This window comes from Bacillus sp. JCM 19034 (genome assembly GCF_001310635.1).
Classification (GTDB): Bacteria; Bacillota; Bacilli; order Bacillales; family Bacillaceae_D; genus Halalkalibacter.
In genome coordinates this window covers 1-57,671 of sequence record NZ_BAXR01000015.1, presented here as the reverse complement: position 1 = coordinate 57,671, position 57,671 = coordinate 1, and the positions used below count along the sequence as shown (strand labels likewise).

At 37.9% G+C, this 57,671-nt stretch carries 54 protein-coding genes and 8 pseudogenes (1 of these 62 running past the window's edge); 49 read left to right on the top strand and 13 right to left on the bottom strand.

Annotation, left to right across the window (positions count from 1 at the left end; all coding sequences use genetic code 11):
* A protein-coding gene (locus JCM19034_RS23460; RefSeq protein ID WP_231686996.1) for a hypothetical protein crosses the window boundary here: on the top strand, window positions 1–153 show its 3' portion. It extends 12 nt beyond the left edge of the window; only the last 153 of its 165 coding nucleotides appear in the window; its start codon lies off the left edge, out of view; its stop codon occupies window positions 151–153.
* A 14-nt stretch (window positions 154–167) separates the two neighbouring features.
* Window positions 168–797: an alpha/beta fold hydrolase gene (locus JCM19034_RS16175; protein WP_370622120.1), complete on the top strand. Its 630-nt coding sequence runs from the start codon at window positions 168–170 to the stop codon at window positions 795–797.
* A gap of 61 nt (window positions 798–858) precedes the next feature.
* Here JCM19034_RS16175 and JCM19034_RS16170 read toward each other — a convergent pair whose 3' ends face one another.
* Complete coding sequence (locus JCM19034_RS16170) at window positions 859–2,055, bottom strand: YecA family protein (protein ID WP_062051347.1); 1,197 nt, start codon at window positions 2,053–2,055, stop codon at window positions 859–861.
* Between the two features lie 398 nt (window positions 2,056–2,453).
* Here JCM19034_RS16170 and JCM19034_RS25255 point away from each other — a divergent pair.
* The 8 genes and pseudogenes from JCM19034_RS25255 to JCM19034_RS16135 all read left to right on the top strand — a co-directional run.
* Window positions 2,454–2,651 (top strand): annotated as a pseudogene (locus tag JCM19034_RS25255) (PHP domain-containing protein); the annotation flags it as partial.
* Window positions 2,652–2,813: 162 nt separating this feature from the next.
* A complete protein-coding gene (locus JCM19034_RS23450; protein ID WP_231686995.1) occupies window positions 2,814–3,227 on the top strand; it encodes a hypothetical protein in 414 nt (137 codons plus the stop codon).
* Window positions 3,224–4,021, top strand: coding sequence for a sugar phosphate isomerase/epimerase (locus JCM19034_RS16160; RefSeq protein ID WP_062051346.1), 798 nt, complete (start codon window positions 3,224–3,226; stop codon window positions 4,019–4,021). Before JCM19034_RS23450 ends, JCM19034_RS16160 begins: the two co-directional genes overlap by 4 nt.
* 41 nt (window positions 4,022–4,062) lie before the next feature.
* Window positions 4,063–4,820 (top strand): annotated as a pseudogene (gene surE, locus JCM19034_RS16155) (5'/3'-nucleotidase SurE).
* Window positions 4,817–5,872, top strand: coding sequence for an ABC transporter substrate-binding protein (locus JCM19034_RS16150; protein ID WP_062051345.1), 1,056 nt, complete (start codon window positions 4,817–4,819; stop codon window positions 5,870–5,872). The pseudogene surE and the gene JCM19034_RS16150 overlap by 4 nt, the downstream one beginning before the upstream one ends.
* Before the next feature lie 15 nt (window positions 5,873–5,887).
* Window positions 5,888–7,615, top strand: a complete 1,728-nt coding sequence (locus JCM19034_RS16145) for an iron ABC transporter permease (RefSeq protein WP_062051344.1) — start codon at window positions 5,888–5,890, stop codon at window positions 7,613–7,615.
* Window positions 7,612–8,691: an ABC transporter ATP-binding protein gene (locus JCM19034_RS16140; RefSeq protein WP_062051342.1), complete on the top strand. Its 1,080-nt coding sequence runs from the start codon at window positions 7,612–7,614 to the stop codon at window positions 8,689–8,691. The genes JCM19034_RS16145 and JCM19034_RS16140 overlap by 4 nt, the downstream gene beginning before the upstream one ends.
* Window positions 8,692–8,941: 250 nt before the next feature.
* Complete coding sequence (locus JCM19034_RS16135; protein ID WP_062051340.1) at window positions 8,942–10,471, top strand: AbgT family transporter; 1,530 nt, start codon at window positions 8,942–8,944, stop codon at window positions 10,469–10,471.
* A gap of 130 nt (window positions 10,472–10,601) precedes the next feature.
* Here JCM19034_RS16135 and JCM19034_RS16130 read toward each other — a convergent pair whose 3' ends face one another.
* Complete coding sequence (locus JCM19034_RS16130; RefSeq protein ID WP_062051337.1) at window positions 10,602–10,781, bottom strand: H-type small acid-soluble spore protein; 180 nt, start codon at window positions 10,779–10,781, stop codon at window positions 10,602–10,604.
* Window positions 10,782–10,840: 59 nt separating this feature from the next.
* Window positions 10,841–12,394, bottom strand: a complete 1,554-nt coding sequence (locus tag JCM19034_RS16125) for a diguanylate cyclase (protein ID WP_062051335.1) — start codon at window positions 12,392–12,394, stop codon at window positions 10,841–10,843.
* Between the two features lie 167 nt (window positions 12,395–12,561).
* On the opposite strand from JCM19034_RS16125, the gene JCM19034_RS16120 reads away from it, so the two are divergent.
* The 14 genes and pseudogenes from JCM19034_RS16120 (at window position 12,562) to JCM19034_RS16060 (ending at window position 26,647) form a co-directional block, all read left to right on the top strand.
* Entirely contained in the window at window positions 12,562–13,344 is a 783-nt protein-coding gene (locus JCM19034_RS16120; RefSeq protein WP_062051333.1) for a TIM barrel protein, read from the top strand.
* 596 nt (window positions 13,345–13,940) lie between these two features.
* The gene (locus JCM19034_RS16115; RefSeq protein WP_062051331.1) at window positions 13,941–14,954 is read left to right on the top strand and encodes a LacI family DNA-binding transcriptional regulator; all 1,014 of its coding nucleotides are present in this window, start codon (window positions 13,941–13,943) and stop codon (window positions 14,952–14,954) included.
* 52 nt (window positions 14,955–15,006) lie between these two features.
* Window positions 15,007–16,974 (top strand): ABC transporter substrate-binding protein, encoded by a 1,968-nt coding sequence (locus tag JCM19034_RS16110; protein WP_062051329.1) that lies wholly within the window; start codon window positions 15,007–15,009, stop codon window positions 16,972–16,974.
* Window positions 16,975–17,080: 106 nt separating this feature from the next.
* Entirely contained in the window at window positions 17,081–18,079 is a 999-nt protein-coding gene (locus tag JCM19034_RS16105; protein WP_062051327.1) for an ABC transporter permease, read from the top strand.
* A 3-nt stretch (window positions 18,080–18,082) separates the two neighbouring features.
* On the top strand, window positions 18,083–19,204 hold the full coding sequence (locus JCM19034_RS16100) for an ABC transporter permease (protein ID WP_231686993.1): 1,122 nt from the start codon (window positions 18,083–18,085) through the stop codon (window positions 19,202–19,204).
* Between the two features lie 44 nt (window positions 19,205–19,248).
* The gene (locus tag JCM19034_RS16095; RefSeq protein WP_062051325.1) at window positions 19,249–20,283 is read left to right on the top strand and encodes an ABC transporter ATP-binding protein; all 1,035 of its coding nucleotides are present in this window, start codon (window positions 19,249–19,251) and stop codon (window positions 20,281–20,283) included.
* Window positions 20,276–21,266 (top strand): annotated as a pseudogene (locus JCM19034_RS16090) (ABC transporter ATP-binding protein). Before JCM19034_RS16095 ends, JCM19034_RS16090 begins: the two are co-directional and overlap by 8 nt.
* Window positions 21,267–21,286: 20 nt before the next feature.
* On the top strand, window positions 21,287–21,841 hold the full coding sequence (locus tag JCM19034_RS16085) for an HAD family hydrolase (RefSeq protein ID WP_231686992.1): 555 nt from the start codon (window positions 21,287–21,289) through the stop codon (window positions 21,839–21,841).
* A gap of 8 nt (window positions 21,842–21,849) precedes the next feature.
* Window positions 21,850–22,929 (top strand): MATE family efflux transporter, encoded by a 1,080-nt coding sequence (locus JCM19034_RS16080; protein WP_062051323.1) that lies wholly within the window; start codon window positions 21,850–21,852, stop codon window positions 22,927–22,929.
* On the top strand, window positions 22,881–23,189 hold the full coding sequence (locus JCM19034_RS16075) for a hypothetical protein (protein ID WP_156324016.1): 309 nt from the start codon (window positions 22,881–22,883) through the stop codon (window positions 23,187–23,189). The genes JCM19034_RS16080 and JCM19034_RS16075 overlap by 49 nt, the downstream gene beginning before the upstream one ends.
* A 16-nt stretch (window positions 23,190–23,205) precedes the next feature.
* Window positions 23,206–23,865: a hypothetical protein gene (locus tag JCM19034_RS16070; RefSeq protein ID WP_062051319.1), complete on the top strand. Its 660-nt coding sequence runs from the start codon at window positions 23,206–23,208 to the stop codon at window positions 23,863–23,865.
* 425 nt (window positions 23,866–24,290) lie between these two features.
* Window positions 24,291–24,884 (top strand): annotated as a pseudogene (locus JCM19034_RS25250) (HAMP domain-containing protein); the annotation flags it as partial.
* Window positions 24,879–25,826: a methyl-accepting chemotaxis protein gene (locus JCM19034_RS25245; protein WP_370622119.1), complete on the top strand. Its 948-nt coding sequence runs from the start codon at window positions 24,879–24,881 to the stop codon at window positions 25,824–25,826. The pseudogene JCM19034_RS25250 and the gene JCM19034_RS25245, both read left to right, overlap by 6 nt.
* A gap of 188 nt (window positions 25,827–26,014) precedes the next feature.
* Window positions 26,015–26,647, top strand: a complete 633-nt coding sequence (locus JCM19034_RS16060) for a peptidylprolyl isomerase (protein WP_082394134.1) — start codon at window positions 26,015–26,017, stop codon at window positions 26,645–26,647.
* Window positions 26,648–27,038: 391 nt separating this feature from the next.
* On the opposite strand, the gene JCM19034_RS16055 is transcribed toward JCM19034_RS16060, so the two are convergent.
* From JCM19034_RS16055 to JCM19034_RS16045, 3 genes are all read right to left on the bottom strand, one after another.
* Entirely contained in the window at window positions 27,039–27,890 is an 852-nt protein-coding gene (locus JCM19034_RS16055; RefSeq protein ID WP_062051315.1) for an SDR family oxidoreductase, read from the bottom strand.
* 146 nt (window positions 27,891–28,036) lie between these two features.
* Complete coding sequence (locus JCM19034_RS16050) at window positions 28,037–28,714, bottom strand: hypothetical protein (RefSeq protein ID WP_062051313.1); 678 nt, start codon at window positions 28,712–28,714, stop codon at window positions 28,037–28,039.
* Window positions 28,715–28,886: 172 nt separating this feature from the next.
* A complete protein-coding gene (locus tag JCM19034_RS16045) occupies window positions 28,887–29,525 on the bottom strand; it encodes a GntR family transcriptional regulator (protein ID WP_062051311.1) in 639 nt (212 codons plus the stop codon).
* Window positions 29,526–29,877: 352 nt separating this feature from the next.
* Here JCM19034_RS16045 and JCM19034_RS16040 point away from each other — a divergent pair, with 352 nt between their 5' ends.
* From JCM19034_RS16040 to JCM19034_RS16020, 5 genes and pseudogenes are all read left to right on the top strand, one after another.
* A complete protein-coding gene (locus JCM19034_RS16040; protein ID WP_062051309.1) occupies window positions 29,878–30,789 on the top strand; it encodes a phosphate/phosphite/phosphonate ABC transporter substrate-binding protein in 912 nt (303 codons plus the stop codon).
* A gap of 14 nt (window positions 30,790–30,803) precedes the next feature.
* Window positions 30,804–31,573: pseudogene (gene phnC / locus JCM19034_RS16035) on the top strand (phosphonate ABC transporter ATP-binding protein).
* Between the two features lie 267 nt (window positions 31,574–31,840).
* A complete protein-coding gene (locus tag JCM19034_RS21185; RefSeq protein ID WP_231686991.1) occupies window positions 31,841–32,359 on the top strand; it encodes an ABC transporter permease subunit in 519 nt (172 codons plus the stop codon).
* On the top strand, window positions 32,356–33,171 hold the full coding sequence (gene phnE / locus JCM19034_RS16025) for a phosphonate ABC transporter, permease protein PhnE (RefSeq protein WP_062051305.1): 816 nt from the start codon (window positions 32,356–32,358) through the stop codon (window positions 33,169–33,171). Before JCM19034_RS21185 ends, phnE begins: the two co-directional genes overlap by 4 nt.
* A 13-nt stretch (window positions 33,172–33,184) precedes the next feature.
* Window positions 33,185–33,976 (top strand): tyrosine-protein phosphatase, encoded by a 792-nt coding sequence (locus tag JCM19034_RS16020; RefSeq protein ID WP_062051303.1) that lies wholly within the window; start codon window positions 33,185–33,187, stop codon window positions 33,974–33,976.
* Between the two features lie 153 nt (window positions 33,977–34,129).
* Here the strand turns inward: JCM19034_RS16020 and JCM19034_RS16015 are convergent, their stop codons facing one another.
* Window positions 34,130–34,861: a hypothetical protein gene (locus JCM19034_RS16015; protein ID WP_062051301.1), complete on the bottom strand. Its 732-nt coding sequence runs from the start codon at window positions 34,859–34,861 to the stop codon at window positions 34,130–34,132.
* A 438-nt stretch (window positions 34,862–35,299) separates the two neighbouring features.
* Here JCM19034_RS16015 and JCM19034_RS16010 point away from each other — a divergent pair, with 438 nt between their 5' ends.
* The 6 genes and pseudogenes from JCM19034_RS16010 to JCM19034_RS15990 all read left to right on the top strand — a co-directional run bounded on the left by JCM19034_RS16010 (window position 35,300) and on the right by JCM19034_RS15990 (window position 40,244).
* Window positions 35,300–35,683, top strand: a complete 384-nt coding sequence (locus JCM19034_RS16010; RefSeq protein ID WP_062051299.1) for a response regulator transcription factor — start codon at window positions 35,300–35,302, stop codon at window positions 35,681–35,683.
* Window positions 35,684–35,699: 16 nt separating this feature from the next.
* Complete coding sequence (locus JCM19034_RS16005; RefSeq protein ID WP_062051297.1) at window positions 35,700–35,990, top strand: winged helix-turn-helix domain-containing protein; 291 nt, start codon at window positions 35,700–35,702, stop codon at window positions 35,988–35,990.
* Window positions 35,991–36,652: 662 nt separating this feature from the next.
* Window positions 36,653–37,479, top strand: a pseudogene (locus tag JCM19034_RS16000) (TAXI family TRAP transporter solute-binding subunit); the annotation flags it as partial.
* Entirely contained in the window at window positions 37,465–37,956 is a 492-nt protein-coding gene (locus JCM19034_RS25240; RefSeq protein ID WP_370622118.1) for a DUF1850 domain-containing protein, read from the top strand. The pseudogene JCM19034_RS16000 and the gene JCM19034_RS25240, both read left to right, overlap by 15 nt.
* Window positions 37,944–38,066: a hypothetical protein gene (locus JCM19034_RS24255; protein WP_269431718.1), complete on the top strand. Its 123-nt coding sequence runs from the start codon at window positions 37,944–37,946 to the stop codon at window positions 38,064–38,066. The genes JCM19034_RS25240 and JCM19034_RS24255 overlap by 13 nt, the downstream gene beginning before the upstream one ends.
* Window positions 38,067–38,081: 15 nt before the next feature.
* Window positions 38,082–40,244: a TRAP transporter permease gene (locus JCM19034_RS15990; RefSeq protein WP_231686990.1), complete on the top strand. Its 2,163-nt coding sequence runs from the start codon at window positions 38,082–38,084 to the stop codon at window positions 40,242–40,244.
* Window positions 40,245–40,307: 63 nt separating this feature from the next.
* Here JCM19034_RS15990 and JCM19034_RS15985 read toward each other — a convergent pair whose 3' ends face one another.
* The gene (locus JCM19034_RS15985) at window positions 40,308–40,694 is read right to left on the bottom strand and encodes a VOC family protein (RefSeq protein ID WP_062051294.1); all 387 of its coding nucleotides are present in this window, start codon (window positions 40,692–40,694) and stop codon (window positions 40,308–40,310) included.
* 154 nt (window positions 40,695–40,848) lie between these two features.
* On the opposite strand from JCM19034_RS15985, the gene JCM19034_RS15980 reads away from it, so the two are divergent.
* Window positions 40,849–41,475, top strand: a complete 627-nt coding sequence (locus tag JCM19034_RS15980) for a zinc ribbon domain-containing protein (RefSeq protein ID WP_062051291.1) — start codon at window positions 40,849–40,851, stop codon at window positions 41,473–41,475.
* 38 nt (window positions 41,476–41,513) lie between these two features.
* Here JCM19034_RS15980 and JCM19034_RS24250 read toward each other — a convergent pair whose 3' ends face one another.
* Window positions 41,514–41,642: a hypothetical protein gene (locus JCM19034_RS24250; RefSeq protein ID WP_269431717.1), complete on the bottom strand. Its 129-nt coding sequence runs from the start codon at window positions 41,640–41,642 to the stop codon at window positions 41,514–41,516.
* Between the two features lie 453 nt (window positions 41,643–42,095).
* On the opposite strand from JCM19034_RS24250, the gene JCM19034_RS15975 reads away from it, so the two are divergent.
* Both JCM19034_RS15975 and JCM19034_RS15970 read left to right on the top strand, forming a co-directional pair.
* Entirely contained in the window at window positions 42,096–42,812 is a 717-nt protein-coding gene (locus tag JCM19034_RS15975; protein ID WP_062051289.1) for a YebC/PmpR family DNA-binding transcriptional regulator, read from the top strand.
* Between the two features lie 222 nt (window positions 42,813–43,034).
* Window positions 43,035–43,547, top strand: a complete 513-nt coding sequence (locus JCM19034_RS15970; protein ID WP_062051287.1) for a hypothetical protein — start codon at window positions 43,035–43,037, stop codon at window positions 43,545–43,547.
* Window positions 43,548–43,653: 106 nt separating this feature from the next.
* On the opposite strand, the pseudogene JCM19034_RS15965 reads toward JCM19034_RS15970, so the two are convergent.
* A pseudogene (locus JCM19034_RS15965) lies at window positions 43,654–44,972 on the bottom strand (Na+/H+ antiporter family protein).
* 226 nt (window positions 44,973–45,198) lie between these two features.
* On the opposite strand from JCM19034_RS15965, the gene JCM19034_RS15960 reads away from it, so the two are divergent.
* Window positions 45,199–45,441, top strand: a complete 243-nt coding sequence (locus JCM19034_RS15960) for a hypothetical protein (protein WP_062051286.1) — start codon at window positions 45,199–45,201, stop codon at window positions 45,439–45,441.
* Window positions 45,442–45,760: 319 nt separating this feature from the next.
* Here JCM19034_RS15960 and JCM19034_RS15955 read toward each other — a convergent pair whose 3' ends face one another.
* Together JCM19034_RS15955 and JCM19034_RS15950 are read right to left on the bottom strand one after the other, a co-directional pair.
* Window positions 45,761–46,621, bottom strand: a complete 861-nt coding sequence (locus tag JCM19034_RS15955; RefSeq protein ID WP_062051284.1) for a hypothetical protein — start codon at window positions 46,619–46,621, stop codon at window positions 45,761–45,763.
* Window positions 46,569–48,443, bottom strand: a complete 1,875-nt coding sequence (locus JCM19034_RS15950) for a tetratricopeptide repeat protein (protein ID WP_062051282.1) — start codon at window positions 48,441–48,443, stop codon at window positions 46,569–46,571. Before JCM19034_RS15950 ends, JCM19034_RS15955 begins: the two co-directional genes overlap by 53 nt.
* A 182-nt stretch (window positions 48,444–48,625) precedes the next feature.
* Between JCM19034_RS15950 and galE the strand changes: the two genes are divergently transcribed.
* Window positions 48,626–49,633, top strand: a complete 1,008-nt coding sequence (gene galE, locus JCM19034_RS15945) for a UDP-glucose 4-epimerase GalE (RefSeq protein ID WP_062051280.1) — start codon at window positions 48,626–48,628, stop codon at window positions 49,631–49,633.
* Window positions 49,634–49,699: 66 nt separating this feature from the next.
* Here galE and galU read toward each other — a convergent pair whose 3' ends face one another.
* Window positions 49,700–50,584: a UTP--glucose-1-phosphate uridylyltransferase GalU gene (gene galU, locus JCM19034_RS15940; protein ID WP_062051278.1), complete on the bottom strand. Its 885-nt coding sequence runs from the start codon at window positions 50,582–50,584 to the stop codon at window positions 49,700–49,702.
* A 316-nt stretch (window positions 50,585–50,900) separates the two neighbouring features.
* On the opposite strand from galU, the gene JCM19034_RS15935 reads away from it, so the two are divergent.
* The 9 genes and pseudogenes from JCM19034_RS15935 to JCM19034_RS15900 form a co-directional block, all read left to right on the top strand.
* Window positions 50,901–52,031 (top strand): glycosyltransferase, encoded by a 1,131-nt coding sequence (locus JCM19034_RS15935; protein WP_370622104.1) that lies wholly within the window; start codon window positions 50,901–50,903, stop codon window positions 52,029–52,031.
* A 7-nt stretch (window positions 52,032–52,038) separates the two neighbouring features.
* Complete coding sequence (locus tag JCM19034_RS15930) at window positions 52,039–53,094, top strand: glycosyltransferase (protein ID WP_370622102.1); 1,056 nt, start codon at window positions 52,039–52,041, stop codon at window positions 53,092–53,094.
* A gap of 88 nt (window positions 53,095–53,182) precedes the next feature.
* Complete coding sequence (locus JCM19034_RS15925) at window positions 53,183–53,932, top strand: glycosyltransferase family 2 protein (protein WP_062051273.1); 750 nt, start codon at window positions 53,183–53,185, stop codon at window positions 53,930–53,932.
* A gap of 55 nt (window positions 53,933–53,987) precedes the next feature.
* Window positions 53,988–54,773 (top strand): ABC transporter permease, encoded by a 786-nt coding sequence (locus tag JCM19034_RS15920; RefSeq protein WP_062051271.1) that lies wholly within the window; start codon window positions 53,988–53,990, stop codon window positions 54,771–54,773.
* A 10-nt stretch (window positions 54,774–54,783) separates the two neighbouring features.
* The gene (locus JCM19034_RS15915; RefSeq protein ID WP_156324015.1) at window positions 54,784–55,812 is read left to right on the top strand and encodes an ATP-binding cassette domain-containing protein; all 1,029 of its coding nucleotides are present in this window, start codon (window positions 54,784–54,786) and stop codon (window positions 55,810–55,812) included.
* Window positions 55,813–55,886: 74 nt separating this feature from the next.
* Window positions 55,887–56,315 carry a hypothetical protein gene (locus JCM19034_RS25235; RefSeq protein WP_156324014.1) on the top strand — a complete coding sequence of 143 codons (429 nt, stop codon included), beginning with the start codon at window positions 55,887–55,889 and terminating at the stop codon, window positions 56,313–56,315.
* A 36-nt stretch (window positions 56,316–56,351) separates the two neighbouring features.
* Entirely contained in the window at window positions 56,352–57,056 is a 705-nt protein-coding gene (locus JCM19034_RS15910) for a hypothetical protein (protein WP_156324013.1), read from the top strand.
* The gene (locus tag JCM19034_RS15905) at window positions 57,011–57,373 is read left to right on the top strand and encodes a glycosyltransferase family A protein (RefSeq protein WP_082394132.1); all 363 of its coding nucleotides are present in this window, start codon (window positions 57,011–57,013) and stop codon (window positions 57,371–57,373) included. Before JCM19034_RS15910 ends, JCM19034_RS15905 begins: the two co-directional genes overlap by 46 nt.
* Window positions 57,374–57,429: 56 nt before the next feature.
* Window positions 57,430–57,671: pseudogene (locus JCM19034_RS15900) on the top strand (glycosyltransferase family 2 protein); the annotation flags it as partial.

Here is a 57,671-nt window from a genome sequence, read left to right as displayed (position 1 = left end):
TTGTTAGGAGAAGAAATCCTGATAGTAGAGCATTTGTGTAAGCTTCATTTAATTGAGGATCGTCCGTTTTCTTTTTACGCTTTGCCTCCTAAATTGAAAGGTGTCGGAACGTTTCCAGTAAGAGCAATGGCTGAAATTGTAGAAACAACTTAAAGGAGTAGGTAGCGATTAACGTCATATTAATACATGGCTTCAATAAACGCTCAGATGATATGAAGCCACTACAACGTTATTTAGAAGAATTTGGCTATGATTGTATATTGCCAGATTTGCCTCTTACGTTTCAAGATGTAGAGGATGCAACGTGGTTGTTAGATGAATTGTTGAATGAAATGGATATTTCTGATGGTCAAAAGGTACACCTTGTCGGTCATAGTACAGGTGGCCTTGTGATTCGCAAGCTAATAACTGATAGTGAACAAGTGCATAAAATAGGACGTTGTGTTTTAATTGCAACTCCGAATCAAGGTAATAGGCTGGCTATGCTTGCTGATAAGGTGAAGCTATACACGAATATCTATAAAACGGTTAGATCAATAACGAAGAAACGAATCAAGAGCTATCAATTAAAAAACGATGATAATATCGAAATGGCGGCGATTGCCGGAGATAAAAGCAATTTACTATTAGGTCGCTTTCTTAGACAACATAATGATGGTCGTGTTGAAGTTGAATCTGTCTATTTCCCTGAATTAACCGATTTTGCTACACTTCCATATGGACATAAGGACATTCATCATCAGAAGGAAACGGCTATGATGGTGGATCGCTTTTTACGTTTAGGGAAGTTGAAATAACATAGGTGTTTCAAAAAGACCTTATAAGTCCTAATGAAACACCAAAATATCCTAGGATAACCTAGTATCCGCAACACTTCTTATATTTCTTCCCACTACCGCAAGGGCACAGTTCGTTTCGGCCAATTTTTTTCCCTGTTTGAAAGCTTATTACGTTGTTTGGCTTCGGTTTCTTTGGACCTGGATTTGGTCGTAATTCAACGGATGTGTAGCCTTTTAGGAACCATACGCGTGTATGATTCATTAACTCTATGAGTGTATGTGCAAGTTTATGAATATCAGCTTCACTTTGTATCTCTAGTTCATTTGATAGTTTCGATATCATTTCATTTGGTGTAATTCCGTTCTTTGCCGCGATCGTAATTTCCTCGACCATCATATCGGCTTCCTCTTCATTTAACTCGAAGTGACGGATCAGCAGAGAGACCATCTGTTGATAGTGCAGATTCTTTTCTACATAATTAGGTTCTCCTGCCTGTAAGAGCTCTTCCTTAGTAAACGGGTAATAATCTAACCCGACTCTACTTTTTTGCTGTTGTAATACTTCCTCTATATTATCGACTAAATAATGAGAAAAGCCTTGATGGACTGATTGAATTTTCTCGTAATAGTCGATTGCCTCATGTATCACTCGAAAATAGTGCCCGTAATCGGTAATCGGGGCATAGCGGCTTAACAGTTGGTTGATTTTATCCATTGGTAATACACCATAGTAATAGCACAATCCATGTGTTAGCTTTATTATTTCTGTATTTAGTTTGCTCATAGTTTGAATATCTTCTTGCTCAGCTAGTTTCTTTAACGGTTCAATAAGATCCGTAGGAATAGCGATAACATGCTGTCCATCTAAGTGGCACATGAAGAAAAATCCAGTAGAGGCGAAATAGACTTCCTTTTCGATATCCAACTCAAGCTGCTCGAGTGTAAGGACGCCGTTATTGTTGCATGCTTGTATGAGGTAATCCAATCGTTCCTTGTCCCAATTTTTCAAACGTTCTTCTATTTTCACAGGGATATAATCAACTAAAGTGTCGACTAGCTCTGCTTTTTTTAACTGGCTTGCTCGCGGGACATTGAACAAACGTCGTATATCGCTAAGCTCATCTTTTGTCAAGCTGGATAACGCTTCTTGTAATGTGAAAGGAGCTTGAATTCGAGCATATTTTTTCTGGATCTTTTGTTCACTTTTTGCGAGATCAATTTCTAATTGATGTAAGGCTGCTTCTAATTTCTTTTGATCATTTTTGTTGATTTTCATTTCTTACTCCTCTTTTTTTGGTTCTGCTACTGTCATTATAACGGGAAAGAAGAGGAGATGGTAGGGGGACATTAACGTGAATTGACATATAGAATAGCAAAATGTAAAGAGCAACCTTTTTAGTAATGTAAATGAATGATTAATTCTTAATATTACGTTCATATTTAATCGCTTGAAACATCATTTATAAGCGTTGATTTAACTTAATTAAACTGTTAATTTACCTTATCTTTACAAATGTATGAATTTACAATTCTTTTACACAACAGTTAATTCTTCTTCATTCTTACTTGATGTTTCTTATGTACGATAGTAATAGAAGAGACGGAGGGATGTGATTGGTTGCGAATTGATTTACATATGCATAGTACACACTCAGATGGAAAGATGAGCCAAGTGAAGTAGTTTGTGAGGCCGAGCGTCTTGGCGTTTCTGTTTTAGCAATCACTGATCATGATGAAATCTCTGGTTTTCGTGAAGCAGAAAAGGCTGCAGCTAATAAACAAATCAAGCTGCTATCAGGTATTGAATTTAATACAGATGGAAAGCAAGGAGAGCTTCATATTCTCGGCTATGGTTTAGATGTAGAACATCCGAAGCTACTTAAATATGTCAAGTGGAGAAAAGAAGAGAGGCTTGAATGGTCACAACGAATTGTCTCTCAACTAAAAGAACTGGGATATGAAATTGAGTGGGAGAATTGCTGGAAACGTGCTAGTGGACAAGTCATAGTTCGTACGCATATTGCAGATGAATTAGTGGCAAATGGCTACTTTTCTTCTTCAAAGCACGCGTATGAAACGTTGCTGAAAAAAGGGAGAAAAGCTTTTATTAATCGAGAAGGTCTTTCAGCAGAGGAAGCGATTGAACTTATTCATGAATGTGGTGGCAAGTCATTTCTCGCTCATCCTGGTATATATGATTGGGAGTTTTCATTGAGTGATTTACTAGAAGCTGGACTTAACGGCATTGAAGTCTACTATTCTCAACATAACGATCATGATACAAATAAGTGGTTGGAGCTAGCGAAGCGCAATCAGTTGTTAGTTAGTGTCGGTAGTGACTTTCATGGCTACCAGTCACGTAGTCCTTACCCGATTGGTTCTGTTGATTATAACGAGAAGCAATTGGAATGGGTCTTTGCACAGCTAGAGGAAGAGGTGAGGAAGTGAAGTTATATGCATCTTCGACGTTACTTTGGGGGAAGTGCATTCATGATATCGGAGCAATGGTTTCGCATGAAAGCCTTGACGGAATTGAACTATGGGCAGAGCAAATTTGGCATAGCAAAATGAATGTTCGTGATATTAAACGAGTATTAAAAAAGTACAACCTTGAAGTGAGCTTTCACGCTGCAAGCTGGGATTTAAATATTTGTTCATTAAATGAGGGAATTCGAAAACAGTCGATTGATGAGGTCATTCGCTCCTTTGCGTTAGCTGCTTCAATTGGTGCAACGAATGTAACGGTTCATCCAGGAAAACGAACGTTATCGAAGGATTGGACGCTATGGCACATTCGAATGTTAGAGGAAAGCTTAGATGTCTTAGAGGAAGCTGCTGCTACTTATGGGATTACGTTGTCTCTTGAGCTGATGGAAAATGAAAAAAAGGAATTCGTCACATCAGCTCAGCAAATGACCCCTTTTATTTTCAATCGCTCAGAGCATGTACAAACGACATTTGATGCAGCCCATATTGCATTAAATAAAAATATTGTGGAAGAGTTTCAACAAATGATAAGGGTAAATAAAATTCATTTAAGTGATTCAACAGCCTCTATCTACCATGTGGCGTTAGGAGAAGGAGATCTAGACCTTGAGCCATTTCTTACTCTTATAAAAGGTGTCGAGCTACCTGTTGTCCTTGAAGGCTATGATACTAGTGAAGATTGTACACTATTAAAAAAGCACGTTCAGTATATGGAGGCATTTATAGAAAAGAATGTGGAGGAAGTGATAAGTTGAGGTTTCTAGTAACAAATGACGATGGAATTTTTGCTCCTGGGGTGGCTGCGTTAGTTGAAGTTCTCCAACACTTTGGAGACATTTACGTCGTATGCCAGATCAGGAAAGGAGTGCAATTAGTCACTCTATCACATTACGACAGCCTTTAAAAGCTTCTCCAGTTACATTGTTCGGAGAAAACGTACAAGCTTGGGCTGTAAATGGAACGCCAGCCGATTGTGTGAAGCTTGGAATGGATGTCTTAATGAAAGAGCCACCAGATGTAGTTGTATCAGGTATTAACATCGGGCCTAATTTAGGGAGAGACGTCTATTATTCTGGAACAATGGCAGCAGCTGCAGAGGCAGCTTTATATGAAATCCCGGCCATTGCTGTCTCACTAGATCGTTTGGAGGTGAAAGATCTCAATTTCCAAATTCCAAAGCGTTTATTGTACCAAGTGATAGAGCCACTTCTTGCAAATGAAATACCGAGTGGAGTTTTTGTAAATGTGAATTTACCTTATGTGAAAAAGGAATATTGTCAAGGGATTGCTGTTGCTCCGCTTGATTTATCGGTTGCACGTTATCGCTATGTTGGTCTCAATGATCCATATGGGAATGTGTATTACTGGCTAAAGGATCGGTTGCAACAGTTGAGTGAATTTAATGATGAAGGAGACTACGCTAAACTTAAAGCGGGTTATATAACAGTAACACCTCTTGAAGGGAAGGTTAGTCAACTGAAGCATTTACGAAAATTCGAACGTTGGTTAAAAACGGCGATGAACAAAGATATAAAGGAGGAAACAGTAAAATGAAGAAATGGTTAACGACAATTGTAGTGATGGTGGTATTTGTTTTAGCAGCTTGTGGGGCAGAGGATAGTCAGTCTGACAATGATTCTGTGGGTGATGGTGAACAAAATGATATAGAAAACGAGGCTAACACAGAGGTTTCCGGAGAGATTCAATTTTATACGTCACAGCCAGATGCTGATGCAGAACAGCTTGTAAAAGAATTTAATGAACTATATCCGGATGTTGAAGTGTCAATTTTCCGTTCTGGTACAGAGGAAGTAATTAGCAAAATTTTAGCGGAACAACAGGCAGGAGATATTCAAGCAGATGTGCTTTTAGTGGCCGATGCAGTGACATTTGAATCATTAAAAGATCAAGAGTTGTTATTACAATATGAATCACCAGAATTTGCCCATATTCCTGATGAATTTATTGACGCTGACCATATGTACGCAGGAACAAAAGTCATGGCAACGGTATTGGCTGTTAATACAAATGATGTAACAGACCTTCCGTCTTCATGGAAAGTTGTAACTGAAGAGGAGGCTAATGGTGAGGTCATTATGCCAAGTCCTCTATACTCAGGTGCAGCAGCATATAACGTTGGTGTATTCTCTAGGCAAACTGATTTTGGTTGGGATTTCTTTGAAGAACTTAATGAACGAGACGTAACGGTTGTGCAAGGGAATGGAGCGGTACTTCAAGCTGTCGCTGGTGGTGAGCAATCGTATGGAATCGTCGTTGACTTTATCGTCGCTCGTGCAAAAGAGGAAGGTTCCCCAGTTGATTTGATCTATCCTGAAGAAGGTGTGCCAGTTATTACAGAGCCAATCGGAATAATGAGTGGAACTGATAATGAAGAAGCTTCAAAAGCATTTGTCGATTTTGTCTTATCTGAGCAAGGGCAACAGCTAGCAGCCGATATTGGTTATACACCTATCCGCGAGGGAATTGCTGCACCTGAAGGCTTGAAGACAATTGATGAGATGAACGTTTTAAGTTCTGATGTAGCTGACTTACTTTCTACAAGAGAGGAAGATAAGCAAAAGTTTGTTGATATCTTTGGAGAATAATTGAGGTGTTCGAGCATGAATCAAACGGTACAAGGAAGGCTCCCTTTAGGGTCTTCCTTCTCCTTTATAGGTAAAAGGAATTGGTTATGGTCACTTCTTTCTTTAGTTGTAGTCTTGTTCCTATTTGTTTGGCCAATTATCAAGCTCATTGGCCTCAGTTTTTCTGTAGAGGAAGGGCATATTTTATCGAACTATACAACAGTATTGCAGGAAGCTAGAACGTGGAGAATATTACAAAATACAGGGATTATTGTGACTGGTTCAACGATCCTATCAGTAGGACTTGGCGTGTCGTTAGCATGGCTAGTTGCCTATAGTGACGTTCGTGCTAAAAAGTTGTTGCATGTCTTTGTTTTGCTTCCTTTTATAATACCTTCTTATATTATTACGTTATCATGGACGCAATTTCTAAGTAATAATGGAATGGTTGCGAATATGTTAGACGTCTTACCTGGACAGCTACAGCCGTTTAATTTATATAGTCACTTCGGTATTATTCTAGTCCTAGGTTTATCACATTACCCACTTGTGTTTTTATTAACAATGAGTGTATTAAGGCGTATTCCTCGTGATTTAGAGTGGGCTGTTCGTTCCTCAGGTGGAAGTGGCTGGATTGTATTTCGCAAGGTGACGTTACCACTTGCATTACCTGGTATAGCTAGTGGCGGGTTATTGGCCTTTTTAGCAAATTTAGATAATTTTGGTATACCGGCTTTTTTAGGGATTCCTGCTAATATTTCTGTGTTAAGTACGGTTATTTATCAAGAAATTGTCGGCTTTGGTCCGAGTGCATTTGCTCGTGCGGCAACTTTTTCTGTGATCTTAGGTGTTATCGCATTACTTGGGACGTTGTTTCAATGGCTTTTGCTGCGTAGATCTAAAGAAGGTGAGAACAGTGAAATAGATAACAAGCCCCGTTTTTCATTAGGAAAAGCACGACCATTTGTGGAAGGTTTTCTGTGGAGCTTTTTAATTATCATAAGCATTGTTCCGCTTTTTTCAATGGTTGGAACGTCACTTATTCGAGCATATGGGTTGTCATTTTCATTGGAAAATATCACGCTTGATCATTATCGCTTTATTTTACTCGAAAATGATAAAGTGCGTGGAGCAGTGGTCAATAGTTTGAAGCTTGCTCTTGGCACAGGTGTCATTTGTTTAATTGCTGGTACTGCCATTGCTTATTATCGCTTACGAAAAAAGACGGCAGTGAGTAGAGTGATGGAGCTAGCCGTTGGACTACCATATGCTTTACCGGGAATGGTACTCGCACTGGCGATGATTTTAGCTTGGATGCAGCCTTTACCAGGATGGAACCCAGGTATTTACGGGAGCATTTGGATTTTGTTTATTGCCTATGTTACTAGATTTATGATTTTACAAGTCCGTGGAAGTATGACTGCGATGTCCCAGATTGCCCCTTCAATGGAAGAGGCAGCCCATGTCTCAGGTGCATCGTTTTGGGCGAAGTGGCGCTTTATTATGCTCCCTCTGTTACTACCTGGTTTGTTAAGTGGTGCATTTCTAGTCATATTAACGACACTAACAGAATTAACGGTTTCAGCCCTTCTATGGTCAAGTGGTTCTGAAACGATTGGTTTAATGATCTTTAACTTTGAGCAATCTGGTTATACGACATATTCAACGGCATTTTCAACAGTTGTTGTATTAACGATGCTAAGTTTAACAGGGCTACTATTAGGATTGCAAAAGCTGTATGAACGAAAGGTGGTACAACGATGAGCACAGTATTATCGAATATAACAAAAGAATTTGGCAAAACGACTGCGTTATCTTCTGTTAATTTGACGATTGGAGATGGCGAATTTGTAGCGATTGTCGGTCCGTCAGGATGTGGGAAAACGACGATGCTTCGCTTGTTAGCTGGATTTGATTCGCCAACATCTGGAGAAGTTAAAATGAATAATGAAATAGTCGCTCATGCAGGAAAAATTGTTCGTCCTGAAAAACGGAATATTGGCATGGTCTTTCAATCCTTTGCATTGTGGCCGCATTTGAAAGTGAAAGAGCAAGTTCGATTTCCATTAAAGCATCATCGTTATGTAGACAATGACTTAAAGCGTAATAATGATCAGCGAGTCATGGAGATGTTACGACTTGTTGGGTTGGAGAACTACGCTGAACGAATGCCAAATGAGCTATCTGGTGGGCAAAAACAACGTGTGGCGATTGCGCGTGCACTTGCACCAAAGCCAGCACTTCTTTTAATGGATGAACCACTTAGTAGTTTAGATGCTGAATTAAGAATGGAGCTTCGAAAGGAAATACAAACGATACATCGTATGATGAAGACATCGATTGTTTATGTAACACATGATCAAGCAGAAGCGTTAGCTATGGCTGATAAAATTGTTGTAATGAAGGATGGACAAGTGGAGCAAGCTGGATCTCCAGAAGAGGTTTATATGCGTCCGAGAACGCCATTTGTTGCAACCTTTGTTGGGAAAGCGAATCTGATTAAAGGAAAATGGCTGGGAGATGCTTTTAAACCAGCTCATGACGATCAAGTATTATGGATTACCTCAGATGTAACTGCTGAAATGAAAAAGCACGATGTCTTACCAGTCCGACCAGAACAATTTCAATTAATGAAAACAGGGAGTGGATTAAAAGGGATTGTTCGAAATGTCATGTTCCAAGGTAAGGAAATTCATTATTCCATAGATGTGAATGGTCAACTTTTAAATGTGCATAGTAGTTACAGCACAAAAGTAGCAGTAGGGGATGAGGTTGTCTTAACACATACTGATTATACAATTGAGCGATCAACGTTTGAAGAAGTGAAAACATATAGTTAAAAAAGCATTTAGAAAGGGGTCATTGAAAAGCAGGACTTTTTCAGTGTCCTTTTTTATTGCATCATTTGGTCGCACACTTGCATACTAATATACTATTTTGAAAATTAGTAATCTTTACAAAGTAGGAAAAACTCCTTCTATTCTGTATAATCGTTTACATTCTTTACAAAATGCAAACAATTTATTATTATTGTATAGTATTTCAGTAAAGTAATTATCAGAATATTTCGTAGATGGAAGGAGTATCCAAATGAGTAAACCGAAGAAGCAAGGCCTTGTACTTCGGTTGTTAGATACGGTAGAGGTAGTCGGTAATAAACTTCCACATCCTGTTACATTGTTTTTTTATTTTGCATTAGCGATTGTAGCATTATCGGCTATTTTTTCGGCATTTGGCTTACAAGTACAAGATCCTCTTAATCAAGGGGAAATAATAGAAGTAAAAAATTTACTTAGTGCGGATGGGATTTCGTACATCTTCACAAGTGCAGTTGATAACTTTACTGGCTTTGCACCGTTAGGAACGGTACTCGTTACAATGCTCGGTATTGGGATTGCAGAACGTTCGGGCTTAATTAGTGCTATGTTACGTGGACTTGTTACATCCGTTCCAAAGCAGCTTATAACAGCAGCACTTGTATTCGCTGGAATTATGTCTAGCATGGCAGCGGATGCTGGATATGTCGTGCTGACTCCACTTGGAGCAGTGTTATTTGCAGGGTTAGGCCGCCATCCTTTAGCTGGTCTAGCGGCGGCTTTTGCAGGAGTATCAGCAGGATATAGTGCCAATCTATTATTAACGTCACTTGATCCTTTGTTAGGTTCATTGGCTCAGGAAGCTGCTGCAACGTTGGATCCTATTTATGCAGAAACGATGAATTATGCAATGAATTGGTACTTTATGATTGCTTCTGTATTTGTGTTGACGATCGCAGGAACGTTTGTAACCGAAAAGCTTGTTGAACCACGTTTAGGAACGTTTACAGGCCGAGTAGAGGAAAGAGTTGACTACTTAAAAACGGAAGAAAAGAAAGGTTTATGGGGTGCATTTATCGCATTTGTTGTAACTTGTGCGGCGTTAGCCCTTTTAATTGTACCTGAATGGGGACCAATGCGTGGTGAAGAGGGTGCTATCATTAGCTCACCGTTCTTCTCATCACTCGTACCAGTGATTTTAATCATGTTCTTTATTCCGGGTTTCGTATATGGTAAGTTAACAAAATCGATTAAAGATGATAAAGATGTTGCCATTCAATTATCAGATACGATGGCGACGATGGGTGCGTATATCGTATTAGCATTTGCTGCTGGCCAATTTGTCGCTTACTTTAATGAAACAAACCTTGGTCAAATTTTAGCGATTAAAGGTGCTGAATTTTTGGAGACTACTGGATTTACTGGTATTCCGCTTATTCTGACGTTCATTATAGTTGCCGGTATTATTAACATTTTCATTGGAAGTGCAACAGCAAAATGGGCGATTATGGCACCAGTGTTTGTACCAATGATGATGGGGGTAGGGTATTCACCAGAATTAACGGTGATTGCTTATCGTATAGCTGATTCAACTACAAATATTATCTCCCCATTAATGCCATACTTCGCAATCGTGATTGCATTTGCACAAAAGTATGATAAAAAAGTTGGAATTGGAACTTTGATTTCGACAATGTTGCCTTACTCAATTGTCTTTTCAATTGTATGGGTGATCATGTTAATTGTTTGGATGACCCTTGGCATTGACTTAGGTCCAGGTTCACCAATTTACTATTCAAACTAATACAGACGTAATCTTATGTTTATCGTGTAGAAACGCCTTTGAGACTTAATTTCTCAAAGGCGTTTTGTCTACGGTCTAAAAGGGATGTCCTCTATGGCATCTCCTCTTTTTGTGCCATGCTTTATGAATCCTATGCTTCTGTTAATTCGTCAATCGATACACTTTGTTTTTGCTCAGGATTGTCGAGTGGATGAATAGTTGCTTTACCGTTACTACGGTCAACATGTTCGATATAAATTTGTTGTCCATTATACATAACAGGAATCATCGTATCAGATGATGTAATTTGTTGAGCACGATTAGGATCCATTCTATAACCTCCTTAATAGTATTCATTTTACTATTTGTTTCTGGTGAGGTCGTTATGCATCATTTAGAATGTGACTTGATCGTGTTCCGTTCTTCTTTCGCATCGTAAAGGTATTGATCTGCTACTAGGAAGAGATCATCAAATGATTGATAATCAGATTTTGATGCCACCCCGATGCTAACCGTAAGTGAAATGCTACTGCCATTTTCTATTACTAATTCTGTAATAGAAAATGTTTGTTGAATTACTTTAGCAAGCTGAAGAGCTTGCTTTAATGAAGTATTAGGCAACGTAATGGCAAATTCTTCTCCACCTATTCGACCAAAAATATGTTCTTCCTTAAGCAGACCTTTACAGACAATGGCGAATTCTTGTAATACGCGGTCTCCGACGGTATGACCGTACGTATCATTGATGGATTTAAAAAAGTCAATATCAATCATTAACAGTGAAAGTGGTTTATGCTCCTCTAAAGAAGTGGCAAATGTCTTTCTCGATAATTCAAAAAAGTGTCGACGGTTGTGTACTTTAGTTAAATAATCAGTTGTTGCCTGGATGAATAAACGTTTCTCGGTCCATTTTCTAGATGTAATATCTATTAAGATCGTTAAATGTCCGATTAGTTGACCTTTGTTATTTTTTAAAGGTGAAATGGATACTTCATAGTAAACTCTTGAATCAGGTGAAATTTCGATTTGAACCTCTCTTTCACTCGAATAGCTTTTATTCCATTGTGGATATTGTTTGATACGTTCATACCAGTTTTGCCCTAGCTCAATTGGTTCAAGGTTAAAGTGGTTAAAATCTTGATAAGCTATTTCAATTGCAGCAGGGTTTCGGTCAATCAGCTTCCCCGTAATGTCCGTAACGATTACTCCTGCCTTCATATTTTCAACTAATTGATCACGGGCGATCGGCCAAATATAAAGAGCTTGTTGACGAAACAGACCCCATGCAACGAATAGTCCACTAATAACGAGGATGACTGACGTTGTGCTAAATGGTGTCAATGGGCGAACGTTCAATAGATCAAAGAGCATCGTAACAACGGGAATAGCAAAACCGACCATTAAAATGCTATACTGGCGGTTGAATGGTGCCAGTGTCCGTTTATAAACTCGAAAAAGAATATAGAAACTGATAAAAACAAGTATGAAGGCATACATCATAAATAAAAGGTTTAATAAAGTCCGTTCATACTTTATTGTAGACAGTGAAGCAACTTGGCTAATCTGAACATTCGTATGAAAAAGGTTATGCCAGTCATTCGTCCAAATAAGAAACAATGCTACAATAATAGGGAGACTCATAATAGAAAGAAATTTCCGATCTCTCCATTTTTGCTCACTATATTGTAAAGCAAAAATAAAATAACATAGAACAGAACCATAAACACCGACTATAGTGACATTTTTCCAGAATACTTTTACTTGATAAGAATCTACAATAATCTCAAGCGTATAGCCGATTAACCATATGAACGCACAGCTAATTAACAAGGCATAAGTAAAAGCACCGTTAACGTGACGGTTACTAAGAGCAAATATAATTAATATTATAAAAATGAATGATGATGCTATTAAGAATAAGAGGTAAGGTATGTCAAAATTCATGTCGCCTCTCCCTGTCAAAAATTAATGTTTCTTCTATACGTCTTTAATCATATATGAAATAGGACTTGTTATCCATTGGAAATATTGAATTATTTAGGGAAAAATGTGTTGCTCGTCTACAAAAAGTATTCATTATATTTAGAAAATGAAATGGAGTGGAGAAATGTATGAAATGGGTTCGTTTAAAATCAGGATTGAAAAAGGAACATCTCACCAATCGTCTTAAATACAATCCAGAAATAATAGAGCTACATTTAAATGAAGAGGATATGTATCGACCTGAACGTATTATAGAAACGATTGAAATTCTTCAAGCTAAAGGGATTCGTGTCTATCTTCACCATCCGTCTAAATATAAGGGGCAATACTTAGATATAATAAGTAATGATAAGGAGAGACGCTATTTTTATGATTGGTCTTCAAGTGTACTAGCAAGAATATGTGAACAAATGAAAGTGAAATGTGTGATTCACTGCCATTATGCTAGTTCTGAAAGTTCAAAAGGAATTGAAGATGAAAAGAAACGAATATCGGTTCGGAAACGAATTGAAGATATCCTGTCTATTCATTCCTCTTGCTTCTTGTGGGAAGATACGATTGCAGGTATATTTTCTGCTGAGAATCCATATTTGTTAGAAGAAATTATCGAACCGTTACATTTACCATTAACGATAGATATTAGCCATTCATTCATTGCCTTAAAAGGATCAAATGAACGACTGAATACCCATCTAAGAGAACATGCGTATTATGCACGCTATTATCATGTTGTAGATAGTATGGGGGTCATTCATGACTCTTTACCACTCGGGAAAGGGAAAATAGATTGGAAAATGGTCAAGCCTTTTGTCGTTGATTCAGACTTTATATTTGAAATCGGCTTAAGTGATTCGAATCATTTAGATTGTAGTCCAATGCTTGAGAGTGCCATGTATTTTACAAATATATAATCATTGTGCCTTAAAGGTGTATGTACCTTTAAGGCACATCGTTTATAAGTAAGTGTCCTTCTACCTTTTCTTTTATTCACTATTTAGGTTTTCCTGATAAGAGATTACCACTTCCGATAGACATCCTTCAATTAAAATCCCACTTAATTTACAATGACACCCCAATGCTTGCTTGCACGACTCCTTCTTTCGTAACTCTTTTTTATATCATGCCTTTAGTTGCCATTACAGGATGTATTTATCGCCCTTCCTTTTCTTTATAGGTAGCGGGGGAAGCGGGAGTCTATGGATAAATTAGAAAACCAATATACCAACATTCCACATTCTTTCGACATGTTTCCCAGGAAATAAATGTTTTATGTTCATTTAATATCGTATTTCATGTCAGTAAAACGATGACAAAATACGTAAAATCTCCACTAATAGTCAGGAAGACAGATAGAGTTTTCATGAGTTGCAATTCCTTTTATTGAAATAATATATAAAATTGTAAAACGGATATCAACATATTCTTAACATTTTTTAACAACTCGTTTATTGAGGATTAATAAAACCGGTTTAATATAAAAGCGAAGTAACACGAAAGGTGATGATTTATGCCAACGATTAACGATGTTGCAAAAGTTGCTGGAGTTTCAAAGAGCACAGTGTCGAATGTTTTTAGTCAAAAGCGTCCAATTAGTGAGGAGGTGAGAAAACGCGTATTAGAGGTAGCAAAGGAGTTAAATTATCGACCGAATTTTGTTGCTAGAAGCTTAGCAATTAAACAGACAAGAATCATTGGTTTAAATATGATCGGTGAAAAGGTGAAATTTAATCCTTTTCATTTATCTTTCATTAACGGTGTACTTCAACAATGTTACCTAAATGACTATCGCCTGCTTATTAATACTTTATCTAGTGATTACAAGGAACAAGTTGTTAACATTTCCTCTGATCCAACTGATGGAGAAATTATATTAAATCCTTCAGTTGATGATCAACGGATTGAAGAATTTATGGAATATCAAATTCCAATGGTCATTGTTGGAAGGCCTCCGAAGCAGTACGAGGAATTATTACCTTCTGTTGACAACAATAACTTCCCCGCTGCTCAGCAAGCGACGGAATATTTACTTGGATTAGGACACCGCCATATTCTTTTTTGCAATGCACCAAAGCGAAGAACCGTAAGTATTGATCGTGAAGAAGGTTATCGATTTGCTCTTCAACAATGTGGTTTAAGTGAAGAGTATGATTACGTTGAATATCGCGATGAATCGATGAACTCAATTGAATACGGCTCTCATATTGTTCATAACGTACTGCAACATCAACCGCAACTAAGTGCGATCATTACGGACAACGATAAGGTAGCTTTAGGTGTTTATCGTGCATGTAAAGAGTTAGGGAAATCGATTCCAAATGATTTATCTGTTATGGCCTTCAGTGATGGTTCAATGTATTCAGATGAACTCCAACCAGCGTTAACGACAATGACACTAAATGGCGTCACGTTAGGGATGGAAGCAACGAATCTTTTATTAGAAAAGCTAGAGAACCGAGATATGATAAAACGAATAACCGTCAAAATCGATTTACATGAACGTCAATCATGTACATCTAAGTAGAACATCAGAGGATAGGAGAAAAGAATAATCTTTTAAGGGAGAGAACTTATTTATGAATTGGAAAGCTACTATAGGTGTCCTATTATTTGCTTTGTTGCTTGTCGGTTGTAGTGGAGGAAATGAAGAGGTTTCATCTGAAAAGGATAATGAGGATAGTCCAAATTCGGATAATGTCGACCTCAATCAAACCGGTTTGACAGAAGCCCCAATGTTAGCTGAGTTAGTCGAAAACGGAGAGCTCGAACCGGTTCACGAACGTATGCCAATAGCTGAAGATATTATGATTGAAGATGTTTATGAAGAAATAGGTCAGTATGGTGGAGAGTGGATCTATCCTTGGGCGGGTCCTGATGATAAGTGGGGAATCGGAAAGATCACAGAAGAAGCACTATTTCGCTTCCAAGAGGATGGAGATGGGATCGAACCGAACGTAGCAAAAGGCTATGATGTTAATGAAGATGCGACGGAATATACGATCTATTTACGTGAAGGAATGCGCTGGTCGGATGGAGAGCCATTTACAGCAGATGATGTCATTTTTTATTGGGAGCATATGTTAATTCCTGAGACGTTTGGAAAGGCGTTGTATGATTGCTATTACTCTGTAAATCCAGAAACTGGGGAACGTGTTCGAGCTGAGGTAACGAAGGTTGATGATTATACAGTAAAAGTAACTCATGCGTATCCGAGTGTTTTATTTCTAGAACGTCTAGCTATTGATAACAAGTGGTTTTTTGCACCAGCTCATTTTTATGAGGAAATTCTACCTGGAATTATTGGAGAGGAAGAAGCGTTAGAAATAGCCAAAGAATGGGGCTATAACGACCTTGATTCGTTTGGAGAGTGGACAGGCTATTATTTCTGGTTATTCCCTGAAAGACCAACGCTACGTCCATGGGTAGCAAGTAATGATCCGTATAGTGATCGTTTTATTATGGAACGTAACCCTTACTACTTCAAAACAGATTCAGAAGGGAATCAATTACCGTACTTAGATGCGATTGTATTAGATCATATGCAAGATGAAAGTCATTATCTCCTTGAAACATTGGCAGGTAATATTAATTTGAGAATATTTGGGTTTAATGATTTTACGGTGTTAAAAGAGAATGAGGAACGCGGTGATTACCGTATTCTACAATGGTATGGGCCATCTTGGTCAAGTACAGGCTTACAGCTAAATCAAACAGTAGAAGACCCTCAATTACGTGAGCTGTTCCAGGATAAACGTTTCCGTGAAGCGTTATCAGTTGCTGTTGATCGTCATGAGTTGTCTGAAATTTTAACTCTCGGACTAGGAGAACCGCAACAAGCTTCTGTTCCTGACACTCTGCCAAACTATCAAGAAGGCTGGAAAGATCAGTGGGTTGAGTATGATGTCGATCGTGCCAATGAATTACTAGACGAAATTGGCCTTGTTTGGGATGACAAAGAAGAGTTTAGAACATTTGCCGATGGATCAGATCTACGCCTCGAAATTTACCAAGAAACTCGTGGTGAGACGCAAGTCGGAACACTACAAGAGCTATTAAAGATGTACTATGAAGAAATTGGTATTAAGACAGATATCGTTATTGCAGATCAAGGTCGTTTCTTTGATCTTAAGTATGATAATAAAATTCCAGCAACAACACAAGATGTGAGTGTTGTAAAAGTTGCTTATCGCCCGGATGAACTCGTTCCATTACGAGTTATTACACCATGGTTCGGCCATTATGGTTTATATAATTCATCAGGCGGTGAAGAAGGTGTCAAGCCTGAAGGGGATGTGGCAAAACTTCTAGAGTACTGGGGGAACTTAACCTCATCGACAACAACAGAGGATGTTGATTATTGGAGTGATGAAATTATTAAACTTCATCAAGAAAATCAATGGGTCATCGGTTATACAGGTCCAACACCATCGTTAGTTGTTGTGAGTAACGATATGAGAAATATTCCAGATGGCATTGTTGATAGTGATGAGTTTCGTGGATTTGGACATGCCAAGCCAGCACAGTTCTTCATAAAGCAAGATTAATTTTAAATAGAGTAAGAGAGGTAGCCTTCTCTTACTCTCTCCTTAAAATCTACGTTTGTTTCTTTTACTAAAGGCAATTAGCGTTTTAAGAAAAGAGGTTCAATTTATGATTCGTTACATTATTCGTCGCACGCTCTTAATGATTCCAGTTGTTTTTGTCATATCGTTGATTGTTTTCTTTATCATTCAATTGCCTCCTGGAGACTTTGTTAGTAATTATGCCATGCAAATGGAGCAAGAAGGTGATGCAATTGATTCAGCACAACTTGAACAATTACGGGAATCGTATGGTTTGAATGATCCTTGGTATGTTCAATACGGTAAATGGATGGGCGGGATTATAACGAGAGGTGACTTTGGCCATTCGATGAGTTATAACCGGCCGGTATCGGAAGTGATTCAACAGCATATGGGGATGACGATTGTCGTTTCAGTTGCGTCATTGCTGTTTACGTACTTTGTTGCCATTCCAATCGGGATCTATAGTGCGATTAAGCAATACTCATTAGGGGATTACGTTTTTACGACAATTGGTTTTATCGGAATGGCGACACCGAACTTTTTACTTGCCATTATTTTAATGTACTTATCGTTTGTTTATTTCGGTGATCCGATGCTCGGTCTTCAATCACAAGATTTCGTCGATCAACCATGGAGTATTGCAAAAGTACTTGATATGTTAAAGCATTTAATCATTCCGATTGTCGTGATAGGTACAGCGAGCACTTGTGAATTAATTCGTGTCATGCGTGGTCAAATGCTAGATGAAATGAACAAACCCAATGTTCTAACTGCTCGAGCAAAAGGGTTATCGGAGGCCAAAGCTCTTAGGAAATATCCGACAAGAGCAGCGTTGAATCCAATTATTAGTACGATTGGATGGTCACTAACAGCAATTTTTACTGGATCAACGATAACAGCGATCGTCTTAAACTTACCGACACAAGGACCGGTTATGCACCGTGCTTTATTAGGTCAAGATATGTATTTAGCGGGAACATGGTTATTCTTTATGGCTATTTTCACCGTAATCGGGACATTGATTTCAGATATATTATTAGCTTGGTTAGATCCAAGAATCCGTATGGAAAGAAAAGGAATGTAGTATATGAATACACACATACCGAATCAAGTGAAACGTAAGCCTTTTATGTGGAGACGAAAAAAGCAAATGGATTCCGTGCATATTGACTCTCAGTGGAGTTTAATTTTTAAAAAGCTAAAAAAACATAAGCTAGCTCGTATTAGCTTGATCATACTTTTTACGTTATATGGTGCGGCTCTATTTGGTCAGTTTATTGCCCCATATGGCCTACAAAGCTACGACAGTGAGTATATGAATGCACCACCAACACAAATTCACTTTTTTGATGAAGACGGAACCTTCCATTTGCGTCCATTTGTTTATGGATTAACGTCTTCACGAGACCCTGAGACGTTAAGAAATGTGATCGTCGAGGATACGTCTGTGAAATATCCGATTCAATTTTTAGTAAGTGGGGAAACGTACCGCTTCCTCGGTTTATTTGAAACGAATCTTCGTTTATTTGGAGTTGAAGCTCCAGGACAAATTTTCTTATTTGGAACCGATGGGACAGGGCGTGATTTGTTTTCTCGAATTATATTAGGCAGCCAAATTTCCTTGTCAATTCCTCTTGTTGGAGTTGCGATTAGCTTTGTTCTTGGTGTTATCATTGGCGGGGTATCGGGTTATTTTGGAGGAGTGATCGATTCTATCATTCAACGTTCAATTGAGATTATCCGTTCATTTCCAACGTTGCCGCTTTGGATGGCGTTATCGGCAGCTATTCCACCACGAGTACCAGTTGTGCAAATGTTTCTCTACATTACGATTATAATGGCTTTTTTAGAATGGACAGGGCTTGCACGTGTTGTACGTAGTAAATTTGTTTCATTGAAAAATGAAGATTATGTCATGGCAGCTAAACTAGCTGGTGTGGGTAATTTCAAAATTATTTTGACTCATTTAATTCCAGGTTTCATGAGTTATCTCGTTGTGGCAGCAACATTAGCTATACCTGGAATGATTCTCGGTGAGACGGCTTTGAGCTTTTTAGGATTGGGAATGCAGGCACCAGCAACTAGCTGGGGTGTGTTGCTACAAGAAGCACAGCAAATTGAAAATGTTGCCCTGTACCCTTGGAAGTTGATTCCTTTAGCGTTTGTCATTTTAACAGTACTCGCATTTAACTTCTTAGGAGATGGTTGAGAGATGCAGCCGACCCTTATAAGTGATGAAAGGAGCAGGAGTAGATGACACAAGAACAGGAAGCATTTTTACAAGTTAGAAATTTGCAGATTCAATTTGAAACAGATAACGGTCTTCTTCAGGCGGTTAGAGGGATTGACTTTTCATTAATGAAAGGTAAGACGTTGGGGATTGTTGGAGAATCAGGGTGTGGGAAAAGTGTAACGAGTAAGGCGATTATAGGGTTAAATCCGAAAGAATTTCAAACGAGTGGAGAAGTGTTATTGCAGCAAGAAAATGAAAAGGAGCCTTTAGATCTCTTATCCTTAAAGCGAAACGGGCCAGTGATGCGTTCAATACGTGGGAAAAGAATATCAATGATTTTCCAAGAGCCAATGACAGCATTTTCACCTCTTTATACGATAGGCAATCAAGTTATGGAGGCAGTATTGCTTCATCAGACAAAGGATAAGAAGAAAGCTAAGGAATGGACTCTTCGTATGCTTGAGAAAGTAGGCATTTCTGATGCGGAAAAGAGGTTCCATCAATATCCGCATGAATTCTCAGGAGGGATGCGACAGCGGGCGATGATTGCGATGGCATTGAGTTGTAACCCGGAAATATTAATTGCTGATGAGCCAACAACGGCACTCGATGTAACCATTCAAGCTCAGGTGTTGGAATTGATGAAGGATTTGCAAAAAGAGTTCGGAATGTCTATTTTGTTTATCACACATGATCTTGGGATCGTTGCAGAAATGTGTGATGAGGTTGCCGTTATGTATTTAGGGAAAATTGTTGAGCACGGAACGGTTCATGATCTGTTTAAAAGACCGAAGCATCCTTACACAAAAGGGTTGATTGAATCTATTCCTGTGATCGGGAGCCGTAAGAAAAAGCTGTTGTCAATTGATGGAACGGTTCCAGTGCCGATTAATTTAACGCCTGGCTGTGGGTTCTATGAACGGTGCCAAGATCGAATCGAAGGTGTTTGTAATCAACAAGATGTAAAGACGATACATGTGAATGATAGTCATCGCGTTGCCTGTTTTTTATATGAAGAAGAACGATTGAGAAAGGAGGCTGAACTTGTTGAGTGAGCCGATTCTTGAGATTGAGAATTTGTCAAAAGAGTTTAAGGAAAAGAAGTCATCGCAAGTGGTGAAGGCCGTATCAAATATTTCATTTACAGTTAAAAAAGGCGAAACTCTTAGTCTAGTTGGAGAATCAGGCTGTGGCAAAACGACGCTTGGACGCTGTATTGTTCGAGGAATCGAAGCTTCAGAAGGCCATGTTTACTATTATAAGGACGAATCAGAAAAGGTAGACTTTCTTACGTTAAAGAGACGTGCATATAAAGAAGTTCGTCCTGATATTCAAATGATCTTTCAAGATCCTTATTCATCATTAAATCCGAGAATGACCGTATTTGATATTATTAGTGAACCACTTAGAGTAACGAAACGTTATAGCAAAAAGGAGATTGAGGAAAAGGTTAAGAGTATCGCACAAAAGACAGGATTAAATATAAGTTATTTAAAGCGTTACCCCCATTCCTTTTCAGGGGGACAAAGGCAACGAATAGGGATTGCTCGTGCTCTAGTAACGGATCCTAAGGTGATTGTCTGTGATGAAGCGGTGTCAGCGTTAGATGTTTCCATTCAAGCACAAATTATTAATCTATTAAAGGATTTACAGGAAGAGTTTCATGTGACGTATGTATTCATTTCGCATGATTTGTCTGTCGTAGAACATATATCTGATCGTGTGGCAGTGATGTACTTAGGGGAAATCATTGAGCTCGCAAATACAAATGAGCTCTACGCTAGACCGAAACATCCTTATACTGAAGCGTTATTATCTGCAGTACCGAAAGCAGATCCTGATGTAATACCAACACGTAAGGTTTTAACAGGGAGGTACCTAATCCATCTAATCGTCCTAGTGGTTGTCATTTCCACCACGTTGTGCCTATCGAACAGAGAAATGTCAGGAAGTGGCTCCACAGTTAACAGAAGTTAAAGAAGGTCATTACGTATCATGTCATTACGCAAAAGAGCTTGAGCTTCAAGGTGTATTTTAACAGGAAGGAATGTGAATAAAGTGGAAAAAGAGTTAATTATATTTATGGATTGCGGCGATACGATTATCGACGAGTCAACAGAGATACGTGATGAGAATGAGGTTGTAATAAAAGCAGACGTGATTCCAAATGCCGATAAAGTCGTTAAGGAGCTAGCAGAACGAGGCTACCGTTTAGCTCTTGTGGCGGACGGGTTAGCTCAATCGTTTAAAAATATGCTGACAGATCATCGCATCTATGATTGCTTTGAGGCAATGATCTACTCTGAAACGATTAAAGTGCGTAAACCTGATGCAAAAATGTTCAAAGCGGCTTTAGGTGCACTTGATTTATCCATGGAGGATTGCTATCGGGTTGTCATGGTTGGAAATAATTTAAGTCGTGATATTCTTGGGGCAAATCACCTTGGGATAACGAGTATATTTCTTGATTGGTCACCTCGTTACCCGAAGGAACCAGCTAACGAAATGGAGCAGCCAGATTACACGATTCATGAAGCGAAGCAACTGCTTACACTTGTTGAACATTTAAATGAAAAGGTTACGAAACAACAGAAAAAGGCCGATGTGAAGTAAAAAGGCATATGAAATTTAAACGAGAAGTCACGTTACTAGTAGTACCTTTTGTATTGCATATGCTCATTAGCAATTCCTTTTCTTTTATTGATACATTAATGATAACCGGACTAGGTGAAGTAGCCGTTGCTTCGGTCGCAGCGGCTAGTCAGTTCAGCTTTGTGCTCGGTATGGTGTTGTCGGCTACGTATGGAATGTCAGCTTTTATTACACAGTTTTACGGCGTTAATCAAATGAATAACGTTTATCGAACGATGGGGTTAATGTTAACGACAAGTCTGTTGTTTTCCCTCTTCGCATTCGTTCTTGTGACCGTATTTAAAGAGCCATTATTGTCATTATTTATTAAGGACGAACAAGGAATGGCTTATGGAATGCAATATGTGAGTGTAATCGTCTTTGTCTTTGTGTTAAATGCTATAAAAGATACATATGGACATGCCCTCGGTGCAATTGGAAAAATAAAAGTGAATGTTATATTCGGTTGTATCGGAATGGGCTTTAATACGTTGTTTAATTACTTACTTATATATGGGGTCGGTTGGTTCCCGGCATATGAAGTAATGGGAGCTGCGATTGCGACTTTATTATCGACGGTTATTAGTTTATTACTTGTCTTAGGCTTTGTTTATGGGCGACGCTATTATGTGAATGCTCATTTGAAACAGCTCTTTTCATTTAATTGGTCATTTAGCAAGCGGATTTATAAAACGATTTATCCGCTCGTGCTTCATGAAGGAATTTGGTCGTTTGGCAATATGCTCTATGCCGTTGCATTTGGTCATATGGGCATTGTCGCACTAGCAACATTTCAATTAGCTCGTATTTTTAATCAATATTTCCTTATGGGTATTTCCGGGTTCTCCTATGCTGCAAGGGTTATGATCGGAAGAAAGCTAAGTTCTGATGACCCTGCCGAAGCCATTACAAGTGCAAGGAGCTTTACAAGGCTGGCGATTTATTCGGCGATTGTCGTGAGCATACTTATCATTCTATTAAATCCAATGATTGTGAATTTATTTACAGAATTAAGCCTGAAGTGCAACAAAAGTTTAAAAATGTCCTCTATATTCAAGGTATTGTATTAACGATGTATTTCTTAAACCATCTTTGGATTGTTGGGGTGTTTCGCTCTGGTGGAGATAATGTTTTTTCAATGAAACTTGTTTTATGTACGACGTGGTTTATTGCCCTTCCGCTCGTCTTTTTAGGAGCCTATGTGTTCCATTGGTCAATTGAAGTCGTTTATTTTATGTTTGCTTTAGAAGAAATTACAAAATCAATCTTTGGCTATTTTCGTTACCGTTCTAACAAATGGGCACGAAATTTAGTAGAGGATTTTTCATAATAGATTAGAGGTGTTAGTGAATGAACCTTCAGCATATACAAACGTATGCCCCGCACATTTTTTTGATAAACATGAACCTTTCTTTCCTTGTATGGTAGGTGTGACGGTAATAGAAAAAGGGGGGCGATCTCCTTCTTTTAAACGAAAATTTTCTTTTTGTGAAAAAGAGCTTGATCATATTATTGAATATGCTATTTACTGGGATTTTGATATTCAGCATTTATATGAGCTTGAGCATGTATGGGTATATGTTGGTAAAGATGGCTCTGTACTAGATTGTGAGGCAAGCTTTCATGGGCGGTTTTTCAAAGGTCTTTTCCCAGATCGTCGTAATTTAATTGAAAAAACACATGTTAGACTATATTCCCAGCCGGGAAAACATGCGTTTCTCCCAGATGCAGAGTTATTTCATTTGATACCGAATCTATTTGCTTGTACAGATGCTGAGGCAGGAGTGGACGGTTTGACGATCCCGTTTTTCTATCAAGATATTCTCGAAACAAACCTTGAAACGGATCAATTAATTCGTCATTATATGCAACGATTTCGCTTTACTCCTACGATGCAATTTGACTATTTTGAATTAAAAAACGATCTATTTCGCCCTTGGGAAGAAGTATATGAGGAAATTCCAAAGCGGATTAGGTATTGGTTAGCAGAGATGAAAAAAGGTTAGTTTGATAATAAGTGGAGATGCTCATTAGGATATGGGTATCTCCTTTTTATTCTGCATAAAGATTCGTATGGACGAAGGGAAGATAAATGAAACGACAAACTACTTAAATTTCCAAGACTTTAGTTCTAGTTATTTAGGGTTCCTACAGAAAATTTTGTCTATTAGTGTCTAAATATGTACTTTCAACTATGACTTTTGTGTTATATTGAATGTGAGGGCACTAATAACAAATACTTATTACAGGAGTGGGGATTGTGAAAAAGCTTTTTTCTATTTTATCATTTAAGTCTTTAAGAGCAAAAATTTTAACAGGATTTCTTTCCGTACTATTTTTGACGGCACTTTTAACAGTAGTCAGTTTACTAAATATTACTGACTATAATCAAAAAACGTCTAATATTGTAGAAGAAGAATTGCCCCTTTTAATGGCAGAAGAACAACTTGCTTTTAACTTAGCAGACCGTATTGGTCTTTCTAGGGCTTACTTACTATATGGTGATGAGCATTATAAGGAGCATTTTGCAAGACTCACTCAAGAAAGTATTGAATATCAAGAATATGTACTAGAGCATAGTGATATACAGCAAACAGAATATTTGGTCCAACGTTCAATTGAATGGCGACAACTTGTTGAAAATGAAATTTTTGCTGAGTATGATCGAGGGAATGTAGAAGAAGCTATCGAACGGTTGAGAAATGAGGCAAGACCGATAGCGGAAGTGTTAATGGATGGATTTCAAGAGGTATCTGAGTTAAGATCTGAATCTATTATTGAGACTGGTGAAGAAATGGTAGAAACGGGAGAACTAATACTAGTTGCCTTTTTGGTGATTGCGATCGTTGCTATTATTATCGGCATCGTGATTGCGGTATTAATTGCTCAGAATATTTCAAAATCAGTAAGTATGGTCTCAACTCGTATGAAAGAAATAGCAGCAGGTGACTTAAGCCAAGAAAAGCTACAGGCAACTTCTAAAGATGAAGTAGGTCAACTTGTTGATGCTACAAATGACATGACAGATCATATGCGTTCACTCCTTACTCAAATTTCAACCGTATCTGAAACGGTATCTGCTCAAAGTGAAGAGTTAACCCAATCAGCTGATGAAGTGAAGCAAGGGGCTGAACAGATTGCTGTAACGATGCAAGAGCTTTCGTCTGGTGCTGATTCCCAAGCGAATCACTCGACTGAAATAGCTGGTGGTATTGATGAATTTGTTAAAAAGGTGAAAGAAGCAAATAGACATGGACAAGAAGTCTCTCAGTCGTCTCAAAATGTGATTCAGTTGGCAACGGAAGGCAGTCAACGAATGAAGGATTCCGTTGGACAAATGATAAATATTGATCAGATGGTTAACGGGGCAGTGAAAAAAGTGCAGGGACTTGATCAACAAACGCAAGATATTTCCCGACTCGTTTCAGTTATTCATGATATTGCAGAACAGACAAATCTATTAGCATTAAATGCAGCAATTGAGGCAGCACGTGCAGGAGAACATGGAAAAGGCTTCGCTGTCGTGGCAGATGAAGTAAGAAAGCTAGCTGAGCAAGTGACAACATCGATTTCTGACATTACGAACATCGTTAGCAGCATTCAACAAGAATCAAACAATGTCGTACAATCGCTACAGGACGGATATGAAGAAGTTGAAAAAGGAAAAACACAAATTGAATTAACGGAAGAAACCTTTGCCGATATTAATGAATCAATCACAACAATGGTAAAACGGATCGGAAATATTACGTTAGGTTTATCAGAAATGGAAAAAGACAGTCAAACGATTCATTCTTCGATTGAGGAGATTGCTTCAATTTCGGAAGAGTCAGCAGCAGGCATTGAACAAACAACTGCCTCTTCACAGCAAACAAGCAGTTCAATGGAAGAAATGGCACAAAGTTCAGGTGAGTTATCTAAGCTAGCTCAAGATTTACAAGATTCAGTAAAGAAATTTAAATTGTAATAAAGGGAAAGCCACCATAAGGAGACGCTCTTTAAATAGCTCTCGTCTGGTGGCTTTTGTCTTAAAATCTACCTAATTTAGACTTAATTAGAGTGGATAATTTCTACTCAGTACCTTTGGCATTATTGATAAAAGGTGATTTCGTTGTATACTATTCTAGAAAAGAAATAGAGTGGAGTGTGAATTGAATGAAAGCGATAATATATACGATGACCTTTTGTTTGTTATTTTTAGTTGCCTGTGGGACGAACGGTCAACCAATTGATAGTAGTGGTAGTGAAGGCTTTGAGCCAACTAATGAAAATAATCCAGTCGTGACGATTGAAATGGAGGATGGTGGAGAAATAAAAATAGAGTTATATCCAGAGGTTGCACCGAATACAGTTGCAAACTACATTTCGTTAGTGGAAGAAGGCTTTTATAATGATTTAATCTTCCATCGAGTGATTCCTGGATTTATGATTCAAGGTGGAGATCCTGAAGGTGTTGGGATAGGTGGACCTGGGTATTCTATCAAAGGAGAATTCTCCTCAAATGGCTTTGAGAATGAACTTGCTCATGAGCGTGGGGTGATTTCCATGGCTCGATCAGAGCCTTTTGACTCGGCGGGATCGCAGTTTTTTATAGTAGTTGATGATTCACCTCATCTTGATGGTGATTATGCGGGATTTGGTAAGGTGATTAGCGGGATGGATGTTGTTGACGAGATTGTTTCAGTTGAAACAGGTGCTCACAATCGACCGATAGAAGAGCAACAGATGAAAAAAGTGACTGTAGATGTAAAAGGTATCGATTATCCCGATCCCGATACAATAAAATAACATTCCGAAATACATCGTAACCGATGGTAACAGTCAATCAGTATGACTATGAACAATTTCGTCATTCAAGAGACTTCCACCCATTAAACGCTATCTTAACGGGTGGGAAGACCGTAGACCAAACGCCTTTGAGAAGTTGATTCTCAAAGGTGTTTTTACGTTATTTTGTCTATCTGTTGGGAGGGCCGAATCCTGTAGGAGAAAAAGGCAGGATGAAATCCACCGGAGTGTTGGTTAGTTCAACGCCCTCCTGCCCAAAGCACCCCCCATCTCGGGAGTGGGTTCGAAGTACTGTATCGTGACAAATCTCTATACAAAAAAGCCTGTCGACCGTCTCGTTGTTGCGAGACGTTGTCGACAGACAGACTGGTGGGTTTTCCATGATAAAAGGTTAGATCTTATTATTTTTCATGCGAATCCGATTTAGTACAAGCTTTTGCCACAATGGCCACGGGATAAACTTTTTAAATAGTAATTGGATACGAACACCTTTTCCAATTGGATAGCGAAGCTGTTTTACTTTTTTCTTTTGTGCAAGCTTGACGATGAGCTGAGCGACTTCTTTTGGATGTCCGTATGTAGGAGATGCCTCTTTTACATGCTCTTGAAGGGAAGAGAGCATAGTCTTGTATGGCGAATGCTCGTTTCCCTTTATATTTGTAAGCCCAACCTTCCAAATATTCGTTTGATAGGAACCTGGTTCAATGAGAGCTACATTCACGTGAAATGGTGCAAGCTCTAGACGAAGACTTTCTGCGAAGCCTTCTAACGCATGTTTCGAGGATACGTATGCTGATAAGCCGGGAAATCCGATGCACCCACTAACACTGCTCATGATAATAATAGTCCCACTTTGATTTACCCTCATATATGGAATCACAGCTTGAGTGATTGAGATCGTACCATAGACGTTCGTTTCGAATTGTTTTCGATAGCTATTCATGTTGACCTCTTCTACAAACCCAGCCTGAGCAAATCCTGCATTGTTTACTAAAAGGTCGATTGATGGTAACGATTGTATGTAAGATTGAAATGTTTGAATCGACTGTGGGTCGGTGACGTCAAGCTGAACGATACGAATTCGTCGTTGAATCAAAGGTTCATTGTTCAAATTGGATATGACGTGTTTCTTAGACAAATCTCGCATTGTTGCAATTACAGTAAAACCAGCCTTTGCAAGTTCAATGCAGATGTAAAGACCGAATCCGCTCGATGAACCGGTGACAATCGCGATTTTTTCCACTGGAGATAACCTCCTACTTGTTGATCTAGCAGACCGAAACGCTCAAATCATATTAGCACAATTTCGTTTAAGGATGATAAGTTGATAGACAGGTTGTCTAATGACCCTAACGACGATGATCGTAATTAATAGGAAATGGAATATTCTTACTTTTGTTCCCGCTTTCTAATAACTAAAACGATTATGAATAGAACTATAACAATTGCGATAGCTACAGTAATATATAGATAGGGAATAGGTTTAGGGAGTTCACTATTTAATGCAATCGTTTGATCAGTGAGTAAGGATAAATCCCAAATATACGTATTCTCTTCTATTCTACTCGCATTATGATCCTGCATTTTAACTGACTCGGGTAAAGTCACTTTAAAGCTTAAATCAAAGGATTCAGCCATTGTTTCGTCAATGCCTTCTAATAATGGATGATAGGATTGCTGCTGTTCTGTAAGGTCACGTCCGGACCATTCTAGAAAAAGGTTTAATTGCTTGCTAAAGATTTTCTCTTGAACATGTATTGTCATTGGATCTTCTTCATCAGAAATGGGCAGTTCAACATCATTTAATGAAGAAAAGAGTTTAGTAGCTTTCATACCACTATAGCCATTTCTCGCCTCTTCGGTAAGCGTATAGCCGTCTTCTATGAGCTGTTGATCATAAAAGTCTTCGTTCTCCATAAAACCTGCCATCATTTCACTTATACCTGTAAAAAGCTCTACCTCTGCCGAACCATCCTCATGTATGATTAAATGATACTCGGCCTTAACACAACCACTTATGAAGACGGTAGTGAATAAGAGCGATAGAAATAAAAGGGGTCTGTTCAAAAAATCACTCCTGTACGTAATATAATTGGTGTCTGTTCATTCTTTTTATAATGTAGTTACGTATCTATTTAATATTAGCATATCTTACTTTCCATTTCTTCTCTTATATAAACCTAGAAAAAACACGAAGGTCCGTTGCATAGCGGACTTTTCGTGTTTTTAGTCTATTAGATTAGCTAAAGCGTTTTTTTATCTTTTCAAAATAAATATGTAAGTATGCTTTAATTTGATCATAATCTTCATTCGTCAAAGCTTCTAAAAGCTTTTGATTCGTCTCATTAGCTGAATAATGACTATGGTGAGGTGTGCGAATATAATTAACGATTGCAAAACGAATGATTCGATCAAAAAAGCCATCGATGATTTTAAGCATCTCTTGATTATTTGTCCCAGAAATCATTGTCCGTAAAAATAAAGCAGAATGCTTAGCATAACCTAAATAATCATTATTCTCTGTGCATTTTTGTTGCTCTGATAAGTGATACTCAAGTCCTTTAACATCAATATCTAGTTTTTCGGGTTTTTGTAAATGGAACAAGTAATATTGAAATGAATAGATAACCTGATTGATTTCAAGGAATTCTTTATAAGAAATATCGCGCACTAATATCCCACGATTTTTTACCGTTTCTAGAAAACCTTCACGTTCTAATCGAGAAATCGCTGCTCTGACAGGAGTACGACTCATATTGAGAGAATTCGCTATTTCATTCTCTGATAGTAGTGTTCCTGGTAAGTATTCACCGTGGATTAATTGCTCTTTTAAAAATTCAAATGCTTTTTCTTCAAGTGGTTGCATATCAATCTCCAACTTTCTACTTCTATTCAGTTACGATATAGCGTTATTCTCTATCATAGCGTTCCTTCCGTTTCTTTGTAAATAGACTGAGCATTATTCTTTAAGGATTATATTTAAAGTGATTCATTTTCACAGATTCGTTTCATTTTATAAAGGAAAGGTAAACCAAATGAATTGGGGATTTTCAACCAAAGGGGAACCTTCTACAGCAGCCCGACAAATATAGTTACTCACTATTTCACAGAATCTTTACACTTTTTGTACAAGCTATTTATAGAATATTTACAATATCCTGTTATTCTGAGTTACATACAAGGTTGTATACAACCTTGTATTCATAAAAAATAGGATGGTGGAGAAAAAAATGAAAAAGGCAATTTTTGTTGGGGTATTGTTACTAGTGCTTAGTGTCGTTGGGGCGTGTTCGCAAGAGTCAAGTAATGAAGATGTGAATGAAAATGGGTGGCCGACAACATTAAAAATGGGCATGATGGCAACGGAAGATGATAACAATTTAGCACGAACTTCAAGTGCCTTCGCAGATGATTTAGCTGAAGAATTAGGGATTGAGGTTGAATTCTTCGAAGGACAAGACTATAACATGATGATTGAGGCAATGAGAGCCGAACAAATTGATATTACAAATTTTGGCCCATTTGGATACATTATTGCAGTTGAACGAAGTAAAGCAAAACCAATAGCGATTATGGGGGAAAGTGAAGAATCAGCGATGTATCATAGTGTCATTATTGTGCCAGCAGATTCTCCAGTTCAAACATTAGAGGAATTAGAGGGAGAAGACTTCTTGTTTGTTGACCCAGCTTCTACATCTGGTCATTTATTCCCGAGAGCGTCCATGATATCTCAATTAGGAATTAATAATGATGAAATCGAAAGCTATTTCAGTAGTGTTGCTTATTCTGGAGGTCATGATAAATCAATTTTAGCGATTGCAAATGGGGATGCTGCTGGTGCGGCTGTTTGTGAATTTTGTGTACCGATGTTTGCAGAATCTGGCTTATTTGATGCTGATGATGTGCGAATTATTCAAACCACTGATCCGATTCCTGGAGGACCGCTAGCATATCGTGAAGGCTTACCTGAAGATTTGGTTGAAGCAATCAAAGAATTTGCTCTTTCTTACCATGAAAAGAATCCAGAGTATTTTGAAGTAATGGGATATAAAGGATATTTCCCTGTTGAAGATAGTGACTATGATGTAATTCGTGAAACTGCAGAATTATTAGACATGTCCCCAGAGGAAATGCTCGAATAGGAGGAGATTCAATTATGGCATTGTTACAGGTGAATCGTTTATCAAAGGTGTATCAAGACGGTACGACAGCGTTAAAGGATATAAACTTTGAAGTACAAAATGGAGAATTTATCGTGATTATCGGTCCAAGTGGTGCCGGGAAGAGTACACTTTTACGGTCTATTAACCGTCTTGTTCAGCCGACGGGAGGAGAAATTAACTTTAAGGGACGAGATATTGTTAGAGCGAATTCAGGACAGCTTAAAAAACACCGTCGAGAAGTAGGATGATTTTCCAACGCTTTAATTTGATTGAACGTTCATCTGTCTTACGTAACGTACTTCATGGGCGTTTAGGCTATATGAATACATTTAAAGCTGTGCTCAGCCTTTTTTCTAAAGAGGACCGTGATGAGGCTATTCGTTTGCTAGAAAGAGTTGGCTTAGGTGAACAAGTATACAAGCGAGCCGATGAGTTAAGTGGTGGGCAGCAGCAACGCGTAGGGATCGCTCGTGCTATTGCTCAAAAGCCAGATTTAATATTAGCTGATGAGCCAATTGCCAGTCTTGACCCTGTTTCCTCAGAGGTTGTTATGGATCAACTTTATTCGATTTGCAAAGAGGAAGGAATAGCTTGTCTTTGTAATCTCCATCAAGTTGATGTGGCAAAGAAATATGCCACTCGTATTATCGGGATAAATAAAGGAGAAAAAGTATTTGATGGACCACCAGCTGAATTGACTGATGCGATCGTTGAGCAAATTTACCGTGGTAGTAAGGAAAAGAAGGAGGAAAAGGCCTCGTGAAACAGGAACACCTTCTTGAAGTTAGGCGGAATAAAAAAATGCTCCTTTGGGGTTTTGTGATTGCCTAGTATTATTGACGGTCTGGTCAGCCTATGAGACAAAGTTTTCAATTCCAGCTCTTTTTTCAGGATCATCTCAGGCTATATTATTTATCATAAATGATTTATTTCCTCCAGACTTTTCGGTGCTAACAAAATTAATTAGTCCGGCCCTTGATACAATTTATATGAGCTTTGTCGCAATGGTGATTGGGGCGTTGATTGCAGCTTGCTTGGCTTTTTTAGCAGCAGCAACAACATCCCTCATCCAGCCGTGCAAATTTTCATGCGTGGATTTAGTTCGTTATTTCGTAATATTCCTGTGTTTATTTGGGCGATTTTATTAACAGCTTCTTTTGGTCTTGGTGTGTTGGTCGGAACTCTTTCCCTTGTTATCGTCTCAGTTGGAGCTTTAACACGTGCTTTTGCAGAAGTACTTGAGGAGATTGATATGGGTCAATTAGAAGCGGTAAAAGCAACGGGAGCGAATTATTTTCAGGCGATAGCACAGGGTGTTATTCCACAATTTTTGCCAGGGTTCTTTGGTTGGTCGTTGTATATGCTTGAAATTAACGTACGTGCCTCAACCATTATTGGGATGGTTGGTGGAGGTGGTTTAGGTTTTGTTATCCAATCAAATATTAAATTATTTCAGTATGGAGAAGTTTGTATGGGGATTATATTAATTTTAGCCATTGTATTATTGACTGAATGGATTACAAATCAAATTAGGGAGCGGATTATATGAGGGGAGATATCGTTACACAACAGTCACCTCAGCGTCAGAGAAAATTAGAGAAGAATAATCGCTTTATGCTGTATGTGTTTATATTTACGATACTATTCTTTTTCTTCTCGCTTAGTCAATTAAACATTGACTATGGTCGACTTGTTACAGGGGTTTGGACATTTCTTCAAACGTTAACGGTCATGGTTCCTCCTGATTTCACGTATTGGAGAGAGGTATTGGCTGCTGCATTGGAATCGTTTCAAGTTGCAGTTGTTGGATGTGTATTGGCAATAATCATTGGTTTTGCACTAGCTTTTCCAGCGGCTGAAAACCTAACTCCACATCCAACAGTTTCTTGGTTACTAAAAGGATTTGCTTCTTTAGTACGGGCGATTCCAACTTTAATTTGGGCATTAATTTTCATTGTGGCAGTTGGAATGGGGCCATTTCCGGGGATTTTAGCCATTATGATTGGATCGATCGGGATGTTGATTAAAGTATTTGCACAGTCGATCGAGGAAGTCGATAAAGGTGTCATTGAGGCTATGCAAGCAACGGGGGCAAATTGGTTTGCGATTATTGTTCAAGGTGTGATCCCAACGGTCATGACAGCATTGCTTGCTTGGTGTATTTTACGCTTTGAAGGTGATATTTCGGAATCAACGATTTTAGGTGCTGTTGGGGCAGGAGGGATCGGTTGGGAACTTATGCATGCAATGCGTTTATATAAGTTCGATCAAGCGTTTTTTGTCGCTATTGTTATTTTTGTAATGGTATTTAGTGTTGAATTTATCTCGAATCGATTGAAGATGAAGTTAAAACATACGTAATGGTGGTGGTTAAGTGAAGGGTCTATCTACAAAACAAGGGGATAACAGAATTATTGAATTTGAAGGGACATTTAACTTTCGTGATTTAGGTGGATATGAAACAACGGATGGAAAAAGAGTGAAATGGGGGAAGCTATTTCGCTCAGGGAAATTAGATGAGCTTAGCCAAAAGGACCAGCTGAAACTGAATCAATTAGGCGTTTCATCAATTTGTGACTTGCGAGATAAGGATGAGCTCATGCATTTTCCAACACCGGAGATGCCTTTCATCAAATGGCATCACGTCCCTGTTATTGGAAGCGAAGGTGAGTATCGTCAAGTTCTTGATTTAACAGAAGAACTTATTAAATACAGTAAGCCTGGCGAGTTATTGAAGGATTTAAATGAAAAGTTTATAGCTCATACTAATGCGTTTCGCCAAGTATTCGATGTCCTATTAGAAGAAAACAATGGGGCTGTACTATTTCATTGTATGGCTGGTAAAGACCGCACAGGAGTAATGGCAGCACTTATCTTAAGTGTATTAGGAGTTCCCCGTGAGGTTATTTTAGAAGATTACTTGCTAACGAATCGTTCCTTAGATCGTTTAAAGATAGGGTTAAGTTCAAACAGAAATAAATATATCGAAAGTATTAACTCCGATGTATTAGAGGCTATGATTGAAGCACGGACAGAATACATTCAAGCGTTTTTTGCAAAAATAGAAGAAAATTACGAAAGTGTAATTGACTATGTAATGAATGCTGTTGGTTTAACAGAATGTGAGATTGAAAAGCTGCAGGCTAAATTTTTGGATGAGAAATAAAGGAAAAGCGAATGTTACGAAAATCCATGAATAAAAATAAAAGAGGCTCCGGAGAACAAAGATTTGTTTCTCGGGGCCACTTTTTTATATATGATATAGCTTGATGCCTGAATCCATATTTAGTCCCTTTAACTAGTTGATATATGTTTCATTTTAAAATAGGTAGTTTAAATTAAGTAATTGATTTACCATGCTTTCACCAACTAGATATGAAATGAAGCCAATAGCGATGTAGATAATGGCAATGGCGTAAAACGTATCAATACCTTTTCTATCCTTTTCATGAAATGAGAACATTGTTGTCGCAATCGCAATAAAGTAACCTAGCAAAGCACAAGAAATTAGTAAAATACTAAAAGTTATAATAGAAAGTAAAGCTAATATATTTGCGACAACTAAAAGAATTGTTGAAATCGTTATGAAGGAACCGAAGCGTGTTACGATCGTTTTGAAATTGGTTTCGATTTTCATTAATTTTGTTACACCTAAGATAATCACTGATAATAGCAAGAATAAGATCATGGTAGCGAAAGCTGGTTTTAAAACGGTATCAAAGAAAGGAAGTGAGTAGCCAATAATATATATATACATTGGTAATAAAAGCGAGTAAAGAATCATTGAAATAAGTCCATTCACCATCTGTTTTTGTCCTAATGTAGCGGAATAATGAAAGGGCTGCTTTAAGACAGATAGGGCGAATGAAAAATATTGTTTACTAATTTCCTTACTCTGATCCAAATACACATTTTGCTTGGAGTGAGTAGAATTTACAGTCTCGTCATTTGAAGTGTTTTCCCCTTGAGCTTTTTTAACTTGAGTTTTAGTGCTCGTGGAGTGCTTTTCTTCATCTTCTAATGGTTTTTGGTCATTGTTTTGCTCTGACATTAGATAACCTCCTAAAAAAGTGATTTTACTTATGTTGACGTTTGAATGCTATAAAGACATGAATTTTATGTAATCACTGAATAGAACTCAGTGTTATTGTGACTTCTACGTGCTACTTAAAAATTTAGGCGATTTTAGGTCATTTTGTAGAATAGTATACATTAAAATCAAGACGAATGGTAGATTATAGGGAATTGTTTAGTAGGAATTGAACAATAAAATATATATATAGAAGGATTAATTATGAAGAGGTGGTGATTGATCGAAAGCCGGTTTCTAATTAATTTCGAAAAAACATCGTTAGCCAACAGATTTTATGGTGAAAAACGTATCCCATTGAAAAAATCACTTAAAATTAATTATTACTTAATAATTTCTTAATAATGGACTAGTATCATGTAAAGAAAGATGAAATGGGATAGTTAGGAAGGCCACTTAATGAAAGAAACGATCGTTTTATTAGACAGAAATGATATTATCATCAACATATTAAAGAAGCACTTTCCGAATTACAAATTTTATCATGATCGAACGCTCGATAAGGCACTAAGTCATGCGACGGTAAAAGATATTAGTTTAATTATAATCATGCAAGATTCATATGATGAAACAGGTGGCTTTTTATGTCAACAATTTAGGATGCACGATATCAACGTACCGATTGTCCTGCTAACCTCGTCACAAGACGATTATGATGCTGTGATAACGTATGAATTAGGTGCTGATGATTATATTGTATTACCTATTAATGAGCGAGTACTAGTAGCCCGCTTAAAGGCAAATATTCGTCGAGCTCATTGTTGCAAAGTAAAAAAAGTTTGAAACTGAACAAAAGAATGTGCTTTCTCTAGGTGATTTAGAAATTTATCCAGAAAGCTATAAAGTCGTAGTAGAGGATAGGCAATCTGACTTGAGTGAACGAGAAATGAAACTCCTGCTCTTCTTTTACGAGCATAAAGGAAAAGTATTGTCACGTAAAGAATTGTTAGAAATATGTGATTCAGAGGATGAACGCATAATTGATACATATGTAAGTAAATTGAGGAGGAAAATTGAACCTAACCGTTCAGAACCAATCTATATTGAGACCGTTAAACGGGTTGGTTATCGATTCCGTGCACTTAGTTAAAGAAGTTCGAAGCGATGAAATGAGGAAGGACCATTCATTTCATCGCTTTTTTACGTTTTTAAAAGTGTAAGCCTACTGTAAATCTAAATTATAGTATAGGTAAAACCCGCTTAGACATGTGTATTCGACAAAAGAAGTCAAATGTATCCCGTTGTTCTTAGTAAAGAACAGTGTTACCTTTGAATTAGAGAAAGCGGCTGAAAATGTTTAGGAGGTGATAGTATTGCCACATGTACGTTTGAAGGTGTATGGACTCCTTTCAGTTTAGTCGGAATCAAATTGCTAAAAGATGATTATGGCGGCTATTATATTAAGATATGGGGCTTAGAATTAAAGAAGCTGAGTTGACTAATTTAATTATATATTATGAAAGGCTATAGCTATTTATTTCTTGCAATAGGTGGGGAATGAATGGTTTTTTTTGTTAAACGATTTCGCGAAGGAGAAGTAACTGTTTTTAGCCATTCTAGTTATGTACATGATTTTTCCTGTTTCCATTCATTAGCATAGAGAGGTAGCAATATTTTACTGCTACATTATCTATCACATTACTTGTACCAATAGAATAAGCGTGTTAAACTTGTCATAAATTTTTAGTATGCCTATATATTGTATCAACAAGCTACTTTACTTTTAGAAAAAAGATCTTAGGGGGATGATGAATGGTGAAAAGAATAGGAATGATAATTGGAGCAGTGCTACTTTTTGTACTTGCTGCTTGTGGTTCAGACGTCGAGGATGTGACGATTATGACAGGTGGAGAACAAGGAACCTATTTTCCATTAGGTGCAGCACTTGCTAACAACATTATTAATGAACATGTCGAAGGTGTTAATGCAGAGTCGGTAACTTCTGGTGCATCAGTTGTAAATATTAATGGTTTAGTAGATGGTGATGCACAAATGGCGTTAGTGCAAAATGATATTGCTTATTATGCAAGTGAAGGATCGAATATGTTTGAAGAAGAAGGAGCTTTAAGCGGTTTTCATGGAATAGCTACGCTGTATCCAGAAGTCATCCAAATCATTACTTCTGCTGACAGTGGGATCGAAACAGTTGAGGACTTAGCAGGTAAAAGGGTTGCTGTTGGGGATTTAGGTTCTGGAGCAGAAGCAAATGCGAAGCAAATTCTAGATATTCATGGGATAACATATGATGACATTTCGGAAGATATATGGACTTTGGAACAGCAGCGGGAAATATTCAGGATGGGAACATTGATGCTGCCTTCATCACAGCAGGGCTGCCAACAGGTGCAGTAGAAGCCTTGAAGGCAACGAAAGATATTCGTCTTGTTGAAATAAGCACTGAAAAGCTAGCTGAACTAGCAAATGAATATCCATACTATACTGATTATGTTGTTGAAAGTGACGTTTATGGAACAGATGGAGATACGACAACTGCTGCAGTAATGGCGATGCTCGTTGTGTCAGAAGAGCTGGATGAAGATTTAGTATATGACATAACAAAGGCAATGTTTGAAAACCTAGATCAATTTAGCAATGCACATCAACAAGGTGAGAATATAACACTAGATTCAGCCTTGACGGTATGTCAATTACGGTTCATCCTGGAGCACAGAAATATTTCGATGAGCAATAAGAGTGATACTCATAACAAAAAGGCTAGGCGTTTTGGCGCTGCCTTTTTGTTTATCATTCTCAGCTTACTTATCTTAGTACTTATGAGAAAAGAACATTACTTACAAATATACGATGAGAAAGAACAGCAAGTGATTTGGGAAGCTCCGATACAAGCTGGCGAAACATTTTATCACGAGTATCTTCATTCTGTTTCGCTAACACCTGTACAAGAATACTACCAAATGAATGATGAAGGAGTCATGGTTGCAACAGAAAGTAGGGTTCAGTCATTTGGGGCTGGGATTCCCTATGAAAAAAAGACAAGCTTTTGTTTATCGATGGCTTTTATGTATTACAAGAAGAGCGTGATGTGGAGCAGTTAACGATTCTACCATCTGATCGCTTTTCTCATTATTTCTACTATAAGGACGATTCATTAGATTTAACCTTGTTTGCAGGTCATAAGCTTCGAATCCGAATTGTTCGTTACTAGAGAGGAGGGGACCATTTGAAAAAGAATAAAAAGAGAATCGAGTATGAGCTGGATAAAAACATGGATAAACAAGTGAATGAGCTTGCTGGAAGTGATCGAAGTGTTCGTGGTTGGATGGCTCTGCTCATATTAGTGATTGCTGTGGTGATGTCAGTTTATCATCTTTACACAGCTGGATTTGGTTTAATGCCAGGTGTGGGAACTCGCTCACATATGATTATCCATTTAACGCTAGGTTTAGCACTAGTATTTTTGATTTTCCCAATAAAAAAAGGGTTAAACCAGAAGAAAATTGCGTCATATGATTTTGTCATTGCCGGAATCGCCGTTTTCGTTGGTTATTATTTGTATGCAAATCAAACGTCTCCATCTATATTATCAGGGAGAATGACGATCATTGATTTACTAGTAGGCATTATGCTGCTGCTTTTAGTGTTAGAAGCAACACGACGAGTAGTCGGTAAGCCACTTGTGATCATCGCCGCTATTTTTATAACGTATTTCTTCATAGGTGGCTTTCTTAGCCCACCATTTCGTCATACGAGAGCTGATTTTCAACAATTTATTTATGAAATGGGCTACACAACATCTGGAATTTTTAGTACACCGTTATCGGTGTCAGCGACATATGTATTCATCTTTATTTTGTTTGGAGCAATACTAGAAGCTACAGGAGCAGGTAAGATGTTTATTGACCTTGCCTTGAGAGCTTTTGGGAAATATAAAGGAGGGCCTGCAAAAGCTGCCGTTGTTTCTTCAGGTATGCTCGGTTCGATATCAGGAAGTTCAGTTGCCAATGCCGTAACAACGGGAACCTTCACGATCCCGCTAATGAAAAAAGTTGGATTTAAGCCTCAAGTTGCAGGTGGAATAGAAGTGGCAGCTTCATCAAGTGGACAATTATTACCGCCTATTATGGGGGCAGCTGCTTTTTTAATGATTGAGTATACACCGTATTCTTATGCTGAAATTATTAAGTCAGCAGCTATCCCAGCGATTTTAAGCTATATAGCAATTTTGTTTATGGTTCATTTAGAAGCTTCAAAAAATAACATAACAGGTCTACCTAAGGAAGCACTTGTATCAGGAAGAAAAACGTTAATACAGCATGGATATTTAATCTTGCCTGTTATAGTACTCGTCTATTTCCTCATTCAAGGTAATACCGTTCCAAATGCTGCCTTTTTTGCAATCGTATTATTACTCGTTTTGGCGAGCTTTACTCATCGCCTACGAGAACAGTTTGGAGCTGGAATGCTTGTTGCGGGGATTGTAGCTTTAATTGCATTTGCGTTACACTTCTTTTTTTCATGGCGTTTAGAAATAGCTGTAATGGTAGCAATTGGTTTAGCTGTCGCATTGCTTGTCGTTTTAATGCAGCGTTTCTTTAAAGTACAATCAGCACCTATTCGTTTTGGTGTTAGAGAGCTTATATCTGGCTTAGAAGTAGCTGCTCGAAACTCATTGACAGTAGTTGTAGCGTGTGCAACTGCAGGTATATTAATCGGAGTCATAAATTTAACAGGGCTTTCTGCCAAATTACCAACAATTATTGTTAACTTTGCTGGAGAGCATTTAATATTTGCTTTAATTTTCACGTTAATCGCCTGTTTAATTTTAGGATTAGGTTTACCGACGACAGCCACCTATGTAATCTTAGCAGCTATGGTTGCACCAGCACTTGTACAATTGGGTGTACCGATTATGGCCGCACATCTTTTTGTCCTCTATTATGGTATTTTGGCAGATGATACACCGCCTATTAATCTACCGGCTTACGCCGTATCAGGAATCGCAAAGTCAGAACCGATACGTACGGGTGTTCAAGGCTTTAAATTTGATTCAGGGGCCTTGCTTCTACCGTTTGTATTTGTCATGAATACGGCAATCCTTTTATTGCCTGAGGAAGCAGGTATGTATAGCTGGTTGGAGATTTCCCAACATATTATAACGGCAATTGTAGGGATTATGGCATTTGTTATGTTCATCCAAAATTATTTATTTGTTCGATTGCTACTAATCGAAAGGCTACTTGCTTTCGTTACAGCACTCGTGTTAATCCACGGTTCGATTTGGACTGATCTCATAGGGATAGTACTATTTGCTGTTTTAATTATAGGTCAAATCATAAGAAAGAGGTCTAGTGGAAATAAGCAGGTATCACCACAAACGACTTAATCTAAGCTTGTATGAAAGCAAATGGCTTTCATACAAGCTTTTTTGTCATATTAGACGTGAGAATTAACGTTCATATAATTCAATAGGCAGTAGATCAGGATCATGGAAAAAAGTAAAACGTTTACCAGTTGATTCGTCTATGCGAATCGGTTCAACATCAACTCCTTTTGCCTTAAGTTCAGCCGCAGCTTCGTTAATATCGTTAACGGAAAAAGCAAGGTGACGTAATCCTTGTGCCTCAGGGTAACTGAGTCGTCTAGGACTGTTTGGAAAGGAGAAAAGTTCGATCTGAACAAGGTCATTTACGGATAAATCAAGTTTATATGATTCTCGTTCTTTTCGATATGTTTCATTGATAATTGTTAAACCGAGGATTTCTGTATAAAAGCGTTTAGATACCTCATAGTTTGAGCAAATAATTGCAACGTGATGAATGTTTAATAGGTTCATATGATGATCACTCCTCACTTATTATTGGGAATACATCCAACTTTCTTACTATTTAGTATATTTTTTCCTTCTGTTAATCAATATGTATCATTATATAGTATAATAGAATGAAGAAAAGTAGCAAAAGTGAATAATTATAGTGTGAGGTATGAATATGGTCATTAATTTTTGTCCGACTTGTGGAGCAAATAAGGAAGAGGAAGCTAATTTTTGTCCTTCTTGCGGGTTGAATTATAATCTAGTGAAAATAGAAAATCAACAAGACGAAATGGATGAACTGGATGAAGGGAATCAAGAATTTGAATTGAAAACGGAATCAAAGAAATTTTCATTAAATAAATACTCAACTTACGTTACGTATATCGTAAATAGTTGTATGGTGCTCAATATTATCTGGCTTTATTTTGTCGCTAGAAATAGTATGATTCATGGGGACTATTCCTTTTTAGCTTATCTAGCTCCAGTCTTATTAATTGTATTATTTTTAATAGCGAGCTTGTACTTCCATAGCCGTTTTGAGAGCTATGCTTTGTTTGGTAACTTAGGACTTACTTCGCTGGCGTTTGTTCCTTTCTTTATACTATTTTTGCATAATACAAACGTTTATTCTAATGGCCTTATTCCACAAACAAATCAGTTGAATTTCATTATTATTGCGATACTGCCGTTAACAGTATTAAGTATAATCGTATTATCGATTATCTCGATTGTTATTTGGAAACGCATTACTAAGAATGTCAATGAGAATAAGGAAGAAGATCTATTAGAAATTGAGGAATAAAAAACTAGTGTCCATACTATTGGGACACTAGTTTTTTATTACAGCATGCTTGATAGTACGGTTACACCTGCACCTATCGCAACGGCAATCAATGGGACAATAATGTATGTTATCAACATTTTTTTCCGTTGTTTCCTTTGAGCCATTTGTTCCGGTGTTAAGTACATCCTTTTTAGCCTCCCTATTATTATTTATCACATTACCTTTGTTATATTTTTGTATTAGCCAGAGCAGAATTTAGTAAACAATTCACAACATTATTTAGTATACTAGGAAAAAAGATGCAGAGGGAATATATTTTTAAAAAATGAGACTAAAGAACTAGTTGTTTTATACCTTAGCTGGATGGTTAATAAGAATCTCCTACGCAGCGATAGTAATTATTTAGATATTTTGCTGTTGAACGTATTACATCGAATATGAGTAAATATCTAATATCTACTATGAACGAAGTATATTGATTTATCTTCGTATGATCTGCTACGGGACAAATGTGGAAGAAACGAGTATACTACGAGATAAATTCGTTAAGGATTAAGGCTCGATTCTAATAATGTTTGTACGTTATAATAAAGGTAATGAGTTAGAATTGAGAATTGAAGAAAAGGTGAGTGGATAGTATGGGGCGTAAGTGGAATAACATTAAAGAAAAGAAGGCGTCTAAGGACGCAAATACGAGTCGTATATATGCAAAGTTCGGTCGGGAGATATATGTAGTGGCTAAGCAAGGTGAGCCAGATCCCGAATTAAATCAAGCATTGAAAGTTGTATTAGAGAGGGCGAAAACGTATAACGTACCTAAAGCAATTATTGATCGAGCGATTGAAAAGGCAAAGGGAGGTAGTGAAGAAAGCTATGATGAGCTACGTTACGAAGGATTTGGTCCGAATGGCTCAATGATTATAGTTGATGCACTAACGAATAATGTGAATCGAACAGCTTCAGAAGTTCGTGCTGCTTTTGGAAAAAACGGTGGGAATATGGGGGTTAGTGGTTCAGTTGCTTACATGTTCGATGCAACGGCCGTTATCGGTGTAGAGCAAAAAAGTGAAGAGGACGTTTTGGAGCTATTAATGGAGGCGGATGTTGAAGTAAGAGATTTATTTGCAGAGGATGATTCAGTCATTGTTTATGCAGAGCCAGAACAATTTCATGCTGTTCAAGAAGCTTTCAAGCAAGCTGGTGTGACAGAATTTACTGTTGCTGAATTAACGATGCTTCCGCAAAGTGAAGTTACGCTAACAAACGAAGATCAAGAGCAATTTGAGAAGCTAATTGATGTATTAGAGGATTTGGAGGATGTAAAGCAAGTCTATCATAATGTTGATTTAGCTTAATGACTATGAGAACTCCAGTAGACGTATATTTAAATAAAGAATGGCTACGCGTCATATACTTAGCTAAGAGTTTTAAAAATTAACGGCTTCAGGTTGCGGTTATAGGGTGAATCGCTCAATACGTTCATTATTTGTAGAGGAGTACTGGATACGTCCTGTTCTTTTTAAAATACTAAGATTAGTGCACCGAGTATTCTTACAATACAACGAGGAGTGGTATAGATGAAAAAGTGGATTTTCTTATACAGTGCATTGGCCTTTACTATAGTAGGCTGTAGTCAAGAAAGCAATGAGAATGATTATAGCCAACTAGAATCGGAATATAAGGAGTTACAGGAAAAGCATGAAGAGTTAGTACTTGAATATGATCAACTAAATGCTGAGATTGAGCAATTACGCCAAGAGTTAGAAGAGAATAACATTGATTTGGATGTGAATGAGGAACCTGATGGTGATAACAATGATAATATAGAAGAGGAAGTTCAAGAGGAGATTGCTGTAGGTCTTGACGATTCGCTAACACTTGATCAAGGTTACTATATTATAGGGGCAGACATCCCTGCAGGTCATTATTTTGCACATGCAGACGGTGACCAAACTGGCAATTTAATCATTAAAGGTCCAGATGGGGTGTCAAAGAGCCAAAATACTCTCACAAATGAAGGGATTTCAATCGAATTGGAGCAAGGTGATACATTGGAAATTGACGTATCAACAACAATAACAGTTGAATAAATGATAATATAAAACAAGCACAGTCAGTTTTTTCTGACTGTGCTTGTTTTGCAATCTAATATGAGTATGAAAATTTCCATGTGTAATTTCTAACAGTGACTGGTTCTTATAAAACCATTGCTGCTAGCCAACCAAATATGAAAAGAGGGATATTAAAATGTAAAAAAGTAGGTACACAAGTATCCCAAATATGATTATGCTGTCCGTCAGCATTAAGTCCCGCGGTTGGCCCAAGTGTACTGTCAGAGGCTGGAGCTCCTGCATCGCCTAAGGCACCAGCTGTACCGATTAGAGCGATAATCGCTAATGGAGAAAAACCAGCGGCTACACCTAATGGGACGAATAAAGTAGCGATAATCGGAATTGTCGCAAAAGAAGACCCGATTCCCATCGTAATAAATAACCCGATAATTAGCATGAGAAAGGCTGCTGCAGCTCGATTATCCCCAATAATAGTGGTTGCTTGATTGACAAGTAAATCAACATGACCAGTCTCACGTATGACTGCAGCAAAACCTGAGGCTGTTAGCATCACAAACCCGATGAATGCCATCATCTTCATCCCCTCTGTGACGACACCATCCGCTTCTTTCCACTTTAAAGAACGAGAAGCAAACAGAACAATTAAACCAGATAAAGCAGCAATAATCATTGATTCAAAAACACTTTGGATGATTAACGTGATGATAATCGCAGCACCAGCAGCATAAACGGACCAAACTGTATATTGCTGTTTTGTATCTGAAACACCTAATACCGGCTTACTTTCGTATTGACGTTTCTTGCGGTATGTGATCAGAAGTGCGACCAAAAGTCCAAGAACGAGCCTAGTGTCGGTAAAGCCATTGCTGTTGGAATATCAGATAATGTGACGGTTAATTCATTTTCATTCATATTATCGGCGATGATTTCGTGGAAAATCTTCCCAAACCCGTACGGCAAGAAAATATAAGGTGCTGTTAATCCAAACGTTAATATTGTTGCAATTGCCCGACGGTCAACACCTAATTCATTTAAAATTTGCAAAATTGGTGGAATTAAAATTGGGATAAATGCAATATGAATAGGTACGACATTTTGTGAAAAGCAAGCTACGATTGTTAAAATAAAAAATATTAGTGCTTTTGATAAAGCGGCTTTTCGCGAATCGTTGTTTTTTCCGACTAGGCGTATAACAAACTGAACCATTACGTCTGGTAGTCCTGTTCGAGCAATTGCTACTGCAAAAGCACCTAGAAGAGCATAGCTTAAAGCAACCGTTGCTCCACCACCTAATCCATCATTAAACGTTGATATTGTATGCTCAAAGCCTAAGCCACCTACTAGACCACCTACTAACGCACCAATTGCTAGTGCGAGTACGACATGGACTCTCGATAAACTTAATATGAGCATGATTAAAACAGCAATTAAAACGGCATTCATAAATGATCACTCCAAAAATCCTTTAGTTTATTAAATCACTAATACATGAAAGACCTTATCAAACTATCACTTTTCTGCAAGAATGTCAATTGTTTTTAGAAAAGAGGATATAGGAAAAAAATTGAAAGGATTTCTTACATTAAAAAGGACAATCACTCATAAAAGTCGTAGTATATACATATTAGTAAAGGAACTGATTAAAGTTAAGTGAGAAGGAGTGGTAGTCATGAAAATGGCCTTTGGTCAAAATAAGTATTATTTAGCTGAAATAGATAGCACCCCAACTAAACATCAAGCGGAGCGATGGAGCTGGGATATATACATTTCAACGAATGAAAATGATCAATGTTACGGTAAGGCATTTGCTCCAGGAAGAGGAATTGAAATTCCATGGACACCATTAAGAGAACAAGATTATTTAGCAGAAATGATTGATTTATGTGAACAATCCATTTCACGTCTGTCTTAGATAGGTGATCAAAAAAAGTCCGAGAATATGTTCTTGGATTATTTTTATGGGTAAATATGTCAAAATGTTAGCTAACATGTCGGAATTAAGTATAAGCAGCTCTCCAAATGATCATACTTTTTAAAAAAAAGAAGGAGAGCGTTTATGACGGAAGATCATAATATTATTAAAGGCTTACTATGGGGTTCGATATTAAGCGTTCCGTTATGGCTATCAATATTTGGATGGGTTAAGGTGTTAAAAGCACTATTATAAAAAAACACGGAGGGTGATTTCTCCTCCGTGCTAGCTTATGTAACCTTTTTATTTGGTAAATACTTCATATAACGCTTCTGCAAACGTGATGCCCTTGCTCATTCGGTCTGGCATTTTCAATAAGATTATTTAACTCAGAATCATCAGTTGAAGGCCATGCAAACCAATGATCAGCGTAAATATAATCTTCATCATTGGCAAATTGCTCTAAAGCTTGAGTTTGTTCTAAGTAATAGCCAGCTCCAAATAATGGGTTCCCTGGAAGTAGGATGATTTCAGTCTCTGCTAACTCCGGCTCTAAATGTGAAAGAATTCTTCTTAACATTTCAATTGAATCCTCTTTCATCAAGACACCATTATCATTTAAGAGAAATGGTTCAATCAAAAGTACTTCTGGACGAAGGCTAATCACTTCATCAATATAATCACTCTCGGCTATTTCAAACGTATTTAATCTATCGACATCTACAACATGCATATTAACATCAATATTACCGGCAGTACTTTGTAATAAATCGGTTAGTACATAAGGCCATGATAAATCAACGTCTTCATGGGTTATGGAAGTAGATCCGAATGCAACGATCTCAAGCGAACCATCCGTACCGTATTGCTCAATCCACTCATTGAGCATACCGGTAGCGGATGGGAGTTCCGTACTTGCATCGTCATCACTGACAGTAGGTTCTTTATCTTTATCCTCCTCATTATCGATGATGTCAACATCGATTTGCTGAGCCTCTTCAGCGATAGCTTGTAGTTTTTGCTGGTAGTAATAATGTCCACCAATAATAATGATGATCGCTAAAACGATCGTACTAGTAATTAACGTTGTTTCAAAGCAAATTTTCCGCCCTTCTTTTTCGTAAGAATTATCCCTCTTCGTTTTCTGGTGGTTCTGGTTCCTCAGTAACACCTTTTTCAATAAAGACTGCTGTAATTGATTTTGCTTGATTCATCGTTACTGTCAAGACTTGGTTTGTGCCTGAAGCATCTCCTTCCCAATGGCTAAACTCCCAATTACTACTAGCACGTGCTTCAAGTGTAACAGTGGAGCCTTTTTCTATTCCATGTTGTGAGCGATTTGATAGAACAATTCCTTCACCTCGTCTTCCAACAGATAATTGGACTGTCTCGGGTGTTGCCTGTTCATTTACTTTTTCGCTATTGTATTGCTCATTATTAGCATCATTAGCTGGTTCTTCATCATCTGTTGGAGGTGGAGAATTCACTGGTTTCTCGTTCTTGTTGTTTGGAACATTATTTGATTGCGAGCTTGTATTGTTACTAGATGAACTGTTATTAGTTGTATTACTATCATTTGTGTTAATATGATCTGTTCTTCCTTGATCAATTTGTCTAAAAACTGCTCGTAATGATAGATCCTCATTCATGTCAATCGTTAAAGATGCATTTGTGCTTTCTAATGATCCAGTCCAATGAACAAATTCCCAGCCAGAGTCAGGGGTTGCATGTATCGTAACTGTTTCATTAGGTGAGAAAGTTGAACCAGATTTGTCTTGAGTTACGGTGCCCGAGCCTGACTTTGACAAAGCTAATTGATATTCGTCAGTGTCACGTGCAAAAACGGCTGTAATGGACAAGTTGTCTTCAACTGTAAGGTCATGACTAGTCGATGTGCCATCTAAATCCCCTTCCCATCTGACAAAAGACCAACCTTGAGCAGGCAAAGCTTCAACAGTAATAAGAGTGCCAGGTTCATACGTGTCTTGTTCTGGGAAAATCGTAACGTGTCCTTCTCCTATTGTGTCAGATAAGATCGTATGATTTTCACCAGAAATTCGAATATTAATAGATGATGTTAAACCATCGATCGTTGTGTGGATCGTTTCAATCCCTTCTTCATCGGCAATAAACTGAATCAATTCGTTATTAATCTCAGACTCTTCTATTGTACCAAACCCTTTTTCTAATGACCAATCGGGTTCAACTTCCATAGGGTTGTCATTAGCGTCATAAGCCGAAATAGAAAGCTCAAGCTCGTCATTCACTGCAACAGTTGGCTCATCATCAATATTATCCCATTTAATGTCTTCAACGACTTGCTCTTTTATTTCAATTTCGAGTTCACGTTCAATCGACCCAGTTGTAGCGACAATTGTTGTAGTGCCGATGCTAGAGCCTTTAACTTCTAAACCGAGGTCGTCCTCTACAACTTTTGCAATCTCTTCATTTTGAGAAGTCCATTCAGCATCAAGTGGAATCATGCGTTCCTCACCATCTGACCATACGAGTTGAATAGGACGCCTGTGATCTAACTGAATGAAGGGGCGTTCAATGTGAATGTAAATATCAGCCATAAATTGGTCGTAAGTGTCTTGGAATTCTGTTTGATCCGCTTGCTCAATACCGAGTTCCAATATTGCGATAGCATCGTTTATTTTTGATTGACTCAAAAATAGGTCAACGAGATGTGTATAAAAGATAGAGACTTCTGATTGCAAATCAATTCCTTCTCGGAGTGTTTGCTCGGCTAAATCGAGCCTGGCAATCCCTATATAGCTATGTGCTAATCCAACACGCGCGTTAATATGTAACGGATCAATAGCTAGAATTTCTTTATATAATTCTATGCTCTCATCATAGTGTGCTTGATCAAAGGAGTAATTGGCCTCCCGCTCTAGTTCTTCAATTTTCCCACTAGATTCGAATGGAAACAGAAGTAGCCCTGCTACACTGATAATTAGGACAAAACTAATCATTGAAATGAGCACTTTTTTAGACATGAAAAACACCTTCTTTCCAAATTGAGGATGATGAAAAATGGTTATAAAAGTAGAATTTGCATTAAGACATATGTTCATTATAATAAAATCGCTTAAATAAAGGAACAGTCCTTAGAGAAAAAGAGTGAATGATGTTGAAAGAGTGTCGCTATGGTATAGTAACGATAAAGGAGTGAGAGTCAATGATTCTTGTAACGGGTGGAGCAGGTTACATTGGTAGTCATACATGCCTAGAACTACTTGAAGCAGGTTATGAGGTAGTAGTAGTTGATAATTTAGCTAATAGTCATTATGAATCGATTAGAAGAGTGGAGCAAATCACTGGAAAAACTTGTTACTTTGAACAAATTGATTTGCTTGATCGCGACCAATTAGAGAGCGTATTTGCAAAATATAAAATTGAAGCAGTTATTCATTTGGCGGGTCTGAAGGCTGTTGGAGAATCGGTAGAAATACCGCTACATTATTATCATCAAAATGTAACAGGAACGATTTATTTATGTGAAGTCATGCAAAAATATGGTGTGAAAAAGCTCGTCTTTAGTTCATCGGCAACTGTATATGGAGTATCGGAAGAAGTACCTTTAGATGAAACATCACCGTTAGGAGCAACAAATCCATATGGAAGAACAAAGATTGTAATAGAAGAAATGCTACGTGACCTTTATTGTTCAAAGCCAGATTGGTCAATTGCTTTGCTTCGTTATTTTAACCCGGTTGGAGCACATAAAAGTGGATTAATTGGCGAAGATCCGAGTGGGATTCCGAATAATTTAATTCCATATATTACACAGGTTGCGATTGGAAAGTTAGAACACCTCACTGTTTTTGGTGACGACTACCCGACAAAAGATGGGACAGGGGTACGTGATTACATACATGTTGTTGATTTAGCGAGAGGACATGTGAAGGCGTTGCAAAAGATTGAACAAGAAGCTGGAATTGATGCATACAATTTAGGAACTGGAAATGGTTATAGCGTCTTGGAAATGATTCAGGCGTTTGAAAAAGTAACAGAGCAAACTATTCCCTACGTAGTAAGTGAACGCAGACCTGGTGATATTGCCATCTGTTATGCTGATCCGACCAAAGCGTATAAACAGCTTAATTGGCAAGCGGAAAAAGGGTTAGAGGAAATGTGCCAAGATGCATGGAAATGGCAACAAATGAATCCATTAGGGTATAAATAAAGGAGACAGCGTTGCTTTGACGCTGTCTCTGTTCATTAAAGAATAAGCAATTATTCCGTGTTTTTCTTATTTTACTAGGTTTTCATTTGCTTTCTTTTCAATATATTTCAAAACATCATCACGTAGATCGTTACGGTTAAGGGCAAAATCAATCGTTGCTTGAATAAAGCCAAGCTTATCGCCAACGTCATATCGCTTTCCAGTAAATTCACAAGCTAAGACAGCCTGTTGTTGATTTAGCTTAACAAGAGCATCCGTTAATTGAATTTCATTTCCGGCACCAGGCTCAAGATTTGCTAAAATATCAAAGATTTCTGGGCGCAACACGTAACGTCCCATAATGGCCAAGTTCGATGGAGCCTCTGCTGGTTTAGGCTTTTCAACTAACGTTTCAACATGAAGGACATGCTCTTCGATTTCCGTACCTTTTGGTGCAATAATCCCATATTTTGAAACGTCAGCATCAGCAACTGGTTGAACACCTACAACAGAGGAGTGGTAGCGATTGTACACGTCGATTAGCTGCTTTAAGCATGGAGTATCAGATTCAACGATATCATCCCCTAATAACACCGCAAAAGGTTCGTCACCAATAAAGCGGCTCGCACAAGCGATGGCATGACCTAGTCCTTTCGGTTCCTTTTGTCGAATATAATGAATGTTGGCGATATTCGAGATCGCTTGAACTTCTTCTAACATAGCAAATTTTTCTTTTTGAGCTAATGTCTCCTCAAGCTCGTACGATTTATCGAAGTGGTCCTCAATCGCTCGTTTTCCACGTCCACTAACAATCATAATATCTTCAATTCCGGCAGCTACTGCTTCTTCCACAATATATTGGATTGTTGGTTTATCAACAATTGGAAGCATTTCTTTCGGTTGAGCTTTCGTTGCAGGTAAAAAGCGAGTGCCAAGACCCGCGGCTGGAATAATGGCTTTACGAACTTTCATTACAGTCACCTCTTAAAAAAATACATTTTTATATTTGTTATCCATCTTACCATAAGTATGAGTTGATCTCTCTATTCCAAACAATGTTAATCGTTGGAAGTCTTTCAACTCTATTAAACATCTTTCTATCTTTGAGAGCAACCGTTTTAAATAATTAAACAAGTTAATTAAGTTGGAACTGTGGAATAAAAACAAAATGTTGTGTCACTCTTTGTAATGAGCGAAAGTTAAGCGACTTCCTCAAAGAGAATATGGTATAATCGATTATTGGTTTGTATGTTTAGTGTTTACCGTAAAGGAGAAAGGTCGGTACCTTATGGTGAAGAAAGTGAAAATCCTCTTTTTTATCTATCAAATGGGTGGAGGCGGAGCGGCACGAACGTTATTAAATATTATGAATAATGTTGATCGTGAACGCTTTATTCCATATTTGGTTACGCTTAATATGAACGGTTCATACGAGCGTGAATTAAAGAAGGATATTACGTTTATTAAATTGGAGACAGCACGCTTAAGTCGTTCAATTGGAAGGCTTAAGGAGATTATTCAGGAAGAAGAGATTGACATTGTTTTTAGTACGATCCCACGTGTGAACACGATTGCGATTATTGCCAATCGTTTAGCACGTAGAAAAGCCGTTAATATTATTCGGGAAGCCGATAACTTAGGCGGCAGTGTGAAAGAAAATATCCAGCTCCTTGGCTTTGGTATGATTTACAAGCTGGCTCACCAGATTGTCTCACTATCAGAAGGGGTTAAACGGAATTTAGTTCGACGTTATAAAGTGAAACCTAGCGATATTGAAGTCATCTACAATCCTGTTGACTTGCAAATGATTGAAACGAAGATCGACCAAGGGAAGTTAGATCCTGAACATGAAGCACTATTTGAAACAGCCGATAAAGTGATCGTTACAGCAGGTCGGTTAGTGAAACAAAAGGATCAAGAAACACTTTTGAAAGCTTTTGCCAAAGTGAACGAAACGATAAAATGTCAGCTTATTTTACTAGGTGAAGGTCCATTAAAAGAGAGCTTAGTGTCATTAACGAATCAATTAGAGATTGCAGACCGTGTTCACTTCCTCGGTTTTCAGTCAAATCCGTATCTCTATTTTGCGAAATCCGATCTCTTTGTTTTGACATCGATTCATGAAGGCTTTAGTCATGTCATTGCTGAAGCATTAGCAACTGGAACTCCTGTCGTCGCAACAGACTGTCTGTCAGGTCCAAGGGAAGTGCTCAATCACGGCAAATACGGTCAATTGTGTAAAGTTGCTGATGTAAGAGAAGTGGCAGAGAAAATGCAAATGGTTTTATCATATAACCAAGAAGAGATGGAACAAGTTCGCGTAAAAGGGATTGAACGAGCCGCTCATTTTGATGCGAAGAAAATAGTCGCCCAATATGAGACATTATTTTTACAAACGTTAAAGCGAAAAAAGGTGTGAGGTCGCTTTGGGACAAAAACAAAAGGTCGTCCATATAACAACTGTACATCATCCGCTCGATCCGCGGATTTATTATAAGCAATGTCAGTCATTGCAAAAGGCTGGATACGATGTTACATTCATTGCTCCAAATGCAAAAGAGGTGATTGGGGAAACTAATGTGAACCTCATCTCGCTAAAAAAACAAACAAATCGCCTCAAACGGATGTTTTTATCAACGATTGATGCGTATCGAAAAGCAAAAAAGGTACATGCTGATTTTTATACGATTCATGACCCAGAGCTTTTACCCGTAGCTTGGCTTTTAAAAAAGAAACATAATGTCGTCATTTATGATATACATGAGGATTATGAAACAAGTATTTTACAAAAGGAATATTTACCGAAGCTCTTGCAAAGGGTATTGGCAAAAGGGTATCGCATGATGGAGTCCTTTTTTTCACGGAAGCTGGAGCTTCTTTTGGCAGAAAAATATTATCAAGAGAAATATAAAAGAGGTGTGTGCCTGTTAAATTATCCAATTCTTGATCAAGAACAAATTTCTGCAGAACGGAAGATGGATCAAGCAAGTGATGAGTTGATTTATACTGGGAATCTTTCAGAGACGAGAGGTGCACTTACGCAGGCACGAATTCCTACCTATCATCCAGCTGTGACCGTTCGGTTTTATGGGAAATGTGCACAAGGTTTAGCTGAGCAAATGTATGTCGAAGCTAAAGATAAAAAAGCACAAATTGTCATTAACGGTATTGAGAGCTATGTACCGAAAGCGGAAATTGATCAAGCATATGTAGAGAAACCTTGGATTGCTGGCATTGCACTATTTCCGTATGATCCACATTATATGCGTAAGGAATTAACGAAGTTCTTTGAATATATGAGTCATGGATTGCCTATTCTCTGTTCAAACTTCCCGGTGTGGGAGGCATTCGTTAAAAAATATAAGTGTGGACTAGCGATCGATCCAAATGATCCAGATGCAGTATATGAAGCAATTGAGTTTTTACGGACAAATCGTGAAGAAGCGAAAAAATGGGCGAAAATGGTCGACAAGCCGTTCTAAACGAATTAAATTGGGAGAAGGAACAGGAAAAGCTAATTGCGTGGTATCGTAAGCTAGCCCCTTCTCACCAGTAGAAGAGGGTGAAAAGATGTCTACAGTCTCGATTATTACGCCGGCTTATAACGCCGAAGCGTACATTGCTGAAACAATTGAATCCGTTCTAGCACAAACGTATGAAAATTGGGAAATGCTGATCGTTGACGATTGTTCTACTGATCGAACGGTTGAGATTGTTCAATCCTACGCAGCACGCGAGCCGCGCATTCGCTTCATACAGCTCGATAAAAACCAAGGGCCGGCGATTACGCGTAATACGGCGATTCAAGCGGCAAGTGGACGATATTTAGCCTTTTTAGATAGCGATGATAAATGGCTTCCTGAAAAGTTGGAAAGACAGCTTCAATTTATGAAGGAACGTAATGTTGCTTTTTCATTTACTCAATATCATGTCATCGATCTTGAAGGTAACGAGACGGGCAAGCTCGTTGATGTACCAGAGGAAGCAACGTATGAAGATCTATTGAAGCATAATGTAGTAGGATGTTTAACCGTTTTATTAGATAAAGAAAAAGTTGGAGCGGTAGAAATGGTCGATATTCGATCACGGCAGGATTATGTTCTTTGGCTCCATATATGTAAACGTGGCTTTACCGCATACGGCTTGAAGGAGCCTTTAGCTTTATACCGTGTCGGTCGTCAGTCCGTTTCAAGCAACAAAATAAAAATGGCTAAGCAAAATTGGCGAGTGTATCGAGAAATTGAAGGATTGAACTTAGTAAAGAGCTTGTGGTATTTTGGGCATTATGTTGTGTTTAAGCTTGTGAAGTATGCTAGGTGAGTGGTTAACGTTTTAGTTATAGTTTTAATTTATCGTAGGCGGTGTAGTTTGAAGAATGAAAAATTATATCAATGAACTTTTAAAGCGTAAAGATTTATTAATATATTTAGTTAAATCTGGATTAAAGGCTGAACACCGTAATAGCTATTTAGGTTATTTTTGGTGGTTATTAGATCCATTATTAAATGTGGCTGTTTATTTTTTTCTTGTTGCAATTGTATTAGGGAGAGCTGGTGATGACCCTCGTGAATATCTTGTTTATTTAGCAATCGGATTAATCTCTTGGCGTTGGATAAGTACAACAGTGAATTCATCGGCAAAATCAATCACGAAATATTCTTCTATTATTAATCAAGTCTATTTGCCAAAGTCTATTTTCCCATTTGCATTCACGTTCTCACAGCTTTTCAATTTTGGGTTTGGATTAATAGTTATTGCGATTTTTCTAATCTTTAGCGGGACAATACCAGGATGGCAAGTTGTTTATCTGCCATTTATTATCGTTGCACAATTACTCTTTTTAATTGCGATAGGCTTAATGTTAGCTTACTTTAATGTCTTTATTCGCGATATTGATTATGTCTTAACTCACGTAACGAGAGTTATGTTTTATGCATCACCGATTATTTGGATGGGCCGTTTAAGTGGTACATCATTTAGCTGGATTGTTGACTATAATCCAGTTGCAATCCTAGTAAATAGCTATCGGGATGTTCTAATGTATCACTCCACTCCCGATTTAGTTGCATTAATGATCATTGCTGTTGTTTCATTAATGGTCAGCTTTGGTATGCTCTATCACTATAGTCGAAACGAACATAAAATAATTAAAGCATTGTAAAGGAGTTACTATGTATAAAGATAACATCTTAACTGACCAGAACCGAGAAGTAGTGATTCGAGCTGAAAATCTCGGTGTATGTTTCCCTGTTGGTAAACGAGATGATTATAAATCAAAAATGATTAATATATTTAAGAGAAAGGAATCAGAAACAAAGGAAAAGTTCGTTTGGCCGATGAAGCATATTGATTTTCAAGGCTATAAAGGTGAAGTTTTAGGGGTTATTGGATCAAATGGTTCAGGGAAAACAACGTTATGTAAATTAATTTCAGGTATTTTGCAGCCGGATGAAGGTTCCATTGCTGTTGATGGGAGCGTCACGGCCTTATTCTCGTTAGGGATGGGCTTTAAAAAGGAGCTAACAGGTCGTGAAAATGTCTATCTAAATGGAATGATGCTCGGAATCGATAAAGAAAAAATAGCTGAATATATAGATGAAATTCAACAATTTGCCGATTTAGGAGATTTCTTAGATCAGCCGATGAAATATTATTCTAGTGGAATGAAAGCAAGACTTGGCTTTAGTGTGGCGTCACATATGGAGCCTGAAGTGTTAATTTTAGATGAAGCTCTAAATACAGGAGATCGCGAATTTAGCCAAAAAGCAGCTCAGAAAATGCGTGAGCTTGTTCAAAAAGCGAAAATGGTTATTTTAGTAACACATAGCTTGAAGTATGCCAAAAGGAATTGTGATCGTTTAATTTGGTTAGATAAAGGTGTTATTCGAGCTGTTGGTGATCCTACTGAAGTGGTTGAACAATATAAAAAATCAATACCAGCACGGAAAAGGAAAAAGCGGGAGAAACTAGAGCTTGAAAAAACAGCTACTGCGATTGTGGATCAGGCTATTATAAAAGCAGAAAAAATCGCGGTTTCTTTCCAACTGAATAAAAAACCATTTTGGGCATTGAAAGATATTAGCTTTGAAATAAAAGAAGGAGAAGTTGTTGGGATCATCGGTCATAATGGTGCTGGGAAAAGTACGCTGACAAAGGTGTTAACAGGATCCTTCGTCCAGAGGAAGGTTCTTTACAGCTAAATGGTGAAACAACTTCTCTGTTAAGCTATGGAGCGGGATTCAATGAACAATTAACAGGAACTGATAATATCTACTTGAATGGAATGTTACTTGGAATTAACCGAACGAAAGTAGAAAACGACTATCCTGAAATAGTGAAATTTTCCGGATTAGAGAAAGCGATCGATAAACCTGTCAAAAATTACTCAAGTGGGATGAAGGCACGTTTAGGTTTTAGTATCGCAGCCACACTTCAACCTGATATATTTATTATCGATGAGGCTCTATCAACAGGTGATATCGCTTTTCAACAAAAAGCTAGTGAACGTATTCAGGATATGATGGAAAAAGCAAAAGCAGTGATTATTGTGACACATAGTATGTCCTTAACAAGACAATTGTGTACGCGAGCAATTTGGATGGAGAGAGGACAAATTCGCTACGATGGAGAACCTGAAAAGGCGGTAGAGCTGTATCAAGAGAGTATTCAAAAAAAGCGTGAAAGATTGAAAAATAAAGGATAAAGCGGACAACGGCGGTGATAAGTAGTGTTACGATTGGTGAAAAAAGGAGTTATATCATCGGTTGATTGGTTTTTATATCAATTTTTAAGCGTAAGTCAAAAAGAAAAGCTAGCGAACATGCTTACTGAAAAGCAAAAAGAGACGTTAAAAAGGCTGATGAACCCAGGTAAGAAACGTGCACAAATCCGTAAAATTGAACGAATGAAATATCGCTTATACGAACTAGGGTTTAGTGAGAAAGCTGTAGATGATTTAAAGTTACTTATCGAAGAGGATCATTTTTTAAAGAAATATGCAGCGTGGGAGCTAGCTGTTTGGTATGTCAATCAATATTGTAAAGACGGTGCTGAGCAATGCCTTTATTACCTTGAAATTGCATTGGATGGTGAGAAAGACAATGGTGCTATTCGTCGAGCAAAGATTTTACAAGCTGAGTGCTATCAACGGTTAGGTAACACAATTCAAGCTTACCAATTGTTAGAGGCAGAGTTAAAGCACTCTCAACATGTTGACCTTTACCTTGGTCTCGTTAGTTTATCTGGGGATGTTAAGGAGAAGGAGCAGTTGTTAAATGAAATGTATGCGATGTATCACCTTTCGCCAATAACATTTGCAGGTGAGGATCATAAAACTCTCTACGACCGTTTAACTAGCCTCCTAGCCATTCTACTGACAAAAAAGCAAAAGTATCAGTCATTATACCAGCGTATAATTCCGCAGATACAGTTGGTACGTCAATAGAAGCGATGCTACAGCAAACTTGGAGTAACCTTGAAATTCTTGTTGTTGATGATTGTAGCACGGATCATACGAAAGAAGTCATTATGAAATATGTTAAGCAAGATGAGCGGGTTAAATGCTTGAGTACTCCAGAGAATGGAGGAGCATATGTAGCACGAAATGTTGCCCTACAAATAGCAACAGGTGATTATGTCACTATTAATGATGCGGATGATTGGTCACACCCTGAGAAGATAAAACTCAGGTTGAACATCTGGAAGCAAATCAGTCCATTATTGCTAATTTCTCTAACCAGGCAAGAACGACGAATCAGTTAACCTTTTATCGTCGTGGTAAGCCAGGTATTTACACATTTGCAAACATGTCCTCATTTATGTTTAGACGTAAAGAAATTGTAGAAAAAATTGGTTATTGGGATAGCGTCCGCTTTGCTGGGGATTCAGAATTTGTCAAACGGATTAAGATTGTTTTTGGTGAAAGGTCTGTCGTCTATTTGGAAACAGCACCTCTGTCTTTTCAACGTCAAACGGAAGAGTCCTTGACCGGAAATTCAGCCTTTGGCTTTCCGGGATATTTCATGGGTGCGAGAAAAGAATATAAGGAAGCTCATGAAGA

Bases quoted from the DNA above. Each gene is read 5' to 3' on its own strand.
- JCM19034_RS24250 (WP_269431717.1), bottom strand. From the start codon at position 41,642: ATGTACTTAACACCGGAACAAATGGCTCAAAGGAAACAACGGAAAAAA.
- JCM19034_RS25245 (WP_370622119.1), top strand. From the start codon at position 24,879: ATGACAGATCATATGCGTTCACTCCTTACTCAAATTTCAACCGTATCT.
- JCM19034_RS16060 (WP_082394134.1), top strand. From the start codon at position 26,015: ATGAAAGCGATAATATATACGATGACCTTTTGTTTGTTATTTTTAGTT.
- JCM19034_RS16140 (WP_062051342.1), top strand. From the start codon at position 7,612: ATGAGCACAGTATTATCGAATATAACAAAAGAATTTGGCAAAACGACT.
- JCM19034_RS16125 (WP_062051335.1), bottom strand. From the start codon at position 12,394: ATGAATTTTGACATACCTTACCTCTTATTCTTAATAGCATCATCATTC.
- JCM19034_RS15925 (WP_062051273.1), top strand. From the start codon at position 53,183: ATGTCTACAGTCTCGATTATTACGCCGGCTTATAACGCCGAAGCGTAC.
- JCM19034_RS15950 (WP_062051282.1), bottom strand. From the start codon at position 48,443: ATGTCTAAAAAAGTGCTCATTTCAATGATTAGTTTTGTCCTAATTATC.
- JCM19034_RS15935 (WP_370622104.1), top strand. From the start codon at position 50,901: ATGGTGAAGAAAGTGAAAATCCTCTTTTTTATCTATCAAATGGGTGGA.
- JCM19034_RS16010 (WP_062051299.1), top strand. From the start codon at position 35,300: ATGAAAGAAACGATCGTTTTATTAGACAGAAATGATATTATCATCAAC.
- JCM19034_RS16110 (WP_062051329.1), top strand. From the start codon at position 15,007: ATGAATTGGAAAGCTACTATAGGTGTCCTATTATTTGCTTTGTTGCTT.
- JCM19034_RS16105 (WP_062051327.1), top strand. From the start codon at position 17,081: ATGATTCGTTACATTATTCGTCGCACGCTCTTAATGATTCCAGTTGTT.
- JCM19034_RS15975 (WP_062051289.1), top strand. From the start codon at position 42,096: ATGGGGCGTAAGTGGAATAACATTAAAGAAAAGAAGGCGTCTAAGGAC.
- JCM19034_RS15970 (WP_062051287.1), top strand. From the start codon at position 43,035: ATGAAAAAGTGGATTTTCTTATACAGTGCATTGGCCTTTACTATAGTA.
- JCM19034_RS16130 (WP_062051337.1), bottom strand. From the start codon at position 10,781: ATGGATCCTAATCGTGCTCAACAAATTACATCATCTGATACGATGATT.
- phnE (WP_062051305.1), top strand. From the start codon at position 32,356: ATGAGGGGAGATATCGTTACACAACAGTCACCTCAGCGTCAGAGAAAA.
- JCM19034_RS16145 (WP_062051344.1), top strand. From the start codon at position 5,888: ATGAATCAAACGGTACAAGGAAGGCTCCCTTTAGGGTCTTCCTTCTCC.
- galE (WP_062051280.1), top strand. From the start codon at position 48,626: ATGATTCTTGTAACGGGTGGAGCAGGTTACATTGGTAGTCATACATGC.
- JCM19034_RS16150 (WP_062051345.1), top strand. From the start codon at position 4,817: ATGAAGAAATGGTTAACGACAATTGTAGTGATGGTGGTATTTGTTTTA.
- JCM19034_RS15915 (WP_156324015.1), top strand. From the start codon at position 54,784: ATGTATAAAGATAACATCTTAACTGACCAGAACCGAGAAGTAGTGATT.
- JCM19034_RS16170 (WP_062051347.1), bottom strand. From the start codon at position 2,055: ATGAAAATCAACAAAAATGATCAAAAGAAATTAGAAGCAGCCTTACAT.
- JCM19034_RS16080 (WP_062051323.1), top strand. From the start codon at position 21,850: ATGAAATTTAAACGAGAAGTCACGTTACTAGTAGTACCTTTTGTATTG.
- JCM19034_RS16095 (WP_062051325.1), top strand. From the start codon at position 19,249: ATGACACAAGAACAGGAAGCATTTTTACAAGTTAGAAATTTGCAGATT.
- JCM19034_RS16015 (WP_062051301.1), bottom strand. From the start codon at position 34,861: ATGTCAGAGCAAAACAATGACCAAAAACCATTAGAAGATGAAGAAAAG.
- JCM19034_RS16100 (WP_231686993.1), top strand. From the start codon at position 18,083: ATGAATACACACATACCGAATCAAGTGAAACGTAAGCCTTTTATGTGG.
- galU (WP_062051278.1), bottom strand. From the start codon at position 50,584: ATGAAAGTTCGTAAAGCCATTATTCCAGCCGCGGGTCTTGGCACTCGC.
- JCM19034_RS16040 (WP_062051309.1), top strand. From the start codon at position 29,878: ATGAAAAAGGCAATTTTTGTTGGGGTATTGTTACTAGTGCTTAGTGTC.
- JCM19034_RS15980 (WP_062051291.1), top strand. From the start codon at position 40,849: ATGGTCATTAATTTTTGTCCGACTTGTGGAGCAAATAAGGAAGAGGAA.
- JCM19034_RS15920 (WP_062051271.1), top strand. From the start codon at position 53,988: ATGAAAAATTATATCAATGAACTTTTAAAGCGTAAAGATTTATTAATA.
- JCM19034_RS15960 (WP_062051286.1), top strand. From the start codon at position 45,199: ATGAAAATGGCCTTTGGTCAAAATAAGTATTATTTAGCTGAAATAGAT.
- JCM19034_RS16135 (WP_062051340.1), top strand. From the start codon at position 8,942: ATGAGTAAACCGAAGAAGCAAGGCCTTGTACTTCGGTTGTTAGATACG.
- JCM19034_RS16115 (WP_062051331.1), top strand. From the start codon at position 13,941: ATGCCAACGATTAACGATGTTGCAAAAGTTGCTGGAGTTTCAAAGAGC.
- JCM19034_RS25240 (WP_370622118.1), top strand. From the start codon at position 37,465: ATGTTTGAAAACCTAGATCAATTTAGCAATGCACATCAACAAGGTGAG.
- JCM19034_RS15985 (WP_062051294.1), bottom strand. From the start codon at position 40,694: ATGAACCTATTAAACATTCATCACGTTGCAATTATTTGCTCAAACTAT.
- JCM19034_RS16120 (WP_062051333.1), top strand. From the start codon at position 12,562: ATGAAATGGGTTCGTTTAAAATCAGGATTGAAAAAGGAACATCTCACC.